General features: G+C 65.7%; 50 protein-coding genes, 5 tRNA genes and 1 pseudogene (1 of these 56 only partly in view). 28 read left to right on the top strand and 28 right to left on the bottom strand.

The window, feature by feature from the left end; all coding sequences use genetic code 11:
* Positions 1–883 carry the 3' portion of a siroheme decarboxylase subunit beta gene (gene ahbB / locus PQU96_RS08105; protein WP_272771790.1) on the top strand. It extends 158 nt beyond the left edge of the window, so only the last 883 of its 1,041 coding nucleotides appear in the window; its start codon lies beyond the left edge, outside the window; its stop codon occupies positions 881–883.
* A 145-nt stretch (positions 884–1,028) separates the two neighbouring features.
* Positions 1,029–2,429: a sensor domain-containing protein gene (locus tag PQU96_RS08100; RefSeq protein WP_272771789.1), complete on the top strand. Its 1,401-nt coding sequence runs from the start codon at positions 1,029–1,031 to the stop codon at positions 2,427–2,429.
* A gap of 85 nt (positions 2,430–2,514) precedes the next feature.
* Here the strand turns inward: PQU96_RS08100 and PQU96_RS08095 are convergent, their stop codons facing one another.
* Positions 2,515–3,387: an EamA family transporter gene (locus PQU96_RS08095; RefSeq protein WP_272771787.1), complete on the bottom strand. Its 873-nt coding sequence runs from the start codon at positions 3,385–3,387 to the stop codon at positions 2,515–2,517.
* Between the two features lie 179 nt (positions 3,388–3,566).
* On the opposite strand from PQU96_RS08095, the gene PQU96_RS08090 reads away from it, so the two are divergent.
* The 4 genes from PQU96_RS08090 (at position 3,567) to PQU96_RS08075 (ending at position 7,523) form a co-directional block, all read left to right on the top strand.
* On the top strand, positions 3,567–3,773 hold the full coding sequence (locus PQU96_RS08090; RefSeq protein WP_120810074.1) for a hypothetical protein: 207 nt from the start codon (positions 3,567–3,569) through the stop codon (positions 3,771–3,773).
* 98 nt (positions 3,774–3,871) lie between these two features.
* Positions 3,872–5,083: a heme d1 biosynthesis radical SAM protein NirJ gene (nirJ, locus tag PQU96_RS08085; RefSeq protein ID WP_272771785.1), complete on the top strand. Its 1,212-nt coding sequence runs from the start codon at positions 3,872–3,874 to the stop codon at positions 5,081–5,083.
* Positions 5,080–6,627, top strand: a complete 1,548-nt coding sequence (locus PQU96_RS08080) for a nitrite reductase (RefSeq protein WP_272771784.1) — start codon at positions 5,080–5,082, stop codon at positions 6,625–6,627. The genes nirJ and PQU96_RS08080 overlap by 4 nt, the downstream gene beginning before the upstream one ends.
* A gap of 215 nt (positions 6,628–6,842) precedes the next feature.
* Positions 6,843–7,523 carry a Crp/Fnr family transcriptional regulator gene (locus tag PQU96_RS08075; protein WP_255907053.1) on the top strand — a complete coding sequence of 227 codons (681 nt, stop codon included), beginning with the start codon at positions 6,843–6,845 and terminating at the stop codon, positions 7,521–7,523.
* A 148-nt stretch (positions 7,524–7,671) separates the two neighbouring features.
* On the opposite strand, the gene tauD is transcribed toward PQU96_RS08075, so the two are convergent.
* From tauD to tauA, 4 genes are read right to left on the bottom strand one after another with little or no spacing between them, the layout of a single operon-like run.
* Complete coding sequence (gene tauD, locus PQU96_RS08070; RefSeq protein ID WP_272771783.1) at positions 7,672–8,505, bottom strand: taurine dioxygenase; 834 nt, start codon at positions 8,503–8,505, stop codon at positions 7,672–7,674.
* Positions 8,506–8,518: 13 nt separating this feature from the next.
* Positions 8,519–9,370 carry a taurine ABC transporter permease TauC gene (gene tauC / locus PQU96_RS08065; RefSeq protein WP_272771782.1) on the bottom strand — a complete coding sequence of 284 codons (852 nt, stop codon included), beginning with the start codon at positions 9,368–9,370 and terminating at the stop codon, positions 8,519–8,521.
* Positions 9,370–10,152, bottom strand: coding sequence for a taurine ABC transporter ATP-binding subunit (tauB, locus tag PQU96_RS08060; RefSeq protein WP_373316277.1), 783 nt, complete (start codon positions 10,150–10,152; stop codon positions 9,370–9,372). Before tauB ends, tauC begins: the two co-directional genes overlap by 1 nt.
* Before the next feature lie 12 nt (positions 10,153–10,164).
* Positions 10,165–11,148 (bottom strand): taurine ABC transporter substrate-binding protein, encoded by a 984-nt coding sequence (gene tauA / locus PQU96_RS08055; RefSeq protein WP_272771781.1) that lies wholly within the window; start codon positions 11,146–11,148, stop codon positions 10,165–10,167.
* 251 nt (positions 11,149–11,399) lie between these two features.
* Here tauA and PQU96_RS08050 point away from each other — a divergent pair, with 251 nt between their 5' ends.
* Complete coding sequence (locus tag PQU96_RS08050; RefSeq protein WP_272771780.1) at positions 11,400–12,236, top strand: EAL domain-containing protein; 837 nt, start codon at positions 11,400–11,402, stop codon at positions 12,234–12,236.
* Between the two features lie 235 nt (positions 12,237–12,471).
* Here the strand turns inward: PQU96_RS08050 and PQU96_RS08045 are convergent, their stop codons facing one another.
* The 8 genes from PQU96_RS08045 to PQU96_RS08010 form a co-directional block, all read right to left on the bottom strand.
* Positions 12,472–13,611, bottom strand: a complete 1,140-nt coding sequence (locus PQU96_RS08045; protein ID WP_272771910.1) for an HD domain-containing phosphohydrolase — start codon at positions 13,609–13,611, stop codon at positions 12,472–12,474.
* Positions 13,612–13,901: 290 nt separating this feature from the next.
* Positions 13,902–15,704 (bottom strand): family 2A encapsulin nanocompartment cargo protein cysteine desulfurase, encoded by a 1,803-nt coding sequence (locus PQU96_RS08040; protein ID WP_272771779.1) that lies wholly within the window; start codon positions 15,702–15,704, stop codon positions 13,902–13,904.
* Entirely contained in the window at positions 15,679–16,611 is a 933-nt protein-coding gene (locus tag PQU96_RS08035) for a family 2A encapsulin nanocompartment shell protein (protein ID WP_272771778.1), read from the bottom strand. The genes PQU96_RS08040 and PQU96_RS08035 overlap by 26 nt, the downstream gene beginning before the upstream one ends.
* A 42-nt stretch (positions 16,612–16,653) precedes the next feature.
* Complete coding sequence (gene epsC / locus PQU96_RS08030; protein ID WP_272771777.1) at positions 16,654–17,613, bottom strand: serine O-acetyltransferase EpsC; 960 nt, start codon at positions 17,611–17,613, stop codon at positions 16,654–16,656.
* Between the two features lie 25 nt (positions 17,614–17,638).
* A complete protein-coding gene (locus tag PQU96_RS08025; protein WP_272771776.1) occupies positions 17,639–18,133 on the bottom strand; it encodes a rhodanese-like domain-containing protein in 495 nt (164 codons plus the stop codon).
* Between the two features lie 214 nt (positions 18,134–18,347).
* Positions 18,348–19,358, bottom strand: coding sequence for an isopenicillin N synthase family dioxygenase (locus PQU96_RS08020; RefSeq protein ID WP_272771775.1), 1,011 nt, complete (start codon positions 19,356–19,358; stop codon positions 18,348–18,350).
* 39 nt (positions 19,359–19,397) lie between these two features.
* A complete protein-coding gene (locus tag PQU96_RS08015; protein ID WP_272771774.1) occupies positions 19,398–20,174 on the bottom strand; it encodes an amino acid ABC transporter permease in 777 nt (258 codons plus the stop codon).
* A gap of 58 nt (positions 20,175–20,232) precedes the next feature.
* Positions 20,233–21,057: a transporter substrate-binding domain-containing protein gene (locus tag PQU96_RS08010; protein WP_272771772.1), complete on the bottom strand. Its 825-nt coding sequence runs from the start codon at positions 21,055–21,057 to the stop codon at positions 20,233–20,235.
* A 150-nt stretch (positions 21,058–21,207) separates the two neighbouring features.
* Here PQU96_RS08010 and PQU96_RS08005 point away from each other — a divergent pair, with 150 nt between their 5' ends.
* From PQU96_RS08005 to PQU96_RS07970, 9 genes and pseudogenes are all read left to right on the top strand, one after another.
* On the top strand, positions 21,208–22,101 hold the full coding sequence (locus PQU96_RS08005; RefSeq protein ID WP_272771771.1) for a homocysteine S-methyltransferase family protein: 894 nt from the start codon (positions 21,208–21,210) through the stop codon (positions 22,099–22,101).
* Between the two features lie 132 nt (positions 22,102–22,233).
* A complete protein-coding gene (locus PQU96_RS08000) occupies positions 22,234–22,416 on the top strand; it encodes a hypothetical protein (protein ID WP_272771770.1) in 183 nt (60 codons plus the stop codon).
* Between the two features lie 86 nt (positions 22,417–22,502).
* Positions 22,503–23,234, top strand: a pseudogene (locus PQU96_RS07995) (methionine ABC transporter ATP-binding protein); the annotation flags it as partial.
* Complete coding sequence (locus PQU96_RS15990) at positions 23,211–23,513, top strand: NIL domain-containing protein (protein WP_444546107.1); 303 nt, start codon at positions 23,211–23,213, stop codon at positions 23,511–23,513. The pseudogene PQU96_RS07995 and the gene PQU96_RS15990, both read left to right, overlap by 24 nt.
* Positions 23,513–24,181, top strand: a complete 669-nt coding sequence (locus PQU96_RS07990) for a methionine ABC transporter permease (RefSeq protein ID WP_272771767.1) — start codon at positions 23,513–23,515, stop codon at positions 24,179–24,181. Before PQU96_RS15990 ends, PQU96_RS07990 begins: the two co-directional genes overlap by 1 nt.
* Before the next feature lie 110 nt (positions 24,182–24,291).
* Positions 24,292–25,080, top strand: coding sequence for a MetQ/NlpA family ABC transporter substrate-binding protein (locus tag PQU96_RS07985; RefSeq protein WP_272771766.1), 789 nt, complete (start codon positions 24,292–24,294; stop codon positions 25,078–25,080).
* Between the two features lie 130 nt (positions 25,081–25,210).
* Positions 25,211–26,626 (top strand): pyridoxal-phosphate dependent enzyme, encoded by a 1,416-nt coding sequence (locus PQU96_RS07980; protein WP_272771765.1) that lies wholly within the window; start codon positions 25,211–25,213, stop codon positions 26,624–26,626.
* A 76-nt stretch (positions 26,627–26,702) separates the two neighbouring features.
* Positions 26,703–27,851 (top strand): trans-sulfuration enzyme family protein, encoded by a 1,149-nt coding sequence (locus PQU96_RS07975; protein WP_272771764.1) that lies wholly within the window; start codon positions 26,703–26,705, stop codon positions 27,849–27,851.
* A gap of 172 nt (positions 27,852–28,023) precedes the next feature.
* Positions 28,024–28,266, top strand: coding sequence for a DUF2325 domain-containing protein (locus PQU96_RS07970; RefSeq protein ID WP_272771763.1), 243 nt, complete (start codon positions 28,024–28,026; stop codon positions 28,264–28,266).
* Between the two features lie 36 nt (positions 28,267–28,302).
* Here the strand turns inward: PQU96_RS07970 and PQU96_RS07965 are convergent, their stop codons facing one another.
* From PQU96_RS07965 to PQU96_RS07955, 3 genes are all read right to left on the bottom strand, one after another.
* Positions 28,303–31,062 carry a sensor domain-containing protein gene (locus PQU96_RS07965; protein WP_272771761.1) on the bottom strand — a complete coding sequence of 920 codons (2,760 nt, stop codon included), beginning with the start codon at positions 31,060–31,062 and terminating at the stop codon, positions 28,303–28,305.
* A 441-nt stretch (positions 31,063–31,503) separates the two neighbouring features.
* Complete coding sequence (locus PQU96_RS07960) at positions 31,504–32,037, bottom strand: DUF2939 domain-containing protein (protein WP_272771760.1); 534 nt, start codon at positions 32,035–32,037, stop codon at positions 31,504–31,506.
* A 37-nt stretch (positions 32,038–32,074) separates the two neighbouring features.
* Entirely contained in the window at positions 32,075–32,965 is an 891-nt protein-coding gene (locus PQU96_RS07955) for a LysR family transcriptional regulator (protein WP_272771758.1), read from the bottom strand.
* Between the two features lie 124 nt (positions 32,966–33,089).
* On the opposite strand from PQU96_RS07955, the gene PQU96_RS07950 reads away from it, so the two are divergent.
* The 3 genes from PQU96_RS07950 to PQU96_RS07940 all read left to right on the top strand — a co-directional run bounded on the left by PQU96_RS07950 (position 33,090) and on the right by PQU96_RS07940 (position 35,756).
* A complete protein-coding gene (locus PQU96_RS07950) occupies positions 33,090–33,767 on the top strand; it encodes a class I SAM-dependent methyltransferase (RefSeq protein ID WP_272771757.1) in 678 nt (225 codons plus the stop codon).
* A gap of 69 nt (positions 33,768–33,836) precedes the next feature.
* Positions 33,837–35,252, top strand: coding sequence for an MFS transporter (locus PQU96_RS07945; protein ID WP_272771756.1), 1,416 nt, complete (start codon positions 33,837–33,839; stop codon positions 35,250–35,252).
* Between the two features lie 66 nt (positions 35,253–35,318).
* The gene (locus PQU96_RS07940) at positions 35,319–35,756 is read left to right on the top strand and encodes a carboxymuconolactone decarboxylase family protein (protein WP_272771755.1); all 438 of its coding nucleotides are present in this window, start codon (positions 35,319–35,321) and stop codon (positions 35,754–35,756) included.
* Positions 35,757–35,937: 181 nt separating this feature from the next.
* On the opposite strand, the gene PQU96_RS07935 is transcribed toward PQU96_RS07940, so the two are convergent.
* Entirely contained in the window at positions 35,938–36,411 is a 474-nt protein-coding gene (locus tag PQU96_RS07935; protein ID WP_272771753.1) for a single-stranded DNA-binding protein, read from the bottom strand.
* Between the two features lie 75 nt (positions 36,412–36,486).
* Positions 36,487–37,848, bottom strand: a complete 1,362-nt coding sequence (locus tag PQU96_RS07930) for an MFS transporter (RefSeq protein WP_272771752.1) — start codon at positions 37,846–37,848, stop codon at positions 36,487–36,489.
* A gap of 141 nt (positions 37,849–37,989) precedes the next feature.
* Between PQU96_RS07930 and uvrA the strand changes: the two genes are divergently transcribed.
* The 3 genes from uvrA (at position 37,990) to PQU96_RS07915 (ending at position 43,109) form a co-directional block, all read left to right on the top strand.
* A complete protein-coding gene (gene uvrA, locus PQU96_RS07925; RefSeq protein WP_272771751.1) occupies positions 37,990–40,812 on the top strand; it encodes an excinuclease ABC subunit UvrA in 2,823 nt (940 codons plus the stop codon).
* Between the two features lie 42 nt (positions 40,813–40,854).
* Positions 40,855–41,292 (top strand): VOC family protein, encoded by a 438-nt coding sequence (locus PQU96_RS07920; RefSeq protein ID WP_272771750.1) that lies wholly within the window; start codon positions 40,855–40,857, stop codon positions 41,290–41,292.
* Between the two features lie 218 nt (positions 41,293–41,510).
* Complete coding sequence (locus PQU96_RS07915; RefSeq protein WP_272771749.1) at positions 41,511–43,109, top strand: methyl-accepting chemotaxis protein; 1,599 nt, start codon at positions 41,511–41,513, stop codon at positions 43,107–43,109.
* A gap of 4 nt (positions 43,110–43,113) precedes the next feature.
* On the opposite strand, the gene PQU96_RS07910 is transcribed toward PQU96_RS07915, so the two are convergent.
* Genes PQU96_RS07910 through lptF form a run of 4 tightly spaced genes read right to left on the bottom strand, consistent with a single transcriptional unit; the run spans position 43,114 to position 48,306 of the window.
* Positions 43,114–43,560, bottom strand: coding sequence for a MaoC family dehydratase (locus PQU96_RS07910; RefSeq protein WP_272771747.1), 447 nt, complete (start codon positions 43,558–43,560; stop codon positions 43,114–43,116).
* A 4-nt stretch (positions 43,561–43,564) separates the two neighbouring features.
* A complete protein-coding gene (locus tag PQU96_RS07905; protein WP_272771745.1) occupies positions 43,565–46,138 on the bottom strand; it encodes a [protein-PII] uridylyltransferase in 2,574 nt (857 codons plus the stop codon).
* Positions 46,135–47,208 (bottom strand): LPS export ABC transporter permease LptG, encoded by a 1,074-nt coding sequence (gene lptG / locus PQU96_RS07900; RefSeq protein WP_272771744.1) that lies wholly within the window; start codon positions 47,206–47,208, stop codon positions 46,135–46,137. The genes PQU96_RS07905 and lptG overlap by 4 nt, the downstream gene beginning before the upstream one ends.
* Complete coding sequence (gene lptF, locus PQU96_RS07895) at positions 47,209–48,306, bottom strand: LPS export ABC transporter permease LptF (protein WP_272771743.1); 1,098 nt, start codon at positions 48,304–48,306, stop codon at positions 47,209–47,211.
* A gap of 166 nt (positions 48,307–48,472) precedes the next feature.
* On the opposite strand from lptF, the gene PQU96_RS07890 reads away from it, so the two are divergent.
* From PQU96_RS07890 to PQU96_RS07870, 5 genes are read left to right on the top strand one after another with little or no spacing between them, the layout of a single operon-like run.
* The gene (locus PQU96_RS07890) at positions 48,473–50,035 is read left to right on the top strand and encodes a leucyl aminopeptidase (protein WP_272771742.1); all 1,563 of its coding nucleotides are present in this window, start codon (positions 48,473–48,475) and stop codon (positions 50,033–50,035) included.
* Complete coding sequence (locus PQU96_RS07885; RefSeq protein WP_272771741.1) at positions 50,022–50,453, top strand: DNA polymerase III subunit chi; 432 nt, start codon at positions 50,022–50,024, stop codon at positions 50,451–50,453. Before PQU96_RS07890 ends, PQU96_RS07885 begins: the two co-directional genes overlap by 14 nt.
* The gene (locus PQU96_RS07880) at positions 50,446–52,413 is read left to right on the top strand and encodes a hypothetical protein (protein WP_272771740.1); all 1,968 of its coding nucleotides are present in this window, start codon (positions 50,446–50,448) and stop codon (positions 52,411–52,413) included. The genes PQU96_RS07885 and PQU96_RS07880 overlap by 8 nt, the downstream gene beginning before the upstream one ends.
* Positions 52,413–52,958: a cob(I)yrinic acid a,c-diamide adenosyltransferase gene (locus tag PQU96_RS07875; protein WP_272771739.1), complete on the top strand. Its 546-nt coding sequence runs from the start codon at positions 52,413–52,415 to the stop codon at positions 52,956–52,958. The genes PQU96_RS07880 and PQU96_RS07875 overlap by 1 nt, the downstream gene beginning before the upstream one ends.
* A 58-nt stretch (positions 52,959–53,016) precedes the next feature.
* On the top strand, positions 53,017–53,598 hold the full coding sequence (locus tag PQU96_RS07870; RefSeq protein WP_272771738.1) for a thermonuclease family protein: 582 nt from the start codon (positions 53,017–53,019) through the stop codon (positions 53,596–53,598).
* A gap of 3 nt (positions 53,599–53,601) precedes the next feature.
* Here the strand turns inward: PQU96_RS07870 and PQU96_RS07865 are convergent, their stop codons facing one another.
* On the bottom strand, positions 53,602–54,732 hold the full coding sequence (locus PQU96_RS07865; RefSeq protein WP_272771737.1) for a YbdK family carboxylate-amine ligase: 1,131 nt from the start codon (positions 54,730–54,732) through the stop codon (positions 53,602–53,604).
* Positions 54,733–54,816: 84 nt separating this feature from the next.
* Between PQU96_RS07865 and PQU96_RS07860 the strand changes: the two genes are divergently transcribed.
* A complete protein-coding gene (locus PQU96_RS07860; RefSeq protein ID WP_272771736.1) occupies positions 54,817–55,275 on the top strand; it encodes a MarR family winged helix-turn-helix transcriptional regulator in 459 nt (152 codons plus the stop codon).
* Between the two features lie 105 nt (positions 55,276–55,380).
* Here the strand turns inward: PQU96_RS07860 and PQU96_RS07855 are convergent.
* From PQU96_RS07855 to PQU96_RS07835, 5 genes are all read right to left on the bottom strand, one after another.
* Positions 55,381–55,457, bottom strand: a tRNA-Asp gene (locus tag PQU96_RS07855).
* Positions 55,458–55,462: 5 nt separating this feature from the next.
* Positions 55,463–55,538: transfer RNA gene (locus PQU96_RS07850), tRNA-Val, on the bottom strand.
* Positions 55,539–55,569: 31 nt separating this feature from the next.
* Positions 55,570–55,646, bottom strand: a tRNA-Asp gene (locus PQU96_RS07845).
* Between the two features lie 4 nt (positions 55,647–55,650).
* Positions 55,651–55,726, bottom strand: a tRNA-Val gene (locus PQU96_RS07840).
* A 31-nt stretch (positions 55,727–55,757) separates the two neighbouring features.
* Positions 55,758–55,834 (bottom strand) — tRNA-Asp (locus tag PQU96_RS07835).
* Positions 55,835–55,875 lie beyond the last annotated feature (41 nt).

The following is a 55,875-nucleotide window of genomic DNA, read 5'->3' as shown; positions in this document are numbered from 1 at the left end:
CATCGGCCTTGCCGAGGCGGTGCTGCTGAAGCGGCTGCAACGGCTGCTGGCCGGCCGGGTGCTGACCCGTTTCGGCCCGATGTACCAGATCGAGCGCATGGGCGGCGCCTTCGTGCTGGCGACGCTGGCGGTGCCGGAAGCGCGCTTCGACGCGGTGGCGGCGCAGGTGAACGCCTTGCCGGCGGTGGCGCACAACTACCGCCGCGAGCACCATTTCAACATGTGGTTCGTGCTGGCCACCGCCACCATCGGCGGCATCGCCGACGCCATCATCGACATCGAGACCGCCACCGGCCTGCGCGTGTACGACTTTCCCAAGCTGCGCGAGTACTACGTCGGCATGCGTTTTACTGTCGGCGGCCAGGCGCCGGTCGGCACGCTGCCGGACAGCAGCGAGGGCAATCACGAGGTGGAGCTGGACGAGGGCGACCGGCAGCTGATCCGCGCCACCCAGGGCGGGCTGCCGCTGCTGGCGCAGCCGTACCGGGAACTGGGCGACGCGCTGGCGATGGGGGAAAACGAGGTCTGCCGGCGGCTGGGGCGCATGTTGCAAAACGGCGTCATCCGCCGCATCGGCGCGGTGCCCAACCACTACGCCATCGGCTACGCGGCCAATGGCATGGCGGTGTTCGATGTCGACGATGCGCAGATCGACGCGCTGGGCGAACGGGTCGGCGGCCTGCCGTTTGTCAGCCACTGCTACCGACGTCTGCGCCGGCTGCCACAGTGGCCGTACAGCCTGTTCGCGATGTGTCACGGCAGCAGCCGTGTCGAGGTGATGCAGCAGGTGGCCGCCATCCGCCAGCTGCTGGGCGCCGCCTGCCGCGGCCACGAGGTGCTGTTCTCCACCCGCATACTGAAAAAGAGCGGGCTGCGCATCTGAGCTGGTGTCGCACCGGGGCCGTTTTTTAGCGGCGGCACTGGCAATTGTCACGGCTATCGCCAACACTTCAGCCAGCGGCAGTACAGATGCATGAACGGTCTGCAGGTACTGCCCGCCACTATCAATTGCCGGTATGCTTGCCGATATGGAAACCAAGACCTGTGCACCACTGGGCAATTTCATCGACCTGATGCTCGACGCCATCTGCGTGGTCGACGCCGAGGGCCGCTTCGTGTTCGTCAGCGCCGCCTGCGAACGCATTTTCGGCTACGCGCCGGAGGAGATGATCGGCAAGCCGATGATCGACCTGGTGTTGCCGGAAGACCGGCCGCGCACGCTGCAGGTGGCCAGCCAGGTCATGACCGGCCAGCCCAAGCCCCACTTCGAGAACCGCTACGTGCGCAAGGACGGGCAGGTGGTGCACATCATGTGGTCGGCACGCTGGTCGGAGCAGGAACAGGTGCGCGTGGCGGTGGCACGCGACGTGACCGAGCTGAAACAGGCCGCGGCGCTGCAGACGGCGCTGTACGCCATTTCCGAGGCGGCGCACGCGGCGGAGGACATGCTGGCGCTGTTCCGGCACATCCACCGCATCATCGGCGAGCTGCTGCCGGCAGACAATTTCTCGGTGGCGCTGTACGACGCGGAGCGCGACCAGCTGAGCTTTCCCTACCACGTCGATGTGCAGGAGCCGTCGCCGGTGCTGCGCAAGCCGGCCGCCGGTACGCTCTGCGCCGAGGTAATCCGCAGCAGCCAGCCGCTGTTGCTGACCCCGGAGACGCTGGACGGCTTCCCGGCGCACCTGCGCCAGATCGTTGGCCGCAAGTCACTGTGCTGCTGGCTGGGGGTGCCGCTCAATTCCTCCAAGGGCACCATCGGTGCGCTGGTGCTGAAAAGCTACTCCGGCGGCGTGCGCTACGGCGAAAAGGACAAGGAGCTGCTGCAGTTCGTCTCCAACCAGATCGCCACCGCCATCGAGCGTCACCAGCTGTACGCGCGGTTGCAGTACATGGCGCAGTATGATGAGCTGACCGGGCTGCCCAACCGCGGCCTGCTGTTCGACCGCCTGCACACCGCACTGGCGCGGGCGCGGCGCGAGCAGGGGCAGCTGGCGCTGCTGTATCTCGATCTCGACAAGTTCAAGCAGGTCAACGACACCCACGGCCACGCGGTGGGCGACCAGCTGCTGCGCGCGGTCGCCAGGCGGCTGAAGCTGTGCGTGCGCGAGGCCGACACCGTGGCGCGCATCGGCGGCGACGAATTCGTGGTGCTGCTGGAAAGCCTGCAGCATCCGGAGCACGCTCAGCCGGCCGCCGACAAGCTGCGCGGGGCGCTGGACCAGCCGCTGACCATAGACGGCCACAGCCTGCGCATCCTGCCCAGCATCGGCATCGCGCTGTACCCGGAGCACGGCGACAGCGCACAGGCACTGCTGCGTCACGCCGACGACGCGATGTACCGGGCCAAGAAGGGCGGTGAGTCCTGCCTGCCGCCGCAGGAACACCCGCTGTCCGGCGACGGCGGCTGTGCGCCGCAGCCGGCGTAAGCGCCCCGACTCCGCACTCTCTCTGCCAGACAAACGTTGGCCGCAAGCACCCGCTGCTTGCGGCCAACGTTTTCGTGCGGCCCGCTCAGGCTGCGGCCGGGGCCGGCAGGCGCGACCGCCCCAGGCGGTTGATCCACAGCGAGGCCAGGATCACCGCGCCGCCCAGTGCCAGGCGCGGCAGGTCGGCGTCGCGGTTCCAGATCAGCACGTTGACCAGCAGGCCGGCCGGCACGTGCAGCTCGTTCATGATCGCCAGCGTGCCGGCGCTGACGCGGGTGCTGCCCTTCACCCACCAGTACATGCCCAGCGCGGTGGCGAACAGCCCCATGTAGACCAGTACGCCCCACTGCATCGCGGTGTGCGGCAGGCGCGCCGGGTTGCCGAAGATCAGGTAGGACGGCAGCGCCAGCAGCAGTGCGCCGAGGAAGAAGTGGCCAAAGAAGCGGTGCAGCGGCTGCGATACCGGATGCTGCTGCAACAGGCGGCGGCACAGTACCTGGCCGGCGGCAAAGGTGGCGTTGGCCAGCTGCAGCAGCAGGAAGCCGGTCAGGTATTCGCCCTCCAGCGGCTGGAAACGGATGATGACGCCGCCGCCGACCGCCACCGCGGCCGCCAGCAGCGCCCAGCGGTTGAAACGGCGCGCCAGCGCGTCGTCGAGCAGGGTGACGTAGATCGGCGTCAGCACCGTGAACAGCAGCACCTCCGGCACGGTCAGCACGCTGAAGCTGCGGTACAGGCACAGGTAGGTGACGCCGAACTGCAGCGCGCCGGCCAGCCAGAAACCGGCCACCAGCCGCGCCGGCAGTCCGCGCCAGACGGTCAACGGCAGGAACACCGCGGCGGCGATCAGCACGCGCAGCAGCACGGCGAAGTCGCTGTCGACCTTGCCGGCCAGGTATTCGCCGATCAGGCTGAAGGAAAACGCCCACAGGACGGTAACGATGATCAGGTGACGCATGGTGTGGCTTTGCAATGTCGGGACGGGTGGCGATGATAGGCGATGGCGCGCCGCTTGGGAACGGCGGGCGCCAGCGTATGGCGCGGCAGGCACTACAATGAAGTAAGCGCCGCAGGGCGCGAAACGGTATCGGCCTGTCCGCCGCCATGCGGCAGGGGCAGGTCGCGGAGGGACGCATCATGACATCCTTACGCAAGCAGCGCGGCTGGTATAACGGCGCCTATTTATTCACCGCCATCTTCGTGCTGGTGCTGTTCATGTCGCAGCCGTGGTTGCCGCTGTTGCTGCTGGCGGCGCTGGCCGGCGCCGGCATCGTGATCGGCATCGCGCGCGGCGGCCACTACCTGAAACAGTGGCTGAACGAGCACCCGCTACACTGGCACTGAGCGGTATGGCCGGCCGGACCGGCAAGCCTTGACTGCGGTCAAGGAGCGCGGGCGGGACAAGTCCGACGATGACGCCATCGTCATTGCCGGAGGCTGTCATGCTGCGTCTCACCCACTACCTGCAAAGCCTGCTGCAACCCGCTCCCGTCGCACCGCCGCGCCAGCCTGGCGGCCCGGTGCTGATCTGGAACCTGATCCGCCGCTGCAACCTGACCTGCCAGCACTGCTACTCCATCTCCGCCGACAAGGACTTCGCCGGTGAACTGAGCACCGCCGAGGTGTTCACGGTGATGGACGACCTGAAGGCCTTCGGCGTGCCGGTGCTGATCCTGTCCGGCGGCGAGCCGCTGCTGCGCCCGGACATCTACGACATCGGCCGCCGCGCCAAGGAAATGGGCTTCTACGTCGGCCTGTCCAGCAACGGCACGCTGATCAATGCGGCCAACGTTGGCCGCATCGCCGAGGTCGGTTTCGACTATGTCGGCGTCAGCCTCGACGGCATCGGCGCCACCCACGACAAGTTCCGCCGTCTCGACGGCGGCTTCGCGCTGGCGCTGAACGGCATCCGCCTGGCGCGCGACGCCGGCATGAAGGTCGGCGTGCGCTACACCATGACCGAGGACAACGCCCACGACCTGCCGGCGCTGCTGCAGCTGGTGAGCGACGAAGGCATCGACAAGTTCTACTTCTCGCACCTCAACTACGCCGGACGCGGCAACAAGCACCGCGACAGCGACGCCCGCCACGCGCGCACGCGCTGGGCGATGGAGCTGCTGATCGAGTCCTGTCTTGCCCACCTGCGTGCCGGCACGGCGAAGGAATTCGTCACCGGCAACAACGACGCCGACGGCGTCTACCTGCTGCAGTGGGCGGCGCGGCACTATCCCGAGCAGCTGGACGCCTTGCGCCAGCGCCTGACGCAGTGGGGCGGCAACGCCAGCGGCGTCAACGTCGCCAATATCGACAACCTCGGCAACGTGCACCCGGACACCATGTGGTGGAAGGTGACGCTGGGCAATGTGCGCGAGCGGCCGTTTTCCGCGATCTGGCCGGACGTGTCGCATCCGCTGATGGCCGGCCTCAAGCAGCGGCCGCGGCCGGTGCACGGCCGCTGCGCCGCCTGCGCCCATCTGGCGATCTGCAACGGCAATACCCGGGTGCGGGCGTGGGAGCTGAGCGACGACTTCTGGGCCTCCGATCCGGCCTGTTACCTCAGCGACGCCGAGATCGGCGTGGCGGACGGCGCCTATCCGCTGCCGCAGCTGACGCCGTGGCAGCGCATCACGCCGGTGGCGGAGGGCAGCCGATGAAACTCGCCAGCCTGTTACTGGCCGCCATCGCCAGCCTGCCGCTGGCGGCCACCGCCGCCAACCCTACCGATCTCTACCAGCAGCACTGCCTCAGCTGCCACGGAGCCCAGCGCATGGGCGCGATGGCGCCGGCGCTGCTGCCGCAGAGCCTGGAGCGCATCAAGCCGGCCGAGGTGCTAGCGGTGATCCGCGACGGCCGCGCCGCCACGCAGATGGCCGGTTTTGCCGGCCGCCTGTCCGATGCTGAAATCGGCGAGCTGGCGGGGTGGCTGGCCACCCCGCCGGCGACACCGCCGCGCTGGCGCGAGGCGGACACCGCCGCGTCGCGCATTCAATACCTCGATCCGGCCAAGCTGCCGCCGCGGCCGCGCTTTGCGGCCAACGTTGATCCGCGCAACCTGTTTGTGGTGGTGGAGGCCGGCGATCACCATGTCACGGTACTGGACGGCGACCGTTTCACGCCGCTCACCCGCTTCAAGAGCCGCTTCGCGCTGCACGGCGGGCCGAAGTTCTCGCCCGACGGCCGCTTTGTCTACTTTGCCAGCCGCGACGGCTGGGTGACGCAGTACGACCTGTACACGCTGCAGACGGTGGCCGAGATCCGCGTCGGGCTGAACACCCGCAACGTGGCGGTGTCCGGCGACGGGCGCTGGGTGCTGGCCGGCAACACCCTGCCGGAGACGCTGGTGCTGCTCGACGCCAACGGCCTGAAGCCGGTGAAGACCATCGCGGTGCGGGATCGCGCCGGCAGGGCGTCGCGGGTGTCGGCGGTGTACGACGCCGCGCCGCGGCAGAGCTTCGTGGTGGCGCTGAAGGACGCCGCCGAGCTGTGGGAGATCTCCTACAACCCGCAGGCCGACAAGATTTATCCCGGCCTGGTGCACGACTACCAGATGGGCGAGGGGCTGGCGCTGCCCGGTTTCCTCAATCCGCGGGTGACGCCGCTGTCCATGGTGCTGGACGACTTCTTTTTCGATAGCGGCTATCGCCACGTGATGGCCGCCTCGCGCGACGGCCAGGCGCAGGTGATCAACCTCGACGCGCGTAGCAAGGTGGCGACACTGCCGCTGGACGGCATGCCGCACCTGGGCTCCGGCATCACCTTCGAGCAGGATGGCCATCACTACATGGCGACGCCGAACCTGAAGGGCGGCCGCGTGACGGTGATCGACATGGACCGCTGGCAGGTGGCGGCCAACATCGCCACGCCGGGGCCGGGCTTTTTCCTGCGCAGCCACGAAAACACGCCCTACGCCTGGGTGGACGCGATGATGTCGATGCGCCGCGATACGCTGTCCATCATCGACAAGCGCACGTTGCAGGTGGTGCGCCAGCTGACGCTGCGCCCGGGCAAGACCAACGCCCACGTCGAATTCACCCGCGACGGCCGCTACGCGCTGGTCAGCATCATGGAAACGCCGGGCGAGCTGGTGGTGGTGGATGCGGCGACGTTCAAGGAGGTGGCCGCGCTGCCGATGATGAAGCCGATCGGCAAGTACAACGTGTACAACAAGGTGACGCGTTCGGAAGGCACCAGTCATTAGCGCTGGCCAGGCCTGATTCGGCGACCACGCCGGCCACCGGGAACGGACCACCAGGAACTGACCCTGCCGGCCAGGGTTGGCCGCAGGCGGCGGGGCACGACTAGCTCTTTCGGCTAGGGTGCCACCGCCTTTTGGCGCATGGTGGCACGCGTGGGCCGCGCGTAGCCTTGCAGCATCCCCCTACGCGCGGGTGCGACATCCGCAGGAAAACAGCAATGAACCAGATTGATATTCGGACCTTTTTGCAGCATCAGCCACTGTTCCAGCAGCTGTCCGAGGCGCAGCGCGAGGCGCTGGTGCCCGGCACCCGCGAGGTGCGCGGCCAGAAGGGGCAGGTGATCTTCCAGAAGGGCGACCCCTGCGACGGCATGTATCTGGTGGTGTACGGCAAGGTCAAGCTGGCGCTGACCGCGCAGAACGGCACCGAGAAGGTGATGGAAATCCTGCACCCGAGCCAGAGTTTTGCCGAGGCGGTGATGTTCCTGCGCCGGCCTTGCCCGGTGATGGCGCAGTTCGTCGAGGACGGCCTGCTGCTGCACGTCAGCGCCGAGGTGATCTTCGGCGCCATCGCGCAGGATCCGGCCTTCGCCCAGCGCATGCTGGCCGGGCTGTCGCTGCGCCTGCACAGCCTGGTGCGCGACGTGGAACGCTACTCGGTGGAGAGCGCGGTGCAACGCGTGGTCGGCTACCTGCTGCAGGTGGAAGACGACGCCAGCAGCGGCTCGGTGGTGCACCTGCCGGTCAACAAGAACCTGATCGCGTCACGGCTGAACCTGACGCCGGAAACCTTCTCCCGCGTGCTGCACCAGCTGGCGGACGAGGGCCTGATCGAGGTGCGCGGCCGCGATATTGTGCTGAAGGATCTGGAGTCGCTGCGCGACTTCGGCTTTGCCTGAGCCGGCTGCGCCGCCGTACCGAATTTGCGCTGGACACACCGCCCCCGCCGTAGCGGCCGGGGCGGTGTTTGCATTGCGGCCAACCTTTGTTGGCGGCTGCCATGCAACACAGGCCGCGCCCGCAGGCCGGGCTGTGCTGCGCGGCCGTTCAGAACGGCTTGTCGCCCAGAATGGTGGCGCGGTGCATGATGCGGTGCGCCGGGCGGTAGTCGTCCACCGCGTAGTGCTGGGTGACGCGGTTGTCCCAGAACGCGATGTCACCCGGCTGCCAGCGCCAGCGCACGCTGAATTCCGGCTTGGCAAAGTGGGCAAACAAAAACGCCAGCAGCGCGTCGCTCTCCTCCGGAGGCAGCTCGTTGATGCGGGTGGTGAAACCGTCGCTGACGAATAGCGCCTTGTCGCCGCTGACCGGGTGGGTGCGGATCACTGGATGGCTGACCGGCGGCGTGCTGCGACGGGTTTCCTCGTAGCGCGCCAGCGCCTCCGGCGTGTGGCCGAAGCGCTCCAGCGGGAAAGACTTGGTGAAGTCGTGCGTTGCGGTCAGCCCGTCCAGCAGCTGCTGCAGGCGCGGCGACAGCGCGGCGTAGGCGGCGGTGCCGCTGGCCCACAGCGTGTCGCCGCCGTACTCCGGCAGCTGCCGCGCCACCAGCACCGAGCCCAAGGGCGGGGTGTCGATGAAGGTGACGTCGGTGTGCCAGATGGCGTTGTCGCGCAGGTCGTTCAGCGCGGTGTCCAGCACCATGATCTGCGGCGTGTCCGCGATCTTCGGGTACAGCGGGTGGATGTGCAGGTCGCCGAACCAGGCGGCAAAGTCGCGCTGCTGCTGTGGGCTGAGGTCCTGATTGCGGAAGAACAGCACCTGGTGTTGCAGCAGCGCGGCGCTGAGCGCCTGTTGCCGTGCGCTGTCCAGCGGCTGCGCGAGGTCGATGCCGGTGACGATGGCGCCCAGTGCCGGGCTGAGGCGGGTGAAATGCAGACTCATGACGGTAATCCTTTCAATGGTGTTGGCCGTGCCACGGGGTAAGGCGCTGCTGCAGCCGGCGCAGGCCCAGCTCCAGCGCGAAGGCGACCAGCGCGATGACGATGATGCCGAGCACCACCACGTCGGTGACCAGGAACTGTGCGGCGGACTGGATCATGAAGCCCAGCCCGCGGGTGGCGGCGATCAGCTCCGCCGCCACCAGGGTCGACCAGCCGGCGCCGAGGCCGATGCGCACGCCGGTGATGATCTCCGGCAGCGCGCCGGGCAGGATCACGTGGCGCAACAGCTGCCAGCGGCTGGCGCCCAGCGACAGCGCCGCCTGTTGCCGCAGCTGGCTGACGCTGGCGACGCCGTGGGCGGTGGCGATCAGCACCGGCGCCAGGATGGCGAGGAAGATCAGCAGCACCTTGGACGCCTCGCCGATGCCGAACCAGATCACGATCAGCGGCAGATAGGCCAGCGGCGGCAGCGGACGGTAGAACTCGATTACCGGATCGAGCAGGTGTCGCGCCAGCGGGAACACGCCGATGACGATGCCCAGCGGGATGCCGACGACGACCGCCGCCAGCAGCGCCAGCAGCATGCGCTGCAGGCTGGCCAGCAGGTGCTGCGGCAGGGTGGCGTCCATGTAGCCGCCGTTCAGCAGCTCGCCGAATTTGGCCAGCACCGCTTGCGGCGGCGGCAGGAACAGCGGTGCAATCAGCCCGCTGGCGGTGAGCGCCCACCACAACAGCAGCAGGCTGGCGATGCTGAGCGCCGCCCAGTGCGCCGCTTGCGGCTGCCAGCGGCGGTCGGCCGGGGCGACCGGAGTAGCGGTATCGAGGCTGTCGGGCACGGCGATCAGGGTGGTTGGGGAAGTGGACATCAGGCGGCCTCCTCGTGACCTTGCCGGAACAGGCTGTGCAGCAGCGATTCGCGCAGCGCGATGAATTCCGGATCGGACTTGATCGCGCGCACGTCCTCGCCGGCGCGGTAGCGCTGGTTGAAGGTTGGCCGCAAGCGCTGCACGATGCGCCCCGGCCCCGGCGACATCAGCACCAGCTCGGTGGCGAGGAACAACGCCTCCTCGATGTCGTGGGTGATCAGGAACACGCCGCGCTGCGACTGCTGCCACACGCGCAGCAGCAACTGCTGCATCTGCTCGCGGGTGAACGCGTCCAGCGCGCCGAACGGCTCGTCCAGCAGCAGCACCTGCGAGCGGCTGGCCAGCGCGCGGGCGATGCCCACCCGCTGGCGCATGCCGCCGGACAGCTGCCAGGTGCGCTTGCCGGCGACATCGGCCAGCCCGACCAGACGCAGGGTGTCGGCGACGATGCGCTCGCGCGTTAGCGCGTCCGCACCCTGCAGCTTGAGGCCGAAGGCGACGTTGTCGTGCACGTTCAGCCACGGCAGCAGCGCGTCGTGCTGGAACACCACCGCGCGCTCCACTCCCGGCGCCGTCACTGGCTGGCCGGCAAACAGCACCCGGCCCTGGCTGGGCGCGATGAAACCGGCCAGCACCCCCAGCAGCGTGCTCTTGCCGCAACCGGACGGCCCCAGCGCCACCAGCAGCTCGTCACGCGCGAGACTCAGCGACACCTGGTGCAGTGCCGGCTGCAACTGGCCGGGGTAGGTAACGCCAAGCTTGTCGACTTGTAGCAGGCTCATGGTCGGCTCCGTCTAGCGCAGCGCGGCGTTGATGAACTGGTTGGTGACGTAGGGCGTGTAGCTCGGCTGCAGGCTGTCGACCTTGCCTTGCGACTTGAGGAAGGCGGCGGTATCGCCGACCGCCCTCACCAGCGGCTGTTGCAGCAGCTTGCTTTGCTCTGCCAGCGACGGGTAGCTGTTGCCCGGCAGCAGCGCGCTGACTTCCTCCGGCTTGCTGCCGGTGAGGCGGGCGATCTTCGCCACGTTGGCCGCATTGCCGGCAAAGCCTTTCGGGTCCTTGTTGTAGCGTTCGAACACCTTGCCGGTGACGCTCACGAACTGCTTGAGGAAGTCCGGATTCCTGGCGGCGAAGTCCTGGCGCACGATCCACAGGTCGTAGGTCGGCGCACCCCATTTGCCGACTTCGGCCGAGCTGGTCAGCACCTTGCCGCTGGCGCGCACCTTGCCCAGTGCCGGCTCCCACACATAGGCGCCGTCGATGTCGCCACGCTGCCAGGCGGCGGCGATTTCGCTGGGGCGCAGGTTGAGGATGGTGACCTTGCCGGCGTCCACTTTCCAGTGCTTGAGCGCCGCCAGCAGGCTGTAGTGGGTGGTGGATACGTACGGCACCGCGATCTTCTTGCCGATCAGGTCGGCCGGCTTGCTGATGCCGCTGCCGTTGCGTACCACCAGCGCCTCGGATTCGCCGATCACGCCGGTGACGAGAAAGGTCTGGATCGGCAGGCCGCGGCTGGCGGCGGCGGCCAGCGGGCTGGAGCCGATATTGCCGATCGGCACGTCGCCGGAGGCCACCGCGGCGATTACCTCGGCGCCGCTCTCGAACTTGCGCCAGTTGATCTTCTTGCCGGTGGCTTTTTCGTAGTCGCCGTCGGCCTGCGCCACCTTGGACGGGTCGACGCCGGTCTGGAACGCGATGGTGACGCCGTCATCGGCGTGGGCGGTGCCGGCCATAAAGGCCAGCGACACAAACAGGGAAACGAGGGCGGGGCGGGTCATGGCAATCTCCAGTGGTGTATCGTTTGCAATGGAGCCATTAAAAAGAGAAACCGGCGGACGGGGAAACAATAAAAGCCGCACCCTATATTCAGTTCCGGCTGCGGTATTTATCGCTTAATTGAATAAGGCGATAAATTATTAAATGGCTGGAGATGTTGTGAATAAAGCCGATGGCGATATCGGTTTTATCTATAAGGCGCGGGCGAATTGGCGGGTAAAGTGCAGCCTGCTATTACTGATGAATATTGGCCATGAAGCGCTTCAAGCAGTCGAAGGGTTTTTCGGCGGGATTCAACCCGCAGCAATTAAGCGCCTGCCGGCAACTGCTGGCCGATTTGCCTTGTCCCGCGCAATTGCACTGGAACGAGCGCGAGGTGTTTGCCTGTTTTGACGGCTGGTGGCTGACCAGCGAGTTTTTCCCGGTGGCCAGCTTCTGCGATACGGCCCCGCAGCGGGCGCACTACGCGGCACGGCTGCGCATACACGGCCGCTTCGGCCAGAACCTGCCGGCCGACTGGCTGTTCGCGCTGAATTACGGCGAAAGCAAGACCGTGTCGCTGCTCAAGCTGATCCGCGTACTGCACCTGCTCAATCACCTGGGGCGCAACGATGTCGCGCTGCCGCTGCGCATCGATCTCGACCCGCGCATCTGCCACGCCTTCAGCGACCGCATCATCGACTTCACCACGGCACTGCTGGCGCAGCTGGGGCTGGCCAGCCGGCAGGTGATGTTTCTGCTGTTCATCAACCAGCCCACTGTCGAGCTTGGGGTGGCGCTGGTGCGCCGCTACCGCGAGCAAGGCCATCTGGTGGGGCTGGGCGGTTTTGGCGACAGCGGGCACGACTTGTCGCGGCTGTGGCGGCTGGAGCCGGATTTTGTCTGCCTGTCGCCGCGCTTCATGCGCCGCGCTGTGATGTATCCGCAGGTGCGCGACCAGCTGCTGGCGCTGATGCCGCAGCTGGTGCAGCAGGGCTTTGCGCTGGGGGTGGAGGAAATCGTGTGCGACAACATGCTGGCCATGGCGCAGCAGATGCAGGCGCGCTATTACGCCGGGCAGCTGGTGTCGCAGCGGCTGGCGCCGGCCTGATATGCAATGCAGCGCGTGCCGGATAAGCAATGCACTTTTGCTTGGTTCCCTGGCGCCAGCCGGCTGCCTATAGTGGACACATCGCGTGACGACACGCAGCCGGGATGATCTGTTTTTTTGTGGTGGCTTTACCTGTGGTCTCTGCGTTTTCTCCTCTTGGGCTTTTGTTGGCCGGGCTTGTCAGCCCGGCCGTTTTTTTGCCCGCTGGCCGTGGCGGCGACCGCTGCGCCACGGCTCAGGATACGGCGTCGGTATCGGCGTAGCGCTCGTGGATCGCCATGACCTGGTCCAGATGATCGTGCAGCGCCTGCACGCAGTCGGCATCCAGTTTGCCGGCCAGAACCATGCGATCCAGCTCGGCCAGCGCGTTGGCCGGCGACCAGACCGGCTTGTACGGCCGGATCGCCGTCAGCGCATCGAAGATGTCGGCCACCGTCACGATACGCGCCTCCAGCGGGATGGCGTCCTGCCGCAGCTGCCGCGGATAGCCGGAGCCGTCGAGGTATTCGTGATGGCAGTGCACGATGTTGCGCAGGATGACGGAGTCGGGCAGGCGTTGCTGCGCACCGCTGCCCACGATGCGGTCGATGATCTGCACTCCCTTGTCGACATGGGTTTCCATGATGGCGCGCTCGGCCGGATCGAGCCGGCCCGGCTTGAGCAGTACCTTGTCGGGGATGCCGATCTTGCCGATATCGTGCAGCGACGAGAACAGGTATACGCACTCCACGAACTCGTCGTTGTGGCCGTAGCGTGGCGCGACGGCACGGGCAATCACGCGCGAGTAGCGCGCCATGCGCTCCAGGTGGGAGCCGGTCTCGAAGTCGCGCACCTCGGTCAGCTCGCGCGCCACCCGTGTTGCTGCCAGGATGGAACGAACGGCGGACAGCTCGTTGGCAATCGCCATGCTGATCAGGTTGGTGTACAGCACCAGGTCGCGCTGCACCTGCGGGCTGAAGGCCGCCGCCTGTATCGAGTCGAAGAACACGAAACCGGCGAGGCTGCCGCCATCGTAGAACGGCACCGTGAACGACGAGCGGTAGCCCTGTTCGCGCAACCAGGCGCTGTGTGCGGTATCGGATTGCAGCGCCTGCGCGATGTCGTCGAGCACACGGAACTCGCCGCTGGCCGCCAGGCTGCTCAGCGTGAGGCTGTCGGACAGCTTGTACTCGTAAGCGGTGAGGGCCACGCCCGAGCGCGTGCTGTTGATGAAGGTCTTGAGGATGTCGTCCTTCTCGTCGTACAGCGCACAGGCAATACGATCGACCGCCGGCACTGTTTCCAGCAGGCGGTTGTGTAGTTCGTTCAGGCGATGGGACAGCGTGTCGTCGTGAAGACTCAGCGTCATCATCAGTAACTGCGGGTTGGCGGTCATCAAGACAGGCTTTCCAGAATTAAGGTCGCAACAGGGGCGTATTCGGCCATACCTTAATACGCATCCCGGTTGTAATCCATCCCTGATCCATCCGTGCGTGCTTTTCTGCGTGGTCCGCGTCGGCAGCAGCTGATGTATTTCGATGGCGGAATCGGCCGCAGCGCGCTGTGGCTGGCGATGATGCCACCGGTTCGTCGCTGTTGGCAGGATTCATTTCCTGTGTCGGACGTTAAATAAAAAGGTTGGCCGCAATGCCATTGCGGCCAACCTTGGGGACTACCGGTTCACATTCAGCGTTTGGCCAGTCGCTGCACCACCGCCACCAGCGTGTCGATCTCCTCGCAGGTGTTGTAGAACGCGAGCGATGGCCGCACCGTCGCCTCCAGCCCGAAACGGCGCAGGATGGGTTGCGCGCAGTGGTGGCCGGAGCGCACCGCGATGCCTTCCTGGCTCAGTGCGCGGCCAACCTCTTCGGTGCGGTAGCCCGGCAGCACGAAGGACAGCACGCTGGCCTTGTTGGCCGCGGTACCGACCAGCCGCAACCCCGGCACGCCTTGCAGGCCGTGCGTGGCGTAGACCAAGAGGTCGTGCTCGTAGCGCGCGATGTTGTCCAGACCGATGCGTTCCACGTAGTCGATGGCGGCGCCCAGGCCGACGGCGTCGGCAATATTGCCGGTGCCGGCTTCGAACTTGTTGGGCGCCGGCTGGTACAGCGTCTTCTCGAAGGTGACGTCGGCAATCATGTTGCCGCCGCCTTGCCACGGCGGCATGCTGTCCAGCAGTGCCGCCTTGCCGTACACCACGCCGATGCCGGTGGGTGCAAACACCTTGTGGCCGGAGAACACGAAGAAGTCCGCGTCCAGCGCCTGCACGTTGACGCGCAGGTGCGATACCGACTGCGCGCCGTCCACCAGCACCCGCGCACCGGCGGCGTGCGCCAGCGCGATGACCTCGGCCACCGGCGTCACCGTCCCCAGCGCGTTGGAAACCTGGGTGATAGCCACCAGCCGGGTGCGGCTGTTGAGCAGCTTGCGGTACTCGTCGAGCAGGATCTGGCCGCTGTCGTCCACCGGAATCACGCGGATGCGCGCACCGACACGGGCCGCCAGTTGCTGCCACGGCACGATGTTGGCGTGGTGCTCCAGGTTGGAGACGATGATCTCGTCGCCGGCGCCGATGTTCTGCTGGCCCCAGGTGTTGGCCACCAGGTTGATCGCCTCGGTGGCACCACGCACGAAGATGATCTCGTCCGGGCTGCCGGCACCGATGAAGCGCGCCACCTTGTTGCGGGCGGCCTCGTAGGCGTCGGTCGCGCGTGCGGCCAACTCGTGGGCGGCGCGGTGGATGTTGGAGTTCTCGTGCTGGTAAAAGTACGAAATGCGGTCGATCACCGATTGCGGCTTGTGCGTGGTGGCGGCGTTGTCCAGCCAGATCAGCGGCTTGCCGTTGACGCGCTCCGCCAGAATCGGGAAATCCCGGCGGATGGCGTTGACGTCGAAACCGTGCTGGCGGCTGGCGACGTGGCGGTCGAAGTCCGGCGCCTTGTCCAGCCGCGTCACCGGTCTCAGGAAATAGAACTGACTGCTGGCGGGGGCGGCAGCGGGTGCCGGTGCGGCCGGTTGCTGGCGGCTGTCGCCGGCCAGCAGTGCGCGCAGCACGTCCTCTCCGGGCAGGCCGAAGGACTGCGCGGTGACGCGGTCGTCCACGCCGGGCAGCGGCGCGGTCGGCGTGCTGCCGGCCAGCTCGCCGTAGCGGCCGCCCTCGCTCACGAAGTAATACGGTGACGAGGCCGGTGCGCCGCCTGCCGTCGGGGCCGACGGCTGCACTGCGGCCAACTGTGGCACGTTGGCCGCATAGCCTTCCGGCACGGCATAGGCCGCCGGGTCGCGCAGGCCGCTACCTACCGCCGGCATTGGTGCGGTGGCCGGCAGCGGCTGGATCGCCGGCTGCGCGGCGCCGGATGGCGGGGTCAGCGTGCCGCTGTCCTGTGGCGTCTGGCCGGGCAGGCTGCTGAAGAAGGCGTTGGCCAGCCGCGCCAGCTCGCCCGCATCCGGCAGGCCGTCGGGCTTACTTGTAAGTGTCTGGATAGTCATGGTACTTGCCAATCTCCACGTCTTCGAGCACCGCCAGTGCGTCTTCGGTCAGCACCGCCAGCGAGCAATACAGCGAAATCAGGTAGGACGCGATGGCGTTGCGGTTGATGCCCATGAAGCGCACCGACAGCCCCGGGCTCTGTTCGCCGGCCACGCCCGGCTGGTACAGGCCGACCACGCCCTGACGCTTGTCGCCGACGCGCAAGAGCAGGATCTTGGTCTTGCCGTTTTCGTCGATCGGCAGCTTGTCCGACGGGATGATCGGCACGCCGCGCCAGGTGATGAACTGCGAGCCGAACAGGCTGACGGTCGGCGGCGGCACGCCGCGACGGGTGCACTCGCGGCCGAAGGCGGCGATGGCCAGCGGGTGGGCAAGGAAGAAGCCCGGCTCTTTCCACACCTTGGTCAGCAGCTCGTCAAAGTCGTCCGGGGTGGGGGCACCGGTCAGCGTGCTGATGCGCTGCGTGTCGTCCACATTGGCCAAGAGGCCGTATTCCGGGTTGTTGATCAGCTCGGATTCCTGACGTTCCTTGATGGTTTCGATGGTCAGGCGCAGCTGTTCCTTGATCTGGTCGTGCGGGCTGGAGTACAGGTCGGACACGCGGGTGTGCACGTCCAGCACTGTGGTGACGGCATTGAGGAACAGCTCGCGCGGCTGCTCTTCGTAGTCGACGAAGGTTTGCGGCAGCTCGGCTTCGTCGCGCTGCGAGCACGCGACACGCATATTGCCGGCGTTTTTCACGCGGTTGAGGCGGAAGATGCCGGCCTCGACCGGCGTCCACTGCAGCAGGTGCACCAGCCAGCGCGGGCTGATGGTGGATAGTTGCGGGACGGTCTTGGTGGCGTTCGCCAGCTGGCGGGCGGCGTTGTCGCCCAGTGCCAGTTGGGCATCCTGATGTTCGGCCATGATGATTCCTTGTGTGGCGTTGGTTGAGGTAAAAGGTGGCGGCTAGCGCAGATGCGGCGCACCGGTAAGGTTCTGGCTGTTGGCCTGGGTGATGTGGCTGCCGGGCAGCACGTCGCGGGTGAGCCACACGTTGCCGCCGATGGTGGCGCCCTGGCCGATGGTGATGCGGCCCAGCAGGGTGGCGCCGGCGTAGATCACCACGTCGTCTTCGACGATCGGGTGGCGCGGCTGGCCTTTTTCCAGCTTGCCGTCGGCGTCGCTGGCAAAGCGCTTGGCGCCCAGCGTCACCGCCTGGTACAGCCGCACCCGCTCGCCGATGACGGCGGTTTCGCCGATCACCACCCCGGTGCCGTGGTCGATGAAAAAGCCCTTGCCGATCTGCGCGCCGGGGTGGATGTCGATGCCGGTGTCGGAGTGCGCGATCTCGGCGATGATGCGGGCCACCAGCGTGGCGCCGGCGCGGTACAGGTGGTGCGCCAGGCGGTGGTAGAGGATGGCGGTGATGCCGGGGTAGCACAGCAGCACCTCGTCCACGCTGCGCGCGGCCGGGTCGCCCACGTAGGCGGCGTGCACGTCGGCATCGAGGATGCGGCGCAGGCGCGGCAGCTCGGCGGCCAGGCCGCGGGCGATGGTCACCGCGTGCTGTTCGCTCTTGGTGTCGCTCAGTCCCTGCAGCCGGGCGCTGTAGCTCAGCTCCAGCTGCAGCTGCTTCACCAGCGCGTCTAGCGCCTGGGCCAGCGTGTGGCCGACATAAAAGTCTTCGCTGCTTTCGTTCAGGTCCGGCGGCCCGAGGCGCATCGGGAACAGCACGCCGGACAGCGCCTCCACAATGTCGCGCAGTGCCTCGCGAGACGGAAACTCGCGTCCGCCCAGCTCGCGGGTGCGGCCGTGGGCCTGGCGCCAGGCCTGGCGTGCGCCGCGCAGCTCGCGCACCACCTGATCGATATCCCAGTTCTGCTGCTGGTGGCCGAAGGAAAGCCAGTTTTTTGCTCGGTCGTTCATGTGATCCACTCCGGGAAAAGTCGGATTAATCCTGTTGCCACGGCAGGCGGTGATGGCGCCAGCCGCCGACATCGCCACGGCGCTGCTGCTCGTCCAGATCGCCTTCGAAGCCTTCCAGCACGTTGAACACCCGGCTGAAGCCGGCGCGGCTTGCTTCCTCGGCCGCCGCGGCCGAGCGTTTGCCGCTGCGGCACAGCAGCACGATCACCGCATCCTTGCCGCCGGCCTTGCTTTCCAGCTCGCGCAGGAAGCGCGGGTTCTTGAGCAGCGCGGTGCCGGTTTGCCACGCCACGTGCAGCGAGCCGGGCACGTGGCCGACGAACTTGCGCTCTTCTGCGGTGCGGACGTCGACCAGTTGCGCGATGCCGGCCTCGACCAGCGACCACGCTTCCTGCGGGTACAGGCAGCCGGCGTAGGCGAGGCCGGCGACCTGCGCCCGCTCACGGGCGGTAGTCAGCAGCGGTGCGGCATCCGGCGCGCTGACGGCGGCGGGGGTGGGGGGTGTTTGGATTTCTGGCATGACAATTTCCTGGTGAGCCGTGTTGCCGGGGTGGAACCACTATACGGTCGCCGCCGCCGTGGACTAATCAAGGAAATCCGATATGAATATCTGGTGGCCGGGTGCAATGCTTTGCAGGAAATCCGGATAGGAAAACGCCGCCGGCAAGGCGGCGGCGGGGCGAGGACGATGCGCGCGGGAGCGGGCGCGGCGCCGGCTGGCGGATTGCGCACCGTTACAGGGCCGGTTCCAGCTCGCCGTAGTGGGCATTGGCCACGTCCACGTGCGAGCGCAGGCGGCCCTTCAGCACGTTGCGGCCAACCTGGTAGAACAGCGGGTTGTGCGGGTCGCTGGCCGGGCCGCGGGCTTCGGCGGCCAGGTGTGCCGGCAGGGTCAGCAAGGGCACGTTGGCATCCAGCTGCGCCGCCATGAAGAAAGCGCTGGACAGGCGGTCGATACCGGCCGGCGGCGTGACCACGCGATGCAGCGTCGCCTTGAGGTAGCCGTTGGAGGCCAGTTCCAGCAGCTCGCCGATATTCACCACGAACGTGCCTGCAACCGGGGTCGCCAGCACCCACTCGTCGCCTAGCAGCACTTCCAGCCCCGGCTGGTCGCCCTGCAGCACCAGCGTCAGGTAGCCGGAATCCTTGTGCGCACCGACGCCTTGCTCGCTGTCGGTATGGTCGCGCCCCGGGTAGCGGATCAGCTTCAGGTGCTGGAACGGGCCGTCGGCCACGGTGTGGTCGAATACGTCTTCCGCCTGCTCCAGCGCGATGGCAAAGGCGCGCAGCAGGGTGAGGGTGACCTCGGTCAGGCTGTCCTGCCAGCGCAGCACGATGTCCCGCATCTGCGGCAGCTCGGCCGGCCACTGGTTGGGGCCGTGCAGGCGCAGCCACGGCTGGTCGCCGTAGTGCAGCCGGCGCAGCGGGGTCTCGCGCATCACGTCGAACTGTTCGCGCCAGTCGGCCTGTCCCAGCGTCAGCTCGCCGCCGGCGCGGGTATAGCCGCGAAAGTGGGGCGAGTTGACCATCGCCACGCGCTGCTTGGCGGCGTCCGGCAGCGCGAAGAACTGGCGCGAGACGTCCAGCACCTGCTGTTGCAGGCTGTCGGGCACGCCGTGACCCTTTAGGTAGAAGAAACCGACCTCGCGCGCGGCGGTTTTCAGTTCGTGCAGGAAGGCGGCGCGTTGCGCGCCACCGGCGTGGAAGGCGGACAGGTCAAGTTGCGGAAGGGTAGTTTTGTTCACGGGGAACTCCTGACATTCATGGTTGTTATGGGGCGGAGGTCAGCTTCTGCCGGAAGCGGCCATCCTGGTTTCCAGTCTGTGCTGGAAGACTTCGAGCACTACCGACAGCACCCAGTAGATCAGGGCCGCCGAGAGCAGCATTTCCATGTAGCGGTACGACGAGCGGCCATAGCTCTGGGACAGGAACATGATTTCCCACAGCCCCATCACCGACACCAGTGACGAATCCTTCAGCATGGAAATGAACAGGGAAAATGCCGGTGGCACCGCCACCCGCATCGCCTGCGGCAGCACGACAAAGCGCAGGATGGCGCGCGATGACATGCCCAGCGCCTTGCCCGCTTCCCACTGTCCGCGCGGAATGGACAGGATGGCGGCGCGCAGCACTTCGCTGAGATAGGCGCCGTAGCACAGCGTCAGCGCAGTGATTCCGGCCGGGATGGCGTCCGGTACGATGCCCAGCTGCGGCAGCCCCAGATAGATCAACAGGATCTGCACCAGCAGCGGCGTGCCCTTGAAAAACGAGTTGTAGAAGGTCGCCAGCCCGTACAGCAGCGGGTTGCGCGACAGCCGGCCGAGGGCCGATGCCAGGCCGATTGCCAGCGCCAGCAGGGTGGATACCAGGCACAGCAGCACGGTGAGCGGCACGCCCTGCAGCAGCCCCTCCGGATTCAGCTCCAGCCCCAGCAGCAGTGGCAGTTTTTCCAGTGCGAAGCGGTAGTCCAGCCCGAAGGCGGCGGCAAACCAGGCCAGCAGGCCCAGCAGCAGCAAGATCACCAGACTGACGTGCAGCCGGAAGCGGTTTTCCATGTTCATGAGTAGGTATGACGGATAAGGCCGGTGCCGACCGCAGCGGCGGTTGGCACCCGGGGGGTTACTGGGTGATGTCGCTGCCGATCCATTTTTTTGAGATGGCGGCCAGCGTGCCGTCCTGCTTCAGCTCGGTGATCACCTGCTTCACCCGTGCCTGCCACTGCGCATCGCCCTTGTCGACCGCCACCCAGTTCGGCTCGGCGTACAGTGTGGCGGCGACGCGGAACTTGCCGCCCTTGGCGATGCGCTCGTTGGCGGTGTTCAGGTTGGAAACCAGCGCGTCCAGCCGTTTGCCGGTGCCCAGTGCCAGGTCCTGGAAGATGATTTCTTCGTTGTCGTAGGTGGCAATGTTGACCTTGCTGAAAGGGAAGCTCGGCTGAACCGCGCCCGGCGCCTCGATCTTCAGCGTCTTCTGCAGGTAGCGCTCATAGGAGGCGCCTTGCTGCACGCCGATCTTCTTGCCGTCCAGCGTCTTGATGCTGCGGGTGTGCTTGTCGCTGGCGTTGACCACCAGCACCGCCGGCGATTTGTAGTAGATCACCGAGAAATCCAGCACCTGGGCGGCTTCCCTGGTCGGCGTCATCGAGCAGATGCAGATATCCCAGCGCTTGCCCCACTTGCCGGCGGAGATCACCTCCCACGACGGCGTATCCAGCTTCAGCTTCACGTTCAGTTTTTTCGCGACCGCCTTCACCACGTCCACGTCAAAACCATCCAGCTGGTTCTTGCTGTTGAGGAAGGAAAACGGCGGGTAGCTTTCCAGCAGCACGCCGCGCAGTTCGCCACTCTTGCTGACGCGGTCCAGCGTGGTGCCGGCATGGCCGGGGACGGCCAGCAGCAGGGGCAGCAAGGCGGCGGTGGCGCGGATAAGTCCTTGTTTGTTCACGGTGATATCCCTTTGTTGTTTGGGTGATGTGGCAAATCTTATATATCGTTTGGAAATTAATCAATTGCAAATTGATACAATTTGGTTATATAAAATGCAAAATTAACTCAACGCCTGCCCGTCCGGGCAGGCACCAAAAAAGGAAACGACATGAGCAAAACCGTGATTCTGGACGGCGGCATGGGCCGCGAACTCAAACGCATCGGCGCGCCTTTCCGCCAGCCGGAATGGTCGGCGCTGGCGCTGTGGGAGGCGCCGCACTTCGTCGAGCAGGCGCACGACGCCTTCGTGCAGGCCGGGGCGCAGGTGATCACCAGCAACAGCTACGCGGTGGTGCCGTTCCATATCGGCGAGCAGCGCTTTGCCACTGACGGCGCAAGGTTGGCCGCACTGTCCGGCGAGCTGGCGCGCAAGGCGGCGGCCAAGGCCGCGCAGCCGGTGCGGGTAGCCGGCTCGCTGCCGCCGGCACTGGGCTCGTACCGGCCGGACCTGTTCGACGAGGCGCAGGCGCTGGCCATCCTGCGGGTGCTGGTTACCGCGCTGGCGCCGCATGTCGATCTCTGGCTGGCCGAGACGCAAAGCTCGCTGGCCGAAGTGCGCGCGGTGAAGCAGGCACTGGCCGGACAGCCGCAGCCGCTGTGGCTGTCATTCACGCTGCAGGACGAGGACGGCGATGGCGTCGCCCGCCTGCGCTCCGGGGAAACGGTGACGGCGGCGGTGGCCGAAGCGATCCGGCTGGGTGCGGCGGCGGTGCTGTTCAATTGCAGCCAGCCGGAGGTGATGGCGGCGGCGCTGGAGGCGGCCAACGAGGTGATCGGCCACGAGCAGGCCAGCCTGCAGCTCGGCGTGTACGCCAATGCCTTCCCGCCGACGCCGAAAGACGCCAAGGCCAATGCCACGCTCGACGACATCCGCGCCGACCTGACCCCGCGCAACTATGCGCAGTGGGCGGCGCTGTGGGTGGAGAAGGGGGCCAGCGTGGTCGGCGGTTGCTGCGGCATTACGCCGCAACACATCGCCGCGCTGGCGCAGGCCCTGCCGTAAGAAGCTGTTCACGACCTGCTGCGCTTCGTGAAACGTTACACGGTGAGTACGGCTCCGGCATGCTGGTTTATCTCCAGCTCAACGCCGCTTCCTCCGCCGTTTTCGCCTTGTCTCGCGTGAGCGCGCGAGATCATGAACACGTTCCAGGCGGGCGGACACAACAGGCGCTGCCGTGCGGCAGCGCCTGTTTTTTTGGGGGTGTGGCCTGTTTTTTGGGGGGGGGATGTGGACAGTGCGGCCATGCGTCTGGCCGTCGCGGGTTTGATATCACAAAAAGTAATGAAAAAATCAATTTATATCGTTTTTGGTTTTTAAGGCGGCGCACTACACTGGCCTCCTGCCAGCGCAAAAGGCGCGGCTGAATACCGAAACCCCCACGCCGGGTCTGCGAGAAAACCACCATGATCCAAGTACGAGACCTGACCAAACACTACAGCCACCACGGCCGCCGCGTTGCCGCCCTGGAGCTGGTCAGCCTGCAAATCGACGAAGGCACCATCTTCGGCATCATCGGCCGCTCCGGTGCCGGCAAGAGCACGCTGATCCGCTGCCTCAACCTGCTGGAGCGTCCGGACAGCGGCGAGGTGCGCATCGGCGACGACGCGCTGACCGCCTACAGCGAACGCCAGCTGCAACAGCGCCGCCAGCGCATCGGCATGGTGTTCCAGCACTTCAACCTGCTGCGCTCGCGCACGGTGGCGGCCAACGTGCGCTTCCCGCTGGAGCTGGCCGGCGAGCTGGACGCCGCGCAGATGGACGCGCGAGTGGACGAGCTGCTGGCGCTGGTCGGGCTGCAGGATCACCAGCACAAGCGCCCGGCGCAGCTGTCCGGCGGCCAGAAGCAGCGGGTGGGCATCGCCCGCGCGCTGGCCAACCGTCCCGACGTGCTGCTGTGCGACGAGGCGACCTCGGCGCTGGACCCGGAAACCACCGATTCGATCCTGGCGCTGTTGGCCGACATCAACCGCCAGCTGCGGCTGACCATCGTGCTGATTACCCACGACATGCGCGTGATCCGCCAGCTGTGCGACGAGGTGGCGGTGCTCGATCACGGCCGCGTGGTGGAGCAGGGGCGGGTGATCGACGTATTGCTGCAGCCGCAGCACGCGGTGACGCAGAGCCTGCTGGCGGAGACCGGCCTGGTCCAGGGCGCGCTGCAGGGGCAGTGGCGCGAGCGCATCGGCACGCCGGTGCTGAAACTGACCTTTGTCGGCGAGCCGGCGCTGCAGCCGGTGCTGGACAAAGTTGGCCGCGAGGCCGGCCTGCGCGTCAACCTGCTGGCCGGCACGCTGTCGGAAATCAAGGCCACGCCGTTCGGCCAGCTGCTGGCCGGCGTGGTGGCCAGCGATGTCGCGGTGTCGGCATTGCCGGACATTTTTGCCCGCGAGGGCGTGCGTTGCGAGGTGCTGTGATGACGGATTTTGACTGGAACCTGTTGCTGAGCGTGGACTGGCCGGAGATCGGCGCGGCCACGCTGGATACGCTGACCATGCTGGGGGTGTCGCTGCTGGCGACGGTGGCGCTGGGGCTGCCGCTGGGCGTGTTGCTGTACGTCACCGCCCCCGGCCAGCTGCGGGCGCGGCCGCGGCTGTACGCGGTGCTGTCTTTCCTGGTGAACGTGCTGCGCTCGCTGCCGTTCGTGATCGTGCTGATTCCGCTGACGCTGCTGCTGGTCGGCACCTCCATCGGCGTCGCCGGCGCCATCGTGCCGCTGGTGGTGGGCGCGGTGCCGTTCTTTGGCCGGCTGGTGGAAAACGTGCTGCGCGAGGTCGATCGCGGCGTGATCGAGGCCAGCCAGGCGATGGGCGCACGTCTGCCGCAGATCGTGTTCAAGGTGCTGCTGCCGGAGGCGCTGCCCGGCCTGATCGGCGCGGCGACGGTGACCGGGGTGGCGCTGGTCGGCTACACCGCGATGTCCGGCGTCATCGGCGGCGGCGGGCTGGGCGACCTCGCGGTGCGCTACGGCTACCAGCGCTTCCAGACCGAGGTGATGGTCGTCACCGTGGCGCTGCTGCTGGTGCTGGTGCAGCTGCTGCAATCCGCCGGCGACCGCCTGGTGCGCCGTTGTCGCTTTGACTGACTGACTCTCCGCGGCCCTAGCGCCGCAACCCTTTCCCATGCTGTGCCCCTGCATGCCCTGGCCCGTCCGGCCCGGGCAGGGGGAAGACTTACTCTCGAAAAGGAAAAATCATGACCCGCCTGACCAAACTTGCCCTTGCTTTCAGCCTTGCCGGTTTCGCCTTTGCCGCCCAGGCGCAGAACGTGAAGCTGACCGTGGCCGCCTCGCCGGTGCCGCACGCCGAACTGCTGGAGGCGCTGAAACCGACCCTCGCCAAACAGGGCGTGGATCTGGACGTGAAGGTGTTCAACGACTACGTGCTGCCCAACACCCAGGTGCAGGAAAAGCAGCTGGACGCCAACTTCTTCCAGCACATCCCGTATCTGGACAAGTTCAATAAGGACCGCGGTACCAATCTGGTGGCGGCCAGCAAGCCGGTGCACATCGAGCCGTTTGCCGCTTACTCGCTGAAGGTGAAACGGGTGGCCGAGCTGAAGGACGGCGCCACGGTGGCCATCCCCAATGACCCGACCAACGCCGGCCGCGCCTTGCTGCTGCTGGATCAGGGCGGCGTGATCAAGCTGAAGGACCGCAGCAACATCTACCCGACCACCCGCGACATTGCGGCCAATCCCAAGCATCTGAAGATCAAGGAACTGGAAGCCGCCACCCTGCCGCGGGTGCTGAACCAGGTGGATCTGGCGCTGATCAACGCCAACTACGCGCTGGAAGCCAAGCTGAACCCGAAGAAGGACGGCCTGTTCACCGAGACCGCCTCGCCGTACGCCAACCTGCTGGTGGCGCGTCCGGACAACAAGGACAGCGCCGCAGTGAAGAAGCTGGCGGCCGCGCTGAACAGCCCGGAAGCGAAGCGCTTCATTGAAAGCAAGTACCAGGGTGCGGTGGTGCCGGCGTTCTGAGCCGGAATGCCCCTGAAGCCGTGGCGGCACGCTTGTCGGCGCCACGGCTCTTGCCACCCCATGCCGACCGCGCCCGCCCATGAGGTGCGGCGGCGAAACTGAATGCCGGAATGTAATTCAAGGAAAGACCATGACTGTCCCATCCCCGACGCTGGCGCCGGCCGCGTCGCTGCCGCCGCGCAGTCGCAGCGTGCTGGAAATGATCGGCAACACCCCGCTGCTGCGGGTGCGCCATCTCGATACCGGCCCCTGCGAGCTGTACCTGAAGCTGGAAAACCAGAACCCGGCCGGCTCGATCAAGGACCGCGTCGCGCTGTCGATGATCGAGGCCGCCGAGCGCGACGGCAGGCTGGCACCCGGCGGCACCATCATCGAGGCCACCGCCGGCAACACCGGTCTTGGCCTCGCGCTGGTCGCCTCGCAGAAGGGCTACCGCCTGATCCTGGTGGTGCCGGACAAGATGAGTCGCGAAAAAGTGCTGCACCTGCAGGCGCTGGGCGCGCAGGTGATCCTGACCCGCTCCGATGTCGGCAAGGGCGATCCGGACTACTACCAGGACCGCGCCGCAAAACTGGCCGCCACCATCCCAGGCGCCTTCTACATCGACCAGTTCAACAACGCGGCCAACCCGCTGGCGCACGAGACCGGCACCGGGCCGGAAATCTGGGCGCAGATGCAGCAGGAGGTGGACGCGGTGGTGGTCGGCGTCGGCTCCAGCGGCACGCTCAGCGGGCTGAGCCGCTTTTTCGGGCGGGTGTCGCCGCACACCGAGTTCGTGCTCGCCGATCCGCAAGGCTCGATCCTGGCCGACCACATCGAGCACGGCCATCACGGCGCCGCCGGCAGCTGGCTGGTGGAGGGCATCGGCGAGGACTTCATCCCGCCGCTGGCCGACTTCGGCAAGGTTGGCCGCAGCTACCGCATCAGCGACCGGGAAAGCTTTGATACCGCGCGCGAGCTCTTGCGCCACGAGGGCATCCTCGGCGGCTCGTCCACCGGCACGCTGCTGGCCGCCGCGCTGCAGTACTGCCGCGCGCAGACCACGCCCAAGCGGGTGGTGACCTTCGTCTGCGACAGCGGCAACAAGTACCTGTCCAAGATGTACAACGACTTCTGGCTGTTCGATCAGGGCCTGCACCAGCCGCCGCAGGTGGGCAACATCACCGACCTGATCGCGCGCCGCCACGACCATGGCCACAGCGTGGTGTGCCACCCGGACGAGCCGCTGACCGTGGTCTATCAGCGCATGCGCCTGCACGACGTGTCGCAGCTGCCGGTGATCGACGGCGACCGCGTGATCGGCCTGATTGACGAGTGGGACCTGCTGATGTCGGTACACGGCGAGCCGGAAAACTTCCACCAGCCGGTGTTCACCGCGATGAGCAGCAATGTCGAGACCATCTCGCCGCGCGCCTCGCTGCAGGACCTGCTGCTGGTGTTCAACAACGGCCATATCGCGGTGGTGATCGAGCGTGATCGCTATCTCGGCCTGATCACGCAAAGCGACCTGCTGACCTACTGGCGCCAGCGCGTCGGCGCCGCCTGAGCCAACCCTCTTGATCCGCAACGCATGGAGGCCGCTGCCGCCGCGCGTTGCGGCCAACCTTTTGCAAGGACACCGCATGACTACCGATTTCCACACCCTGTCCGTGACCGCCGGCCTGCACGATGACCCGTTCGGCGCGGTGATCCCGCCGATCTACGCCACCTCCACCTACCGCCAGCACGCGCCGGGCGAGCATACCGGCTACGAGTACTCGCGCAGCCAGAACCCGACGCGCGAGGCGCTGGAGCGCGCCATCGCCGAGCTGGAAGGCGGCGTGCGCGGCTACGCCTTCGGCTCCGGCCTCGCCGCCATCGCCACCGTGCTCGACCTGCTGCCGGCCGGCAGCCATATCGTCGCCATCGACGACCTGTACGGCGGCTCGGTGCGGCTGTTCGACCGCGTGCGCAGCCAGTCGGCCGGCCTGAGCATCAGCTATGTGCCGTCCGACGACCCGGCGGCGCTGGAGGCGGCCATCCGGCCCGACACCCGCATGCTGTGGGTGGAGACGCCGTCCAATCCGCTGAACCGGCTGGCTGACCTCGCGCAACTGGCCGACATCGCCCGCCGCCACCGGCTGATCGCGGTGGCCGACAACACCTTCGCCTCGCCGGTGATCCAGCAGCCGCTGGCCTACGGTTTCGACATCGTGCTGCACTCGGCCACCAAGTACCTGAATGGGCATTCCGACGTGATCGCCGGGGTGGCGGTGGTGTCCAAAGACCGGCCGCAACTGGCCGAGCAGCTGGCCTTCCTGCACAACGCCACCGGCGCCATCCTGGATCCGTTCTCCAGCTTCCTGGTGCTGCGCGGCATCCGCACCCTGGCGCTGCGCGTCGAGCAGCACAGCCGCAATGCGCAGGCCATCGCGCAGTGGCTGGAACGCCATTCGCGAGTGACGCGGGTGCTGTATCCGGGGCTGGCGAGCCATCCGCAGCATGAATTGGCCAAACAGCAGATGCGCAACTTCGGCGGCATCGTGTCCTTCTATCTCGACGGCGGCGCGGCGGAGGTGAAGGCGGTGCTGGGCAAGAGCCGGCTGTTCACGCTGGCGGAGAGCCTGGGCGGGGTGGAGAGCCTGGTGTGCGTGCCGGTGGCGATGACGCACGCCTCGGTGCCGGCCGAGCGCCGCGCGCAGCTGGGCATCAGCGACAACCTGATCCGGCTGTCGGTTGGCATCGAGTCGGCCGAGGCGCTGATCGCTGATCTGGCGCAGGCGCTGGCGTAAGCACCTTGCCGCACGAATGACACCCCGGCCCCGCGCCGGGGTTTTTCATGGTGTTTGCCGTTGCCGGAATATGGACTGCAACGGTACGGCGATAAGCTGTGGCGATTTTCTTGGTTCTGCTGCGGCCGGGCGCCGGATAAGGTGGGCGAAACGGTACGGAGGAGGGCCAGCGATGCGGGCGATGATCATCGGCGGTGACAAGGTGGAAACCACGCGACGGGCGCTGCAGGCCTCGGGCTATGCGGACGTGCTGCACTGGAGCGGGCGCAAGAGTGGTTACCTGACGCGGGAGTTTCCGGCGCAGGTGGTGCACATGGTGATCATCCTGGACTACGTCAATCACAATCTGGCGAAACGGATGCGCCTGATCGCGCGCGAGCGGCAGATCAGCGTTGCCTACGTTGGCCGCAAGTGAGGGGGCGGTGGCAGGCTGAGGGTGAGCGATACGGCATCAGGGCAGCGTGGTCGAGTGCTGCTGCGCGTGTGCCAGCACCAGTTGGGCGAAGGCGTGAGCCGGCACCGGCGGGCTGATGATGTAGCCCTGGATGACGTCGCAGCCGTTGTCGCGCAGGAAGGCCAGCTGTTCCTCGCGCTCGACGCCTTCGGCGATGACGGTCAGCCGCAGGCTGTGGGCCATCGCGATGACGGCCTGGGAGATGGCGATGTCATCTTCGTCCAGCGGCAGGCCGTCGACGAAGGACTTGTCGAGCTTCAGACAGTCGATGGGGAATTGCTTGAGGTAGCTCAGCGACGAGTAGCCGGTGCCGAAGTCGTCGACGTCGATGTGCAGGATGCCCTTGTTACGGATCTGCATCAGCACGTCGACCGCGCATTGCGGATCGTGCATCAGCATGCTCTCGGTCACTTCCAGCTCCAGAAAGCGCGGCTCGACGCCGGTTTCTTCGAGAATGTCGGCGATGGTGGTGGCCAGGCTGCTGCGCTGCAGCTGCCGTCCGGAGAGGTTGACGGCGATGACTAGCGGCGGCAGCTCGCTGGTTGTTTGCCAGCTGCGGATCTGCTGGCACACCGTTTTCAGCACCCAGCTGCCGACCTGCTCGATCAGGCCGGTTTCTTCGAGGATGGGGATGAATTCGCCGGGGGAAACCAGTCCGCGGTGCGGGTGCCGCCAGCGCAGCAGCGCCTCGGCGCCGATGATGCGGCCGTCGGCCAGGTTGAGCTTGGGCTGGTAGTAGACCTCGAACTCGCCGCGTGCCAGCGCGCGGCGCAGCCCGTTTTCCATTTCCAGACGGTCGGAGGCGAGGGTGTTCATCTCGCTGGTAAAGAAGCGGTAGCCGTTGCCACCGTCTTCCTTGGCCCGGTACATCGCGGTGTCCGCGTACTTGATCAGGTGGCTGCTGTTGTCGCTGTCCGACGGGAAAATGGTGATGCCGATGCTGGGCGTGACGAAGGTCTCATGGTGGTCGAGGTGGAAGGGCGCCGCGAACATCTCGATGATCTTGCCGGCCACGCCGGCGGCGTCCTCGGCCTTGCCGATCTGCTCCAGGATGATGGTGAACTCGTCGCCCCCCAGGCGTGCCACGGTGTCCACGTCGCGGACACAGGCCAGCAGCCTTGCCGCGGTGTCGCACAGCAGCTGGTCGCCCAGGTCGTGGCCCAGCGTGTCGTTGATGGTCTTGAAACGGTCCAGGTCGATGAACATCAGCGCCACCAGCCCCTTGCTCCTTTCCAGCCGGGTCAGCGCCTGGTGGAGGCGGTCGTGAAACAACGCCCGGTTGGGCAGGCGGGTCAGGGAGTCGTAGTGGGCGAGGTCCTGCAGGCGTTCTTCGGCCTGCCGCCGCTCCATGGCGATGTGGACCAGATGGGCGGCGACCCACATCAGTTCGCGGTCGTGCGGCTGCTGTTTTGACGGGGTGCGGTAGTGTGCCACGATCAGCCCCAGCAGGGAGCGATCCGACGAGCGTACGGCCACGGCAAAGCAGGCGTGTACGCCGTGGCTGGCCATCAGCTTGCAATAGTCCGACCAGATCGGCTGGCTGCCGATATTCTCGATCACGCCGCTGTATTCGTCCGACAGGCCGTGTTTCGGCACGTTTTCCTGTTGCGTGATGGCGGCGAAGACCTTGCCCAGCACTACCTGCTCATGATGGATGAGGCGCTCGACCACGTTGCTTGGCAGGCTGCGGCCGGAGACGCAGGCCAGCTCGGCGCCTTCGCTGTCCTTGCGGAACAGGATGGTGCAGAACATCTCGCCGGACAGCACTTCCACGTGGTCGGCCAGCACGCCAAGCGCGGCTTTCAAAGGTTGGCCGCAGACCACCATCTCCAGCACCTCGTTTTCGATGGCCAGTAGCGCTTCCGCCTGTTTGCGGTCGCTGATGTCGCGGAAGCTGGTCACCCGCCCGACCACGCGGCCATTGACGAATTGCGGCTGCGAGTTCCACTCGAAGTGGCGCCCATCGCGCAGCTCGAGCGTGCTGCCCTGGTTGACGTCGATGTGCTTGCCCAGATCCTTGATCGTGGCGGCAAAATCGGTCGGATCGCGCAGCTTGTTGCTCAGTTCCATCAGTGTTTCGTTGTTGTTGGCGTACAGGTCAGCCGAGCGGTGCAGCTGCCACATGTCACGGAAGCGCTTGTTGGACACGACCTCCCGCCCGTAGACATCGGTGACAAAAATGCCGTCGGCGGTGGATTCCAGCGTGGCGGAGAAGATGGACAGCGATTTGGCCAGTTTCTCTTCGGTGGCCTTGCGGATGGCGATTTCCTGCAGGGTGCGGCGGAAGACGCGCATCGGCAGGTCGCGCAGCGTGACGAAGGTGATGAGGCCGAGGATCAGGCCGGGGAGGGTCATCAGCAGGCTGTACAGCAGCAGCGGGCGCAGGGAACGGCTCAGCGTCAGCTGTGCGCTGTCGTCGGCACTCAGCTCAAGGGTGTTGGTCCGGGTCAGGCGCGGAGGGGGCGGCTCCTGGTTTTTTTCGGCCAGCAGCTGCTGGTTTTCATCGGTGATGCGGATGCCGGTTTCATCGGGTAGCCATTCCAGTGCCGCCAGCACCGCCTGCGGGGTATGAAAGGTGCCCCAGCTTGCGCCGGAGGTCGAGCCCGCTGGCTTGATGTTGCTGTAGACGCCGACCTGTAGTGCCGATTCCAGCCGGGCCGCTTCGCTCTGGTAGCCAACGATGAAAAAAATGAGCGGCACCAGCAGGGTGACCAGCGTGCCGCCTCCCCAGGCCAGGCGAGCGATCAGGGTCGGCATTTCGGGCGGCAGGTCCTGAAGGTCGGGAGATGGCTCGGATTTCATAATTCTGGAAAAAACCCCCGGTTATGCAGCACTTTGCTTCGGGATGGTGATGGCTGCATTTTTGCAAATGCAGTGGCCTCCTGCCTGACTAACCGCCCCGGCTCAACCTAACAATAGGCCAAATCCCGCGACTGGCATGTCATGTTTTCTACTGGACAGAGGGCTGGGCCTGGCTTGCCATCCCCTCTCCAGCGGCGGTTAACCCTTGTTTTATCGTGGCGCGGGCCGGAAATGGCTTCAAATGCCAGCCGGAAGGCGCTGCGCAGGGTGACTTCTGGCAAAGCCAGCTGTTGCCGGCGAGCGGTGGGCGCGGGATGGCAGCCGCTGCTGCAGGCTGTATGGCATTTCGACGTCAGCGGAGGTGTCGTTTCGAGCGCCAATCCTGCCGGGGTCGGCTTATTGTGGCAGGCGGATTTCGGCCAGTTGCCACGACAGCAGATGGCGTCGCTGCAGGACCAGATTGATGACTTGGCCCGGCGTGTCGTGCCGATAGACCCTGATCGTAAACTGGTTGAGCCCATCGTAGCCCATTCTGGTCTCGACCTGGCTCGTCTCCTTCCCTTGTTCCTGCGAGCTGGATTCCGTGCGTTCTGCCGTAGCGGTTGTCAGGGGTTTTTCTCCCTGCATCATCATGGCCAGGCCCTGGGGCGAAACGATCGCATCGACCATGGTATTGACCAGGGCGCCGGCAAAAACGGCGCCCACCGCGGCAAACGGCTGTCCTTGCAGCTTCTGCAGCATTCGTCCATTCAGGTCGGCCTTCAGGTTTTCCTTCACGACAGGAAAGTCGACATAGCCGGCCAGTCTTGTCGCATCGCGTTCTTGCGCCGCCTCTTGCATGCCGTGCACGGCCATATACGGCGTGTAGTAGAACCAGCCGCTCACGGCGACCGCCGCGAGTGCCAGGCCGCCTTTCAGCTTCTTATCCATGGTGCCTCCTGTGTGAGGTTTGATGAGCAATCATCGCTTATTGCATGCAGACTTCGTGAATCACGGAGCGTAACCACTTGTGCGCCGGGTCCGCATCGAGCCTGGGGTGCCAGAGCATGGAGAGCGTGATCTCCGCCATGGCGAGCGGCAGCGGGAAGGTGGTCATGCCGGTGCGCAAGTAGCGGGTATGCCGCTCCGGCACGGTGGCGAGCAGCCCGGTACTGCGCGCCAGCGCCAGCGCCGTGGCAAAGCCGGCCACCGAGGTCACGATTTGGCGGCGTGCGCCCAGTGCCGCCAGCGCCACGTCGACCGGATCATGGCCAAGGCCATGCCGCGTATCGGCCACGTGATCACACTCGATGTAACGCTCAAGCGTGATGTCACCGTTCAGCAGTGGGTGCCCCTCGCGCACCACACCCACGAAATGATCGCGAAAGAGCGCACGGGCGTGCAGCTCCTGTGCCGTGCCCTTGCCGATCACGCCGGTCTCCAGATCGGCTGTGCCATCCCGCAAGTAGCTGTTGTCGCGCCGGACCTTGGGTAGGAAGTTCAGGCGGATGCCGGGTGCCTCGCGATTGAGGCGCATCAGCAGCGACGGGCCGAAGTTTTCGACGAAGCCGTCGCTGCACAGCAGGGTGAAGGTGCGGTTCACCTTGCCAAGATCCAGAGTCGGAGCAGGACTCAGGGTCTGCAGCGCCCGCGGCAGCAGCTCGCTCACCTGTTCGCGCAGGGCCACCGCCCGCGGGGTCGGCACCAGGCCGCGGCCCGAGCGCACCAGCAGCGGGTCGCCGGTGCAGTCGCGCAGTCGTTGCAGCGCGCGGCTCATCGCCGACGGGCTCAGGCCGAGGCGCCGCGCCGCGCCGGCGACACTGCCCTCGCTCAGCAACGCATCCAGCGTCATCAGAAGATTCAAATCCGGCGTGCTCATGCGGGCCTCCTGCCTGCGGTCGTAATCGTTGCGTCTGGTGCATGTATCAAGTGCAAACCATGCGTCTTCCGCCATGTTATACCCGGGCCTAAGCTACTGGAAACCTACTTCAGGAGCCCACGACATGAATACCCGACAAGACCACGCCCGCACGCCTGAGCCGCAGGCCGATCACGCGTCAAACGAGCCATGGCGCATGCGGATGGACGACTGGAACCGGCGCTACGCCAACGACGATTTCATCTGGAGTGTGAATCCCAACCGCTCTCTGGAACAGCATGCACAGCAACAGCCGCCGGGGTGGGCGCTGGATCTGGCGGCGGGCGAGTGCCGCAACGCGGTGTGGCTGGCCAGCCAGGGTTGGTCGGTGGAGGCCGTCGATTTTTCCCGACTGGCGCTGGAGAAGGGGCAGCGCCTGGCGCAGTCGCGCCAGGTGGCGGAGCGCATTCACCTGGTGACGGCGGATCTCAATCACTACATCCCCGCCGAACGGGCTTTCGATCTCGTCACCCTGGTTTATCTGCAGCTGCCCTGGCAGGAGCTCTCTCCCATCCTCATGCGCGCGGCACAGGCCGTGGCGCCGGGCGGCACGCTGCTGCTGATTGCTCACCACCCGCACAACCTGACACACGGCCATGGCGGGCCCCGGCACACCGAGGTGCTCTACACCGAGGAACAGGTCGCCGCGCTGCTGGCCCCTGAGCTGCGGATCGAGCGCGCGGAGCGGCTGCAACGTCCGGTGCACACCGCCGACGGCACCCGCTACGCCATCGACTGCCTGGTGCGCGCCTGCCGCGACTGAGACCGCCCATAGCCGGCGTGCGGCCAACGTTGGCCGCACGCCGCAGCAACCCAAACGAAAGGAATCACCATGAAATCCGATAAGCAAACCGTGCCAGCGGCTACCACCGGCGAACGCCGCGCGCTGCTGAGCCTGTCACTGGCGATGCTGCTGTCGTCGCTTGGCACCAGCATCGCCAATGTGGCGCTCCCCACCCTGAGCGAGGTGTTCTCGGCCTCATTCCAGCAGGTGCAGTGGGTCGTGCTGTCCTACCTGCTGGCCATCACCACTTTGATCGTCAGCGCCGGCCGGCTGGGCGACCTGTTCGGCCGCCGCCCGCTGCTGCTGCTCGGGGTGGGGGTGTTCACCGTGGCCTCGCTGCTGGGCACCTACCCATCGCTGCCGGTGCTGATCGCCGCCCGCGCCGTACAAGGTCTGGGCGCGGCACTGATGATGGCCCTAAGCATGGCTTACGTCGCCGATATCGTGCCCAGGGAAAGAACCGGCAGCGCGATGGGCCTGCTGGGCACCGCCTCGGCCATCGGCACCGCGATGGGGCCATCGCTGGGCGGTTTACTGATCGGCACGCTTGGCTGGCAGGCGGTATTTGCGGCCAACGTTCCGCTTGGCATCGCCGCCTTCTTCCTGCTGCAACGTCACCTGCCGGCAACCACCACACCACGCCAGACGGCACGCGGCCGCTTTGACTATACCGGCACCGTGCTGCTGAGCCTGACCCTGGCCGCGTATGCGCTGGCGATGACGGCTGGCCGTGGCGACTGGGGGCTGCGCAATAACGCCTTGCTGGGCCTGGCGCTGGTGGCGGCTACGCTGTTCGTCATCAGCCAGCAGCGAGCCAGCGAGCCCCTGATCAAGCTGTCGCTGCTGGGCCGGCCGTTCCTGATGGCCGGCATGGCGATGAGCACGCTGGTGACGGCTGTGGTGATGGCCACCCTGGTGGTCGGCCCGTTCTATCTGACGCAGGCGCTGGGGCTTTCTGCTGCGCAGTTGGGCTTGGTGATGTCGGCCGGGCCACTGGTGGCCGCACTCGGCGGCGTGCCGGCCGGCCAGCTGGTCGACCGCTACGGCGCACGTCCGATGACGCTGCTGGGTCTGCTGCTGATGCTGGCAGGCAGCAGCGCTCTGGCATCGCTGCCCATCGCCGTGGGCGTCGCGGGCTATATGGCAGCGCTTGCGACCACTACCGCCGGTTACGCCTTGTTCCAGGCCGCCAACAATACGCAGGTCATGGTGGGTGTGACGGCCGAGACGCGCGGCCTCGTGTCCGGCCTGCTTAGCCTGTCGCGCAACCTGGGCCTGATTACCGGCACCGCCGCCATGGGCGCGGTGTTCGCGATGGCGAGCAAGGCCGCTACCTTGCCGGCTGGCAGCCCGCAGGCCGCCAGCAGCGGCATGCATACGACGTTTGTCGTGGCCGCGGCGCTGATCGTGCTGGCCCTGCTGCTGGGGCTTCGCCGTCGTGTTCCGCAGGTGCAAACCGCGTAGCAGCCCGACAGACAGCACTCGTTTATTTCGCCAGTTCGCTGGCCCATCCCTCCGAAAGGAATCGTAATGCAAGCCCGTCTTGATTTTTTCAAAGCCAATCCCAAAGCCATGAATGCATTGATTGGCCTTGAACAACAGATCGCCAGCGCAGGACTGGAGAAAAACCTGGTCGAACTGGTGCGCCTGCGCGCCTCACAACTCAACGGCTGCGCCTACTGCATTGACGTGCACACCACTGACGCCCGCAAGGCTGGGGAAAGCGACCGTCGCCTGTCGCTGCTACCGGTGTGGCGTGAAGCCGGGGTCTACAGCGACCGTGAGCGGGCGGCTTTGGCCTGGGCAGAGGCGCTCACCCTCGTGGCCGATAGTCATGTCCCAGACGAAGTCTGGGTGCAGGCCAGGCAACAGTTTGAGGAGGCTGAGCTGGTCAACTTGACGCTGCTGGTCACCACCATCAACGCCTGGAACCGCTTCGCCATCGCGTTTCGCAAACTTCCCGCCTGACCCGTGGTTAATGCCTGTTTCGGTTCAGACGGCACTGCCGTGGAGTAATGCTTGCTGAATCCGGGCAGGACCCGCAGAAAAAATGCCGCCCACTTTGCAAGTGAGCGGCATTGCCGTATCGGGCGCTGCGCGTTGCGCAGGGTATTTCCGGCCCGAATTGAACAACGAACGATCGGTTCTTTTAGAACGGGATGTCGTCGTCCATGTCGTCCATTTTCGGGGCCGGTTTCGGTTCCATGCGGCGGGGTGCCGCCGGGGCGGCGGCGGGTGCCGCGGCCGGGGTGTCGTAGCGCTGGGCGCCACCACCGTAGCTGTAGTCTTCGTCCGCGCCGCCCATGCCGCCGTCGCGCTTGCCGCCTTGCAGGCTGATTTCATTGACGCGCACGTCCGGGGATACGCGCTTCTGGCCTTCCTTGTCCTGCCATTCGCGCAGTGTCAGCTGGCCGTAGACGGTCACCTGCTGGCCCTTGCCGAGGTAGTTCTTCAGCGATTCGCCGCGCTTGCCCCACACCTGGCAGGTAAACCAGTTGGTGGTCTTGCGCTCGCCAAAGCCGATGTCGCTGGCCACGCGGAAGCTGAGCACGGCTTCGCCGCTCGGGGTGTAACGCAGTTCGGCGTCGGCGGCCAGGCGGCCATCAAAAGTAATGCTGTTCATTGGGGCTCCGTTTCATTTCGATTCTAAGGAGGTATTCGGCGCCGTCACGGGCCGGGGTGACGGCGGTGCGGCGGTTCAGTAGGTGGCCTGGATCAGCTGTTTGACCGCGGCTTCGTCCCAGTCTTGCTGGGAGACCTTCAGGTAGGCCACCCGTTCGTCGAGCACCACCACCACTTCGCTGACGCCGCGCTGGCTGGCCAGCTGCCGCGACAGCGCGTCGGCATCGCCCTGCCAGTGTTCGCCGATGTGGAACATCTGGCTCTTGACCGCCTTGGGCGGCGTCATGGTCAGCGACAGCAGCAGCCAGGCCAGCATCAGCACGCTGGTGAAGGCAAACACGCCCAGTGCGCCGTGGTGGCTGTACAGCCAGCCGCCGGCAACGGCGCCGGCAAACAGGCCGAAAGATTGGGAAGTATTATACACGCCGATCGCGGTTCCCTTGGCATCGGCCGGGGCGATTTTCGAGATCAGCGACGGCAGCGTGGCTTCCAGGATGTTGAAGGCGACGAAGTACAGCCCCAGCCACAGCACGATCATCCAGAAGCTGGATAGCGCCAGTGCCATGCCGATCTGCGCGGTGGTCATCAGCGCGATGGCGGCGACGAATACCTGTTTCAGCTTGGCTTTTTTCTCGCCATAGATGATGGCCGGCACCATCAGGAAGAAACCGGCCACGACGACGGGCAGGTACACCTGCCAGTGTTGCGACTTGTCGAGGCCGCCGGTGCTGGTCAGCGCGAACGGGATGGTGACGAACATCGCCATCTGCGCCGCGTGCAGCGCGAAGATGCCGAAGTTGAGTCGCTGCAATTCGCGGTTGCGCAGCACCGCCGGCAGTCGCGCGGTGTTGGTGCCGGTGTCGGAGTGGAAGCTGGAGTGCACCGGATCGGGGATGATGCGCCACACGCCCAGCAGCGCCAGCAGCGACAGCACGCCGGTGAGCACGAAGATGCCGTTCACGCCGATATATTTTGCCAGCAGCGGCCCCAGCACCAGGCTGACGGCAAAGGTGGTGCCGATGCTCATGCCGATGATGGCCATGGCACGGGTGCGCACTTCTTCGCGGGTGAGGTCGGCGAGCAGGGCGGTGATCACCGCCGAGATGGCGCCGGAACCCTGGATGATGCGGCCTACGGTCAGCAGCATGATGTTGTCGGCGCTGGCGGCGATGAAGCTGCCGGCGGCGAACAGCAGCAGGCCGCCGTAGATGATCTTCTTGCGGCCAACCTTGTCTGACAGCATGCCCAGCGGCAGCTGCAGCAGCGCCTGCACCAGGCCGTAGCTGCCCAGCGCGATGCCGATCAGGGTGTGGTTGTCTGCGCCGCGCAGGGTTTCGGCGTAGAGCGCAAAGACGGGAAGAATAAGGAACATGCCCAGCATGCGCAGGGCGTAGATTCCGGCCAGGCCAAGGCTGGCGCGTAACTCAAGTGCAGTCATCGGTACGGGTGTTGGTGGGCGTCGTCACAGTGGGCGGGCAGCGGCAGCGGGATTCCCGTGCAGGAAATCCATCGTGCTTATGGAGCGGCCGCGCGCAAGTCCGGTATAGTAGCAGGTTCCCCGACCGACGGTGAGACAGGCATGGATTCCATCCGCATTCGCGGCGCACGTACGCACAATCTGAAGAACATCAATCTTGACCTGCCACGCCACCAGCTGGTGGTGATTACCGGCTTGTCCGGCTCCGGCAAGAGCTCGCTGGCGTTCGACACGCTGTATGCCGAGGGGCAGCGCCGCTATGTGGAAAGCCTGTCGGCCTACGCGCGGCAGTTCCTGCAGCTGATGGAAAAGCCCGATGTCGACCTGATCGAGGGCCTGAGTCCGGCGATTTCCATCGAGCAGAAGGCCACCAGCCACAACCCGCGCTCCACGGTGGGTACCGTCACCGAAATCCATGATTACCTGCGCCTGTTGTACGCCCGCGTCGGCGATCCGCACTGCCCGGAGCACGATGTGGCACTGGCGTCGCAGACCGTCAGCCAGATGGTTGACCACGTGCTGGCACTGCCGGAAGAGACGCGGATCATGATCCTGGCGCCGGTCATCGTTGGCCGCAAGGGCGAGAACGTCGAGCTGTTCGAGGACCTGCGCGCGCAGGGCTTCGTGCGCGTGCGCGTCGACGGCGAGGTGTACGAGCTGGATGCGGTGCCCAAGCTGGACAAGAACAAGAAGCACTCGATCGAGGTGGTGATCGATCGCGTCAAGGTGCGCGCCGACATGCAGCAGCGTCTGGCGGAGAGCTTCGAGACCGCGTTGCGCCATGCCGAAGGCCGCGCCATTGCCGTGGAAATGGATAGCGGCAAGGAGCACTGGTTCTCGGCCAAGTTCGCCTGCCCGGTGTGCAGCTACAGCCTGCCGGAGCTGGAGCCGCGCCTGTTCTCGTTCAACAACCCGATGGGGGCCTGCCCCAAGTGTGACGGCCTCGGCGAAATCACCTATTTCGATCCGTCACGGGTGGTGGCGCATCCGGAGCTGACCCTGGCTGCCGGCGCCATCAAGGGCTGGGACAAGCGCAACCAGTTCTACTTCCAGATGCTGCTGGCGCTGGCCGAACACTACGGTTTCTCGCTGGATACCGCGTTCGAGGACCTGACGGACGAGGTGAAGAAGGTGGTGCTGCACGGTTCCGGGCACGAGGAAATCGAGTTCACCTACGTGTCCGAACGCGGCACCAAGTTCCAGCGCGCGCACGCCTTCGAAGGCATCATCCCCAACCTGGAGCGCCGCTATCGCGAGACCGACTCCAGCACCGTGCGCGAGGAACTGGCCAAGTACCAGAACAACCAGTGTTGCCCGAGCTGCGGCGGTTCGCGCCTGCGCAAGGAAGCGCGCCACATCTTCGTTGGCCGCAAGACGCTGCACCAGATCAACCAGATGGCGCTGAAGGATGCGGCCAACTTCTTTTCCGGACTGCAGTTCAGCGGCCAGAAGCAGGCGGTGGCCGAGAAGATCGTCAAGGAAATCAGCGACCGCGTGTCCTTCCTCAATAACGTCGGCCTCGACTACCTGTGCCTGGCGCGCTCGGCCGATACCCTGTCCGGCGGCGAGGCGCAGCGCATCCGTTTGGCCAGCCAGATCGGCTCCGGCCTCACCGGCGTGATGTACGTGCTGGACGAGCCGTCCATCGGCCTGCACCAGCGCGACAACGACCGTCTGCTGGCGACGCTGCGGCGGTTGCGCGATCTCGGCAACAGCGTGATCGTGGTCGAGCACGACGAGGACGCCATCCGTGCCGCCGACTACCTGGTGGACATGGGGCCGGGCGCCGGCGAGCACGGCGGCGAAGTGTTAATCGCCGGCACGCCGGCCGAGGTCGCCGCCAGCGAGAAATCGGTAACCGGCGCCTATCTGTCCGGCCGTCGCGGCATTGTGGTGCCGGCCAGCCGCCGCGAGGTCAATCCCGAACGCCTGCTGCAACTGAGCGGCGTCAGCGGCAACAACCTGAAGGACGTGACGCTGCAGCTGCCGCTGGGCATGCTGGTGTGCGTCACCGGCGTATCCGGTTCCGGCAAGTCGACGCTGATCAACGACACGTTGTACAAGATCGCCGCGCGCGATCTCAACGGCGCCAGCGAGCAGCCGTCGCCATACGGTGACATCAGTGGCCTCGAGCATCTGGACAAGGTCATCAATGTCGACCAGAGCCCGATCGGCCGTACGCCGCGCTCCAACCCGGCGACCTATACCGGGCTGTTCACGCCGATCCGCGAACTGTTCGCCGGTGTGCCGCTGTCGCGCGAGCGCGGCTACGGCCCGGGCCGCTTCAGCTTCAACGTCAAGGGCGGCCGCTGCGAGGCGTGCCAGGGCGACGGCGTGATCAAGGTGGAGATGCACTTCCTGCCGGACGTGTACGTGCCGTGCGACGTGTGCCACGGCAAGCGCTACAACCGCGAGACGCTGGAGGTGCAGTACAAGGGCAAGAACATTACCGAAGTGCTGGAGATGACGGTGGAGCAGGCGCTGGAGTTCTTCGGCGCGGTGCCGACGGTGGCGCGCAAGCTCAAGACGCTGATGGATGTCGGTCTCGGTTACATCCGCCTGGGGCAGAGTGCCACCACGCTGTCCGGCGGCGAGGCACAGCGTGTGAAGCTGGGGCTGGAATTGTCCAAGCGCGATACCGGCCGTACCTTGTATATTCTGGACGAGCCGACTACCGGCCTGCATTTTCACGACATCGAGCTATTGCTGACCGTGTTGTACCGCTTGCGCGAGAACGGTAATACTGTGGTGGTGATCGAGCATAATCTGGATGTAATCAAAACCGCGGACTGGCTGATCGACCTGGGGCCGGAAGGCGGCGCCGGTGGTGGCCAGATCATTGCCTGTGGCACGCCGGAGCAGGTGGCGGCCAACCCGGCCAGCCACACCGGGCACTATCTGGCGCCCTTGCTGAAAAAACCGTGACTGATCATAACGAAGTGATGAATTTATTAATTTGGGGTACGCATGCTAACGCTGGCCAAGATTGACCATCTGCACATCAAGGTAAATGACACTGCCAAGGCGCTGGACTGGTACCAGCGCGTGCTGGGCATGATGCCGGATGTGCGCTACAAGCATCTGCAGGAAGGGCCGCACGGCGTGTTGATGCTGACCAATCCCAGCGCTAGCGTGCGCCTGGCGCTGAGTCATGACGAGGCGGCAATCGTGCCGGCCGGGGCGGTGGCATTCGGCGTCAGCGGCCACGATTTTCTGGAGTGGCTGGACCGGCTGGCGGTGGAACGGGTGGTGAGCCGCGACGGGCAGACAATCGCCCGCGACTCGGTGCACGACCATGGCTTCTTCTGTTCGGTGTCGTTTGTCGACCCGTTCGGCAATCCTTACGAAATCGTCAGCTATGATCACACCTGGCTGGCGGGCAAGCTCAAGCTGAAGCGCATCTGAGCCGTCCGGCAGGTGCTCTCCTTGCCCGGGGTTGGCCGCAACGCTGCGGCCAACCCCGGGCAAACCGTTTATGGCGCGAAGCGCCCGTTTGCAAAACTGCTCATCAGCGACATTTTCAATCGACACTGCCGATCTTTGGGTAGGCTTGATTAGGAATGTTTGATAATCTTGCCGGATTGGCGCCCACATCAGAACAAGACCCGATCATGAAAATAAATATGCCCGTGACAGGCACAGAGCTGTTTCTCGACCCCCTGCGTCCGATCGTGACCAAAACCGATCTCAAGGGCGCCATCACCTATGCCAACCGCGCGTTCATCGAGATCAGTGGCTTCAGCGAAGACGAGCTGCTGGGCAAGAACCACAACATCGTGCGCCATCCTGACATGCCGCCGGAGGCCTTTGCCGACCTGTGGGAGACGGTGAAGCAGGGCAAACCGTGGGGTGGGCTGGTGAAGAACCGTGCCAAGAACGGCGATTTCTACTGGGTAGAGGCGCATGTCACGCCGATCACCGAAATGGGCAAGATCGTCGGCTTCGTCTCAGTACGCAGTACCCCCAACCGTGCCGAAGTCAGCGCTGCCGAAGCGCTGTACCAGAAGGTGCGCGACAAGCAGGCTACCCTGCCGTCCACGCTGAAGCGACTGTCTAAGCGCCGCGATAGCGGCAAGATCGGCTTCGTGCTGACCGGGCTGTTCAGCTCCGGACTGGTCGCCGCCGGCTGCGTGCCGGGCTGGAGCGACGGCACGCGGCTGCTGGTCAGCCTGTTGTCGCTGGGCGCCCTGGCGGGCGCTTCGGCGTGGTGGCGCTACTCCGAATGGCGCGTGATGCAGCGTCTGCACCAAGGCTTCCTCAATCTGGCGGAAGGCCAGCTGGAAGAGCCGCTGCAGACCCGCCTCGGCGGCCAGCTCGGCGCGATGATGGACAGCCTGGAAGGCCTGCGCCTGCACATGCGCGCGATGGTGGCGGATTCGCTCAGTGCCGGGGGCCGTACCTACGAGCAGTCGCACGCGCTCAGCCAGGAAATGGGCGGGCTGGTGGCGCGCGCCGAGGAGCAGGGCAAGGGCCTGCAGCAGATCAGCATCAGCATGGAGCAGATCAGCAGCTCGATCGGCCATGTCGCCTCGATGGCGCAGGACAGCGTGCAGGGTGCGCAGGAAACGCGCAATGCCGCGACCGAGGGCCAGCAGGTGATGCAGCGCGCGGCCGATGCCGCCACCCAGGCGGTGGTGGTGGTCAACCGCTCCAAGGAAGAACTGGCGGCGCTGGAGAAGTCGATGACCGAAATCGGCAACATGACCAACCTGATTCGCGGCATCGCCGAGCAGACCAATCTGCTGGCGCTGAACGCGGCGATCGAGGCGGCGCGCGCCGGCGAGACCGGCCGCGGCTTTGCCGTGGTGGCCGACGAGGTGCGCAAGCTGGCCGAGCGCACCGCAACGGCGACCGACGCCATCGGCGACGTGGTGCAGCAGATCGTGCAGATTACCGACAAGGTGACGCTGAATATGGACCAGTCGGTGGACGAGGTCGATCACGTCAGCGAGGAAATCCGCGCCTCAGCCTCGCAGCTGGACGTGTTGCTGGGGATTGCCGACCGCGCGCACGACTTTGCCGGCAAGCTGTCGAGCCAGGTGGCCAGCGACTCTTCCACCGTGCACCAGGTGGCGGCGTCGGTGGAACAGCTGGCGGTGCTGGGGGAACAGAACATCGACACCGCCAACAACGTGCTGCATAGCGCGCAGGCGCTGGAAGTGGCGGCCGGCGACCTGGAGCGGCTGACGCTGCACTACCGCAAGTGGCAGCAGCCGAGCTAGGTTTTTAGCTGTCCTTACGCTTTACCCAAATCGCCGTTTCCAGCTGGACGGCGATTTCTTCATTCTGGTTGCGTGTCGTCCACTGCAGCGTGACGATGCCGAACTGCGGTTGTTTGGCGGAGGCGCGCTGCGCCAGTACCTCGATCTCGGTTTGCAGTGTGTCGCCGGCACGGGTTGGCCGCGGCCAGCGCATATTGTCCACCTCCATGCCGACCAGGCCGCCCGCGACCCGGCTCAGTTCGCTGGCCACCACCAGGCGCATGGTCAGGCTGGCGACGTGCCAGCCGCTGGCGGCGAGGCCGTTGAATACGCTGTCCTCGGCCGCGACTTCGTCCAGATGGAAGAACTGCGGATCGAAGCTGCCGGCGAAGTCGCGGATCTCGTCCAGCGTCAGGGTGTGGCTGGCGGTGTGGAAGCGACGGCCGGGGGTGAGGTCTTCAAAGTGCAGCATGGTGTCAGATCCGTAGTGCGTTGATCAGGTCGTTTTCCAGGGCCAGCAGCAGCTTGTCGTCGTGGTCGGACGGCAGCGACAGCAGGAAGGAGTCTTCCACCCGGCCGCCCAGGGTCATGATCTTGGCGGCGTCGACGTTGACGTGATAGTCGGACAGCACCTTGGCGATCTTGGCCAGCAGGCCGGGGCGGTCGCCGCTGACGAGGGACAGCACGTAGTAGCGCTGCTTGTCGTCGGCGCGGATCAGCACCTGCGGCTGGATCGGGAAGTGCTTCATGTGGCGGCTGAGGCGGCCGGGCGGTGGCATGCGGATCGGCTCCTGCCGTGCAAGGTTGGCCGCCAGCTCGAACTCGATGAAGTTGATCAGGTCACGATAGTCGCCGTCGTGGTGCTCCGGCAGGAAAACGTGGAAGGTGTCCAGTGCGTAGCCGTGGCGGGTGGTGTGGATCTTGGCATCGGCGATGCTGTAGCTGGCGCCGCCGAGGAAGGCGCAGATGCGCACGAACAGGTCGGGCTGGTCGGCGGCGTAGACGATCAGCTCGATGCCTTCCTTGTCCTCCGACAGCCGCGCGCGCACGATAGGGGTCTTGGTGTCCACGCTGCGGTTCAGCACCCGCGCGTGCCAGGCGATCTCGCGCGCCTCGTGGCGCAGGAAGTAGATGCTGTCGACGTGCTGCCATAGCGCCTGCTCGACACCGTCCGGCACCGCGTTCAGGCGCAGGATGGCCTGCGCCGCCTTCTTGCGCTCGGCCAGCTCCAGGTCGAGATCGACCTCGCCGCCTTGCTGCAGCTTGCGGCGCGTGGCCTGGAACAGGTCTTCCAGCAGCTTGGCCTTCCACGCGTTCCACACCTTGGGGCTGGTGCCGCGGATGTCGGCGACGGTGAGGATGTACAGCGCCACCAGGTGGCGCAGGTCGCCAACGTTGGCCGCAAATTCCTGCACCACCTGCGGGTCGTAGATGTCCTGCTTCTGTGCCACGCTGGACATGGTCAGGTGCTGCGCCACCAGCCATTCCGCGAGGTCGGTGTCGGCGGCGGACATGCCGTGCGCCTCGCAGAACTGGCGGATGTCGGCCATGCCCAGCTGCGAGTGGTCGCCGCCGCGGCCCTTGGCGATGTCGTGGAACAGGCCAGCGATGTACAGCACTTCCGGACGCTCGAATTCGTCGATCAGGCGGCTGAGCAGCGGGTATTCGTGGTTGAACGCTGGCACCGCGAAGCGGCGCAGGTTGCGCACCACCATCAGGATGTGTTCGTCGACGGTGTAGACGTGGAACAGGTCGTGCTGCATCTGGCCGATGATCTTGCCGAAGGCCGGCAGGTACTTGCCCAGCACGCCGTACAAATTCATGCGCCGCAGGGTGCGGGTCAGGCCGACCGGCTCCTTGAAGAACTGCATGAACAGCGCGCGATTGTGCGGGTCGCGGCGGAAGCGCTCGTTGATCTGGCGTCGCGCGTGCCACAGCGCGCGCAGGGTGCGCGGCGCCATGCCGCGCAGGCCGTGGCGCTGGATATGCAGGAAGGCGCTGAGGATGGTGGACGGCTGCTTCTCGAAGATGTCCGGGTCGCGAATGCCGAGCATGCAGTTGACGCTGTAGAAGTGCTCGTCCAGGTCCTGGGTCAGCCGCGGCACGGTGCAGACGTAGCGTGCGCGCAGGTTGGGCAACAGGATGCCGTTGAGCTGGCTGACGTTTTTCGACGCCTTGTAGAAGGTCTGCATCAGCTGCTCGCTGGCGCGACGGGCGTTGTCGTCGCTGAGGCCGGACATGGTGGCGACGGTGTTCTGCAGGTCGAAGATCAGTCGGTCCTCGCGGCGCTTGGCGGCCAGGTGCAGGTCGATGCGGATGCGTTCCAGCTGGCGTTCGCTGTACTTGATCAGCCGCGCCTCGGACGCGGTGAGGATGTCGTTGCTGATCAGGCTGTCCCAGGTCTGGCCGACGCCGATGGCCTTGCTGATCCACAGGATGGTGTGCAGGTCGCGCAGGCCGCCCGGGCTTTCCTTGATGTTCGGCTCCAGATTGCTGCCGAGGCCGTAGTGCTTGCTGTGGCGCTGCTGCTGTTCCAGCAGCTTGCCTTCCAGGAAGGGTAGCGGATCGCGGTTGCGCTCGACCGCACTGTTGAGTTGCTGGAACAGGGTGATGTTGCCGGCCAGCATGCGGTTTTCCAGCAGCGTGGTGGCGACGGTGATGTCCTTGGCCGCTTCCTGCAGGCATTGGTCGATGGTGCGCACACTGTGGCCGACATCAAGGCCGATGTCCCACATCGCGCCGATGAAGTCCTCCACGAAGCTGCTAAGGCTGTCGCAGGTGGCCGAGGGCAGCAGCAGCAGCAGGTCGATGTCGGAGTGCGGGAACAGTTGGCCGCGGCCGTAGCCGCCCACCGCCACCAGCGCCGCGCGCTGCCCCAGGCCCAGCACGTCCCAGGCGGAACGGATCACGCCGTCGACCAGCGCGCTGTGCGCCTGCAGGTAGGCGCGGCCGTTGCGGTCGGCGGTATAGCGTGCGGCCAGGGTGGCACGGCCGTCCTGCAGGGTCTTGCGCCAGCGCTGGCAGAGCTGCTGGTGTGCGGTTGCCGTCATCGTCTTTCCAGTCGGAGTATGGCCCACCCCCCCGCGATCAGGAACAGCGTGGTGGGGATGGTGGCCGAAAGCAGCGGGTTCCAGTCGTACAGCAGGCCGAGGTGGCCGAACAGCCGGTTACAGAAGTGGAAGGCGATGCCGAGGCTGATGCCGGTGAACAGCTTGACACCGAGGTCGTTCTGGCGGCGCTGGGCCGGGGTGAACGCCAGCGCCACCAGCGCCATCGAAATACAGGCCAGCGGGTAGAACAGCTTGCTCCACAGTGCGATCTCGTAGCGCTGGGTCTTCTGGTGGTTATTCTGCAGGTGTTCGATATAGGTCAGCAGGTCCAGCGCCGACATCTGTTCCGGCACCACCAGCAGCACCGACAGGATGTCCGGCTGCAACACCGACTGCCACTGGCGACCGGGCTGGCGCGAGGTACTGACGTGATCGGCGTGCAGCGTGGACGAGCGCACGCCATCCAGTTGCCACTTGCCCGCGCCCTGATAGGTGGCGCGTTCGGCGAACTCGCTGCGGATCAGCCGGTACTCGTCGTCGTAGCTGTAGATGCGGATGCCGAGCAGGGTGTTGTCCGGCAGCATCTCGCGCACGTTGATCATGTTGTTGTCGTCCTTCACCCACAGTCCGGAGCGGAACTCCTGCGCGATGAGCGAGCGCGTCGACTGCAGCTTCAGCCGCTCCGCCATCTGCTCCGATTTCGGCGAGATGAACTCGCCCAGCGCCAGCGCCGACAGCGCCATGATCAGGCCGAAGATCAGCTTGAAGCGGGCGATCTGCCCCAGCGAGACGCCGAAGGTGCGGATGGCGGTGTACTCGGCGCTGCCGGACAGCTGCGACATCGCCACCAGCGCGCCGATCAGCACCGCCAGCGGCATCAGCTCGTAGGCGTGGCCCGGGATCTGCAGCGCGACATAGGCCAGCATGGTGCCGGTCTGGTAGCTGCCTTTGCCGAGGTCCGGCACTTCGCGAATGATGTCGAAAAAGCCGTACAGGCCCAGCAGACAGGCGAGGGTGAACAGGGTCGCGCCGAAAAAGCGCGCCATCATGTAGTTGCGTACGGTCTTCATTTACGGGGTCTTTCGCAGCCAGGTGCGCAGCGGCGAGCCGGCAGGACGATTGCGGTAGTGCAGCAGGGCCAGTGCCAGCAGCAGGATCAGCAGGTGCGCCGGCAGGATGGCCAGTGCGCTCGGCAGCTTGCCGCTGGCAATCCAGTTGCGCAGCAGCCAGAGCAGGTTCTGGTAGCCGAGGTAGGCGCCCAGCGCGAATACCAGATTGTAGGCGTGGCCGGAGCGCGGGTTGTAGTAGCTCAGCGGCAGCGCCAGCAGCGCCAGCAGCAGCGCGCACAGCGGCAGCGACAGACGCCAGGCCAGCTCGGCGCGGTCCTTCGGATCGTCGCTGCCGAACAGCTGCAAGGTTGGCCGCGTGCTGCTGTCCAGTTGCGGCACCGCAGTGCGGACATTGTCACTGATCATGATGCGGTAGCTGTCGAACTCCACTACCTCGAAGGCGCCGCTGCCGGGTTCGCCGACATAGCGGCGGCCGTTGAGCAGGGTCAGCGTACGGTTGCCGAATTCGTCCCGCCCCAGCTGGCCCTCCTTGGCGAACACCGACGACACTTCGCCATCGGCGATGTTCTGTACGAACACGTTGCGGGTGGCGCCGGTGGCCACGGAGTAGCTCTCGATGAAGTAGACGCGGTCGTTGCTGCGCGACTCCTTGAACACGCCAGGCGCCAGCGCGGTCATCTCCTCACGCTGTTTCAGCATCTCGGCGTACTCGCGGCTGCGCTGCTGTGCCCACGGCTCGACCACCAGCGTGCCGGCGGCCACCAGCAGGCTCAGCGGCAGCGCGTAGCGCATCACCGGGCCGACCCAGTCGGACAGTGACTTGCCGCTGGTCAGCCACACCGCCATTTCGTGCTCGCGCCACATGCGGGTGAACACCACCATCACGCTGACGAACACGGTCAGGATCATCAGTACTGGAAAGAAGCCCAGCGTCCAGAAACCGATCAGCGCCGCCACCGCCTCGTTGGCGATGCGCCCTTGTGCCGCGCGGCCGAGCAGGTTGATGGATTGGGTGGTCAGCAAAATCGCCAACAAAATGAAAAAAACGCCGATACTGGTATAAGTCAGTTCGCGCGTGAGGCTTTTCTTAAAAAGCATAAAAGCGGGCCTGTTTTTGACAATGCGTCAAAAGGGTAGTGATAATTAGAAATATTAGCCGAAGAGGCTTTGGGTCGAAAATCAAGGTGGGCCGCTTGACTCAAGCCAGGCCACAAGCCCGGCGGGATGCGCCTTGATGATCCCAACACACATTGGAGAGCTATCGATGGAGTTTAACATTAAAAGCGGAAGCCCGGAAAAACAGCGCGTCGCCTGCGTTGTGGTCGGTGTTTACGAAACCCGCAAGCTGTCCTTTGCCGCCGATCTGCTCGATCGCATTTCCAATGGCTTCCTGACCGATGTCCTCAAGCGTGGCGACATGGACGGCAAGCTGGGCTCCACCCTGGTGCTGCACTCGGTGCCGCACACGCTGTGCGACCGCGTGATGCTGGTCGGTCTCGGCAAGGAGCGCGACTTCCGCGCCAAGGAATACCGCGAGGCGATCCGCGCCTCGGTCAAGGCGCTGGCCTCGACCCAGGCCAACGAGATCGTCAGCTACCTGTCCGAACTGCACGTCAAGAAGCACGACGTGGAGTGGATGGTGGAGCAGGCGACCGTCGTCACCGTCGACGCCTTCTACCGCTTCGATCAGTTCAAGTCCAAGCAGGACGAAGCGCGCGAACCGCGCAAGTTCACCTTTGCCGTGCCACGCCGCAGCGACCTCGCCGACGGCGAGCGTGGCCTGCAACGCGGCCAGGCCATTGCCGCCGGCATGAAACTGACCAAGGACCTGGCCAACACGCCGGGCAATCACTGCACACCTGGCCATCTGGCACAGACGGCGCAAACGTTGGCCGCAGACTTCGACTGCGAGGTCGAGGTGCTCGGTCCGGACGAAATCGCCGCCCTGAACATGGACTCCTTCCTCGCCGTGGCGCGTGGCAGCGACGAGCCGGCACGCTTCATCGTGCTGAAGCACTTTGGCGCCCGCGACCGTGCCGAACGGCCGGTGGTGCTGATCGGCAAGGGTATTACCTTTGATTCCGGCGGCATTTCGCTGAAGCCGGGCGAAGGCATGGACGAAATGAAGTACGACATGGGCGGTGCCGCCGCGGTGCTGGGCACCTTCCGCGCCGCTGTGGAGATGAAGCTGCCGCTCAATATCGTGGTGTTGATTCCGACCTGCGAAAACATGCCGTCTGGCCGTGCGCTGAAGCCGGGTGACATCGTGCGCTCGATGTCCGGACAGACCATCGAGGTGCTCAACACCGACGCCGAAGGCCGCCTGATCCTGTGCGACGCGCTGACCTATGCCGAGCGCCTGAATCCGGCGACGGTGGTGGACGTGGCGACACTGACCGGCGCCTGCGTGGTGGCGCTGGGCAATATCGCCACCGGTCTGTTCAGCAACCAGGACGGTCTGGCCAAGGAGCTGATCGCTGCTGGTGAGGAAGTCGGCGACCGTGCCTGGCACATGCCGCTGTGGGAGGACTACCAGGAGCTGCTGAAGAGCCCGTTTGCCGACATGGCCAATATCGGCGGCCGTGCCGGTGGCAGCATCACCGCCGCCTGCTTCCTGTCGCGCTTTGCCAAGGCCTACGACTGGGCGCACCTGGACATCGCCGGCACCGCGTGGCGCGGTGGCAAGGACAAGGGTGCTACCGGTCGTCCGGTGCCGCTGTTGGTGCAGTTCCTGCAGGATCGTGCGGATATCGCCTTGGGCAATGTCGTGCGCCGTGGCCGTCCACGTCGCGAATTGTCCGAAGTGGTTGAAGATGACGCGGATTGATTTTTATACCGACGTTGCCGCCCTGTACCCGTTTGCGTGCCGGGCGGCGCGCACCGTTTACCGCAAGGGTGAGCGGATGCTGATCGTGCTGCCGGACGAGGCGGCGTTGCGCGGCTTCAGCGCGCAACTGTGGGCCTACGGCGACACCGAGTTCATCCCGCATTGCGCGGCGAACGATGCGCTGGCGGCGGAAACACCGGTGCTGCTGGCGACGGACTTTGCCGCCGAGGCCGAGGATCTGGTGCTGCTCAACCTGTCGCCGGACTTCCCCGACTCGCCGCAGCGCTTCCCGCGCATTCTGGAGGTGGTCGGCACTGACGACGCCTCCAAGGCCGTTGCCAGACAGCGCTATCGCCGTTATCTGGATAGCGGTTTCGAAATCCATCACCACAATATGAGTGATGCCCGCCATGACTGAGCCACAAGCCCCGGTGCCGGACTGGGATTCCCTGCCGGTGCTGACCGAAGTTGTCGAGACCCCGGTCGCGCCGACAGAAGCGTTGCCGCCGCAGGTCGAGGTGCCGGTACTGGTCGATTTTGACATTCCCGATTTTGATTTCAGCGCCGAAATGGCGCAGCTGGCCGACGCGCTGCCGGACACCGAACTGAGCTTTCCGCCCGAGCTGACGCTGGACGAGGTGCTGTCCGCCGGCGAGCAGTCGCCGGAGGCTGCTGCCGGTACGAATGGCGCGTTGGATGCCGAGGCGCTGATCGGACGCCTGCCGTCTCTGGATCTGGATGTGCCATTGCCGGACGACATGGACCTGGGTGAGGTGTTGCCCGGTTTTGCCATGCCAGAGGCGGTGGCTGATGCCGAGCCGGCAGCGGTGTCGACCGCAGTGGATGAGGCGGTGCCGGTGTCTCAGTGGCCGACAGACATGGCCGCTGCTGCACTGGCTGAAATAGCGCCTGAGGCAGTGCCGTCTCCGGCAGAAATGCCGCTTGAGACCGAAACGTTGGCCGCAGCGTCCTTGCCGGATGAGGACACGCTGCAGCCGGTGGCCGTGACGCCCGGCAACGACGGGGTGATTGCTGCCGACACGCCATGGCCGGGTCTGGCGGACATGGACAATGCGCCGCTGCTGGACACGGCGGAAGCCGAGCTGACTGCCGCGGCGGCGGCGGCGGGCTTGGCGGCGTGGCTGGATCAGGCCGCCCAGGTGGCATCGCCCGATGCTGCGTCGCAAGCGGACGAGCCGGTGGACACTGCGCCGTGGGAAGTCTCGCCACCGGTGGCGGAAGTGGCCGCTATCGAGGCGGACATGGAGGTCATGGCGGTAGAGTCGGTGCCGGAACTGGTGGTGGAATCCGAAACGCCGCCGGCTGCTCTCGTACTTGACGAGGTGTCTCCGGAACTCATGGCGGAGCCGGCCGAAGCGGACACTGCCGCGGTCGAAGTGCCACCGCCGGTGCCTGTCGAGGCGGCCGCCATCATGGCGCCGGACGGCACGGGCAGCGATGAGGTGATGGCCAGCCCCGTCGAGTTGCCGCTGCTCGCAGCGGAAGCCGATGCCGTGCCGCCAGCTGGGGATGTTGTCGCGGAGATGGCAGCTGCCACGGTTGAGCCACCGCTGCTGTCCGACGAGGCGACGGTACCGCTTGTCGCCGATGTCGTGGAGCCGGCAACGAGCGAGCTGGCGGCTGCGGACAAAGAGGCAGTGGCCGCCGATGAATTTGCCTTTGACCTTGCCTCAGCAGAGGGTGAGGCGCCGGCCGGCGTGGCGGCTGCGTACGTCGCAGCGCTGGATACCGCGCCGGTCGCGACTGAAAGCGACGCGGCGGCGCACGGTTACCCGCTGGGCCAGAGTATCTCGCTGGACAGCCTGCCGACCGGGGTGCTGGGAGGCGGGCTGGGTCTGGCGGCCAGTCTGGTCGCTGAGCTGGATGGTGCTAGCGCCAGCGACATGATCCCGGACCGCGAAGTGGAGCTGGCCTGGGCGCGCGATCTGGGGGCGGAGCCGCCTTTCGACCTGACGCCGCAGGATGCGATCCTGCCGGTGCATCAGGTGCTGACCGCGCCGTCTCCGGTGACGGAGGTGCTAGAAGAGGCAGGGTTGGCCGCGGCAGCGATGCTGCTGTCGGGAGTGAAGGAGGTAAGTCAGCCTCCTGCGGTGGCGCCGGAAGTGGTAGTCGGTGAGGTGCCGTCGTCTCTGGATTCGGAGGCCTTGATCGATGCCTTGTACGCGCGCGTGCTGCCGCGCATGAAGGTGGAGCTGACGCTGTGGATGCAGGACGCGCTGGAGATGCAGGCCAGGCAGCTGATGGCCGGCGTCATGCAGCACCTGAAGGAAGATTTTGACATGATGCTGGCCGAGGCGTTGCGCGAGTCGCTGCGCGAGGCCTTGCGCGAGGCGAAAGCCGGACAGGGAGAGCAGTAATGGGACACCGCTTGTCGCGGATTGTGACGCGTACCGGGGACGATGGTACGACCGGGCTGGGCGATGGCAGCCGTTTGTCGAAGAGTGCGCCGCGGGTAATGGCGCTGGGCGAGGTCGATGAGCTGAACTGCATCGTCGGCCTGCTGCGCTGTGAGGCGCTGCCGGCAGAAGTGGATGCCTTTCTTGCCGAGGTGCAGCACGATCTGTTCGATCTCGGCTCGGAGCTGGCGGTACCGGGCTACGAGGCGCTGCACGACACGCAACTGGCGATGCTGGAGCAGCAGGCCGAACAGTGGAACGCGCAGCTGCCGATGCTGAAGGAGTTCATCCTGCCGGGCGGCTGCCGTGCGGCGGCGGTCGCACATCAGGGGCGGGCGGTGTGCCGCCGCGCCGAGCGCGCGCTGGTACTGCTGGCCGAGGATGTGCGCGGCTTGCCGCGGCAGTATCTCAACCGGTTGTCGGACGTGCTGTTCATCCTGGCGCGCTACCTGAACCAGCAGGCGCAGGTGGCCGATGTGTTGTGGCAGCCGCGTCGCAAGGACTGAAACCGGCTGTTGCCAGCGGGCGGCCGTGACGGCCGCTTTTTTATTTGATGGAGTGGGAATGAAAGTACAGGCGCAACATCTGCGGGCATTGACGACCCTGTTTTCCGGTGCCTCGCCGGTGCGTAAGATTGCGGCGGGTGTGCTGTTGCTGGGTGCGCTGGCCGGTGCGATCTGGCCGGGTAGCACTTCGCGCGCTGATGCTGGAGAGATCGAGGGGGTGGTGGTCGGTGTGGCTGATGGCGATACCATCACCGTGCTCGACGACAGCCGGCAGCAGCACAAGGTGCGCTTCGCTTTTATCGACGCCCCCGAGAAGGCGCAGCCGTTCGGGACCAGGGCCAAGCAGGTACTGTCGGACAAGCTGTACCGTCAGCAGGTTCGGGTCGAGGTGCTGGAGCAGGACCGCTATGGCCGCAACGTTGGCCGCATCTGGCTGGGCGACGAGGATGTCAACCTCGGCCAGTTGCGTGCCGGTTATGCCTGGCACTACCAGCAGTACGCGCGCAAGGGGCAGTCGGCGCAGGAATTCAGCCGCTACGAACAGGCCGAGCAGGCCGCACGTCAGCAGCGGCTGGGTCTGTGGCGCGATACCGACCCGGTGCCGCCGTGGGATTTCCGGCGACAGCAGCGTGCGCAGTAGCGTTCAGTCGGCCGGCGGCTGCCACAGGTTGGCGGCCTCGTGCACGACCTCCGGGCAGCCGAGGCCGTTGCGGCTGTGTTCGCGCAGCAGGCTGTAGTCGCCGTGGCGGTGGTGGGCGCGTAGCGCCAGCCGCTCCAGGCAGTCCCGCGCATGCGGATCGGCGGCGTAAGGCTGTAGTTGTTGCAGCAGATCGAGGATGGCCTGGCCGAGTGCGACGCGCTGGCCGCTGCGCACGTCGTGGATGTCGGCGTCGAGGCCGAAGCGGGCGGCCTGGAAGCGGTTGAAGTTGTAGACGCAATACAGCGCGGCGCGACCGGGCTGCGGTGGTCGCTCGTTCAGCAGGTAACGCGCCAGCGTCTGCACCAGCGACGCCAGTGCCACGCTGTGCGGAATGTCCAGCGGGGTATCGAAAATGCGGACCTCGACGGTGCCGTACTCCGGTTTGGGGCGGATGTCCCAGTACAGGTCTTTCAGGCTGCCGATGATGCCGGCGCGCGCGAGTTCCGCCGCGTGACCCTGAAAGTCCTGCCAGCTGCGCACGAATTGCGGCAAATGGCCGCTGCTGGGAAACGCCCCGACCACATTGCTGCGCGCCGAGGCAAAGCCGCTGTCTTCGCCCTGGAGGTAGGGCGAAGAGGCGGACAGGGCCAGCAAGTGCGGGATGTAGTAGCTTAGCGCGTGGGTCAACCAGATGGCCGTGTCGCCATCGGGGCAGCCGACGTGCACGTGCTGGCCGAAAACGGTGAATTGGCGTGCCAGATAACCGTAGTGTTCGGCGAAGTGCCGGTAGCGCGGGAAGTCCGAAATCTGGCGTTCGCGCCAGTCCTGGAACAGGTGGGTGCCGCCGCCGCAGGGGCGGGCACCTTGCTCGCCGGCGGCGGTGCACAATTGTGCGCCCAGTTGCAGCATTTCGGCTTCCAGGGTGGCGCTGCCGTCGTGGATGCCGCTGTTGAGTTCCAGCATCGAGCAGGTCACTTCCTGTTTGAAGTGCCGGGCGGTTGTGGTTTGGTGTAGCGTATGTAATATTGCGTTGGCTCGCGGTGCGAGGTCGAGCGTTTGTTTGTCGACCAGCTGGATTTCCAGCTCCATGCCCAGTGTGGTGGCAGTGCTGGATTGGTACTCTGTGTTCAGCATGCGATTGTCCCTTATTTATTTTATTTCGTACAAAAACAAATGTCCTGTTCCAGTGAGCCGCCAGTGGCCGACAAAGTTCCCGTGATGGCGTTGGATGTCCTGCAGCGCTTTCGAGTCGTTTTCCGTTCCGCGCAGCAGCATTCCGCCAATATCGAGGCGCAACTGGGGGTATCCGGCGCGCAGGCCTGGGTGCTGGCCGAGTTGCACGAAGCAGGGCCGCTGCGCGCCGGTGAGTTGGCCGCACGCCTGGCGATCAAGCCCGCCACGCTCAGCAATATGCTGGGGCGGCTGGTGACGGCCGGTCTGGTGACGCGGATGCGCAGCGAGCAGGATCAGCGCGTGGTGCGGGTGGCGTTGAGCGAGCGGGGGGCGGAGCTGATCGGCAAGGTGGCGGTGGCGCCGCGCGGCTGGTTGCCGGAGGCGCTGGGGCGTCTCAGTGGTGGCCAGTTGCGGCAGCTGGCCGACGGGCTGGATGACTTGCTGGCGGTGATGGGCGTGGCGGATTGTCAGGCGGCGAACAAGCCGCTGCCGTTTACCGAATAGGCGCTGCCGCCCTGTGCCTTGAATGGTGCAGGGCGGCTGGCGTGCTGTAGCGGGCAGGCAAAACAAAAAACCCATTCATGCGTGCATGAATGGGTTTTGTCTGGTTGGCGGAGCGGACGGGACTCGAACCCGCGACCCCCGGCGTGACAGGCCGGTATTCTAACCAACTGAACTACCGCTCCAACCTTGGTGGGCGTTGACGGAGTCGAACCGCCGACATTCTGCTTGTAAGGCAGACGCTCTACCAACTGAGCTAAACGCCCGAAACTTGTTCGGTAAGACTAAATTGTGTGTTGGCGGAGCGGACGGGACTCGAACCCGCGACCCCCGGCGTGACAGGCCGGTATTCTAACCAACTGAACTACCGCTCCAACCTGGTGGGCGTTGACGGAGTCGAACCGCCGACATTCTGCTTGTAAGGCAGACGCTCTACCAACTGAGCTAAACGCCCGAAACTTGTTCGGTAAGACTAAACTGTATGTTGGCGGAGCGGACGGGACTCGAACCCGCGACCCCCGGCGTGACAGGCCGGTATTCTAACCAACTGAACTACCGCTCCAACCTTGGTGGGCGTTGACGGAGTCGAACCGCCGACATTCT

The sequence above is a fragment of the Vogesella margarita genome (assembly GCF_028548475.1).
Taxonomy (GTDB): Bacteria; Pseudomonadota; Gammaproteobacteria; order Burkholderiales; family Chromobacteriaceae; genus Vogesella; species Vogesella margarita.
The sequence above is the reverse complement of the archived record's forward strand: the minus strand, read 5'-3'. Positions and strand labels throughout refer to the sequence as shown.

Bases quoted from the DNA above. Each gene is read 5' to 3' on its own strand.
- PQU96_RS08045 (WP_272771910.1), bottom strand. From the start codon at position 13,611: ATGACCGCCAACCCGCAGTTACTGATGATGACGCTGAGTCTTCACGAC.
- PQU96_RS07945 (WP_272771756.1), top strand. From the start codon at position 33,837: ATGAAATCCGATAAGCAAACCGTGCCAGCGGCTACCACCGGCGAACGC.
- PQU96_RS07890 (WP_272771742.1), top strand. From the start codon at position 48,473: ATGGAGTTTAACATTAAAAGCGGAAGCCCGGAAAAACAGCGCGTCGCC.
- PQU96_RS07985 (WP_272771766.1), top strand. From the start codon at position 24,292: ATGACCCGCCTGACCAAACTTGCCCTTGCTTTCAGCCTTGCCGGTTTC.
- PQU96_RS07990 (WP_272771767.1), top strand. From the start codon at position 23,513: ATGACGGATTTTGACTGGAACCTGTTGCTGAGCGTGGACTGGCCGGAG.
- PQU96_RS07905 (WP_272771745.1), bottom strand. From the start codon at position 46,138: ATGACGGCAACCGCACACCAGCAGCTCTGCCAGCGCTGGCGCAAGACC.
- tauC (WP_272771782.1), bottom strand. From the start codon at position 9,370: ATGTCCACTTCCCCAACCACCCTGATCGCCGTGCCCGACAGCCTCGAT.
- PQU96_RS08075 (WP_255907053.1), top strand. From the start codon at position 6,843: ATGAACCAGATTGATATTCGGACCTTTTTGCAGCATCAGCCACTGTTC.
- PQU96_RS07950 (WP_272771757.1), top strand. From the start codon at position 33,090: ATGAATACCCGACAAGACCACGCCCGCACGCCTGAGCCGCAGGCCGAT.
- PQU96_RS07885 (WP_272771741.1), top strand. From the start codon at position 50,022: ATGACGCGGATTGATTTTTATACCGACGTTGCCGCCCTGTACCCGTTT.
- PQU96_RS08090 (WP_120810074.1), top strand. From the start codon at position 3,567: ATGACATCCTTACGCAAGCAGCGCGGCTGGTATAACGGCGCCTATTTA.
- tauD (WP_272771783.1), bottom strand. From the start codon at position 8,505: ATGAGTCTGCATTTCACCCGCCTCAGCCCGGCACTGGGCGCCATCGTC.
- PQU96_RS07880 (WP_272771740.1), top strand. From the start codon at position 50,446: ATGACTGAGCCACAAGCCCCGGTGCCGGACTGGGATTCCCTGCCGGTG.
- PQU96_RS07975 (WP_272771764.1), top strand. From the start codon at position 26,703: ATGACTACCGATTTCCACACCCTGTCCGTGACCGCCGGCCTGCACGAT.
- PQU96_RS07980 (WP_272771765.1), top strand. From the start codon at position 25,211: ATGACTGTCCCATCCCCGACGCTGGCGCCGGCCGCGTCGCTGCCGCCG.
- tauA (WP_272771781.1), bottom strand. From the start codon at position 11,148: ATGACCCGCCCCGCCCTCGTTTCCCTGTTTGTGTCGCTGGCCTTTATG.
- PQU96_RS07915 (WP_272771749.1), top strand. From the start codon at position 41,511: ATGCCCGTGACAGGCACAGAGCTGTTTCTCGACCCCCTGCGTCCGATC.
- PQU96_RS07940 (WP_272771755.1), top strand. From the start codon at position 35,319: ATGCAAGCCCGTCTTGATTTTTTCAAAGCCAATCCCAAAGCCATGAAT.
- lptG (WP_272771744.1), bottom strand. From the start codon at position 47,208: ATGAAGACCGTACGCAACTACATGATGGCGCGCTTTTTCGGCGCGACC.
- PQU96_RS07970 (WP_272771763.1), top strand. From the start codon at position 28,024: ATGCGGGCGATGATCATCGGCGGTGACAAGGTGGAAACCACGCGACGG.
- PQU96_RS08015 (WP_272771774.1), bottom strand. From the start codon at position 20,174: ATGAACATGGAAAACCGCTTCCGGCTGCACGTCAGTCTGGTGATCTTG.
- lptF (WP_272771743.1), bottom strand. From the start codon at position 48,306: ATGCTTTTTAAGAAAAGCCTCACGCGCGAACTGACTTATACCAGTATC.
- PQU96_RS08040 (WP_272771779.1), bottom strand. From the start codon at position 15,704: ATGACTATCCAGACACTTACAAGTAAGCCCGACGGCCTGCCGGATGCG.
- PQU96_RS07870 (WP_272771738.1), top strand. From the start codon at position 53,017: ATGAAAGTACAGGCGCAACATCTGCGGGCATTGACGACCCTGTTTTCC.
- PQU96_RS08100 (WP_272771789.1), top strand. From the start codon at position 1,029: ATGGAAACCAAGACCTGTGCACCACTGGGCAATTTCATCGACCTGATG.
- PQU96_RS08025 (WP_272771776.1), bottom strand. From the start codon at position 18,133: ATGCCAGAAATCCAAACACCCCCCACCCCCGCCGCCGTCAGCGCGCCG.
- PQU96_RS08005 (WP_272771771.1), top strand. From the start codon at position 21,208: ATGAGCAAAACCGTGATTCTGGACGGCGGCATGGGCCGCGAACTCAAA.
- PQU96_RS07930 (WP_272771752.1), bottom strand. From the start codon at position 37,848: ATGACTGCACTTGAGTTACGCGCCAGCCTTGGCCTGGCCGGAATCTAC.
- epsC (WP_272771777.1), bottom strand. From the start codon at position 17,613: ATGAACGACCGAGCAAAAAACTGGCTTTCCTTCGGCCACCAGCAGCAG.
- tauB (WP_373316277.1), bottom strand. From the start codon at position 10,152: ATGAGCCTGCTACAAGTCGACAAGCTTGGCGTTACCTACCCCGGCCAG.
- uvrA (WP_272771751.1), top strand. From the start codon at position 37,990: ATGGATTCCATCCGCATTCGCGGCGCACGTACGCACAATCTGAAGAAC.
- PQU96_RS07960 (WP_272771760.1), bottom strand. From the start codon at position 32,037: ATGGATAAGAAGCTGAAAGGCGGCCTGGCACTCGCGGCGGTCGCCGTG.
- PQU96_RS08000 (WP_272771770.1), top strand. From the start codon at position 22,234: ATGAACACGTTCCAGGCGGGCGGACACAACAGGCGCTGCCGTGCGGCA.
- PQU96_RS08095 (WP_272771787.1), bottom strand. From the start codon at position 3,387: ATGCGTCACCTGATCATCGTTACCGTCCTGTGGGCGTTTTCCTTCAGC.
- PQU96_RS07955 (WP_272771758.1), bottom strand. From the start codon at position 32,965: ATGAGCACGCCGGATTTGAATCTTCTGATGACGCTGGATGCGTTGCTG.
- PQU96_RS08080 (WP_272771784.1), top strand. From the start codon at position 5,080: ATGAAACTCGCCAGCCTGTTACTGGCCGCCATCGCCAGCCTGCCGCTG.
- PQU96_RS08050 (WP_272771780.1), top strand. From the start codon at position 11,400: ATGAAGCGCTTCAAGCAGTCGAAGGGTTTTTCGGCGGGATTCAACCCG.
- nirJ (WP_272771785.1), top strand. From the start codon at position 3,872: ATGCTGCGTCTCACCCACTACCTGCAAAGCCTGCTGCAACCCGCTCCC.
- PQU96_RS07860 (WP_272771736.1), top strand. From the start codon at position 54,817: ATGGCGTTGGATGTCCTGCAGCGCTTTCGAGTCGTTTTCCGTTCCGCG.
- PQU96_RS08035 (WP_272771778.1), bottom strand. From the start codon at position 16,611: ATGGCCGAACATCAGGATGCCCAACTGGCACTGGGCGACAACGCCGCC.
- PQU96_RS07875 (WP_272771739.1), top strand. From the start codon at position 52,413: ATGGGACACCGCTTGTCGCGGATTGTGACGCGTACCGGGGACGATGGT.
- PQU96_RS07965 (WP_272771761.1), bottom strand. From the start codon at position 31,062: ATGCCGACCCTGATCGCTCGCCTGGCCTGGGGAGGCGGCACGCTGGTC.
- PQU96_RS07910 (WP_272771747.1), bottom strand. From the start codon at position 43,560: ATGCTGCACTTTGAAGACCTCACCCCCGGCCGTCGCTTCCACACCGCC.
- PQU96_RS07935 (WP_272771753.1), bottom strand. From the start codon at position 36,411: ATGAACAGCATTACTTTTGATGGCCGCCTGGCCGCCGACGCCGAACTG.
- PQU96_RS07865 (WP_272771737.1), bottom strand. From the start codon at position 54,732: ATGCTGAACACAGAGTACCAATCCAGCACTGCCACCACACTGGGCATG.
- PQU96_RS07920 (WP_272771750.1), top strand. From the start codon at position 40,855: ATGCTAACGCTGGCCAAGATTGACCATCTGCACATCAAGGTAAATGAC.